The sequence below is a fragment of the Arthrobacter sp. SDTb3-6 genome, assembly GCF_013376095.1.
Lineage (GTDB): Bacteria > Actinomycetota > Actinomycetes > Actinomycetales > Micrococcaceae > Specibacter.
Genome location: NZ_JAAMFN010000001.1, coordinates 1 through 55,849, shown reverse-complemented (window position 1 = coordinate 55,849; position 55,849 = coordinate 1). Strand labels below are relative to the sequence as shown.

Annotated in this window: 54 protein-coding genes and 1 tRNA gene; 21 read left to right on the top strand and 34 right to left on the bottom strand. The window is 68.0% G+C overall.

The genetic code is table 11. The features are described from left to right. Nucleotides 1-82 precede the first annotated feature (82 nt). A complete protein-coding gene (locus tag G6035_RS00275) occupies nucleotides 83-898 on the top strand; it encodes a hydrolase (RefSeq protein ID WP_176615086.1) in 816 nt (271 codons plus the stop codon). A gap of 120 nt (nucleotides 899-1,018) precedes the next feature. Here the strand turns inward: G6035_RS00275 and G6035_RS00270 are convergent, their stop codons facing one another. Both G6035_RS00270 and G6035_RS00265 read right to left on the bottom strand, forming a co-directional pair. Next, nucleotides 1,019-2,179: a cystathionine gamma-synthase gene (locus tag G6035_RS00270; RefSeq protein WP_176615085.1), complete on the bottom strand. Its 1,161-nt coding sequence runs from the start codon at nucleotides 2,177-2,179 to the stop codon at nucleotides 1,019-1,021. Nucleotides 2,180-2,196: 17 nt separating this feature from the next. Next, complete coding sequence (locus G6035_RS00265; protein WP_176615084.1) at nucleotides 2,197-3,573, bottom strand: cystathionine beta-synthase; 1,377 nt, start codon at nucleotides 3,571-3,573, stop codon at nucleotides 2,197-2,199. Nucleotides 3,574-3,653: 80 nt separating this feature from the next. Between G6035_RS00265 and G6035_RS00260 the strand changes: the two genes are divergently transcribed. From G6035_RS00260 to G6035_RS00245, 4 genes are all read left to right on the top strand, one after another. Next, on the top strand, nucleotides 3,654-4,223 hold the full coding sequence (locus G6035_RS00260; RefSeq protein ID WP_176615083.1) for an AAA family ATPase: 570 nt from the start codon (nucleotides 3,654-3,656) through the stop codon (nucleotides 4,221-4,223). Between the two features lie 9 nt (nucleotides 4,224-4,232). Further along, entirely contained in the window at nucleotides 4,233-4,706 is a 474-nt protein-coding gene (locus G6035_RS00255; protein WP_176615082.1) for a helix-turn-helix transcriptional regulator, read from the top strand. A gap of 10 nt (nucleotides 4,707-4,716) precedes the next feature. Then, entirely contained in the window at nucleotides 4,717-5,118 is a 402-nt protein-coding gene (locus G6035_RS00250) for a VOC family protein (protein ID WP_176615081.1), read from the top strand. Between the two features lie 184 nt (nucleotides 5,119-5,302). Further along, nucleotides 5,303-6,307 (top strand): type IV toxin-antitoxin system AbiEi family antitoxin domain-containing protein, encoded by a 1,005-nt coding sequence (locus tag G6035_RS00245; protein WP_176615080.1) that lies wholly within the window; start codon nucleotides 5,303-5,305, stop codon nucleotides 6,305-6,307. Nucleotides 6,308-6,399: 92 nt separating this feature from the next. On the opposite strand, the gene G6035_RS00240 is transcribed toward G6035_RS00245, so the two are convergent. Next, nucleotides 6,400-9,852, bottom strand: coding sequence for a bifunctional proline dehydrogenase/L-glutamate gamma-semialdehyde dehydrogenase (locus G6035_RS00240; RefSeq protein WP_176615079.1), 3,453 nt, complete (start codon nucleotides 9,850-9,852; stop codon nucleotides 6,400-6,402). Nucleotides 9,853-10,029: 177 nt separating this feature from the next. On the opposite strand from G6035_RS00240, the gene G6035_RS00235 reads away from it, so the two are divergent. Next, nucleotides 10,030-10,974: a LysR substrate-binding domain-containing protein gene (locus G6035_RS00235; RefSeq protein ID WP_176615078.1), complete on the top strand. Its 945-nt coding sequence runs from the start codon at nucleotides 10,030-10,032 to the stop codon at nucleotides 10,972-10,974. Between the two features lie 218 nt (nucleotides 10,975-11,192). Here G6035_RS00235 and G6035_RS00230 read toward each other — a convergent pair whose 3' ends face one another. Continuing rightward, nucleotides 11,193-11,765 (bottom strand): hypothetical protein, encoded by a 573-nt coding sequence (locus G6035_RS00230; RefSeq protein WP_176615077.1) that lies wholly within the window; start codon nucleotides 11,763-11,765, stop codon nucleotides 11,193-11,195. Nucleotides 11,766-11,878: 113 nt separating this feature from the next. On the opposite strand from G6035_RS00230, the gene G6035_RS00225 reads away from it, so the two are divergent. Continuing rightward, nucleotides 11,879-12,835: a DNA-3-methyladenine glycosylase gene (locus G6035_RS00225; RefSeq protein WP_176615076.1), complete on the top strand. Its 957-nt coding sequence runs from the start codon at nucleotides 11,879-11,881 to the stop codon at nucleotides 12,833-12,835. Between the two features lie 63 nt (nucleotides 12,836-12,898). Beyond that, nucleotides 12,899-13,177, top strand: coding sequence for a putative quinol monooxygenase (locus G6035_RS00220; protein ID WP_176615075.1), 279 nt, complete (start codon nucleotides 12,899-12,901; stop codon nucleotides 13,175-13,177). A gap of 105 nt (nucleotides 13,178-13,282) precedes the next feature. Here the strand turns inward: G6035_RS00220 and G6035_RS00215 are convergent, their stop codons facing one another. The 3 genes from G6035_RS00215 to G6035_RS00205 form a co-directional block, all read right to left on the bottom strand. Then, nucleotides 13,283-13,672, bottom strand: coding sequence for a co-chaperone YbbN (locus G6035_RS00215; protein WP_176615074.1), 390 nt, complete (start codon nucleotides 13,670-13,672; stop codon nucleotides 13,283-13,285). Between the two features lie 72 nt (nucleotides 13,673-13,744). Further along, entirely contained in the window at nucleotides 13,745-14,905 is a 1,161-nt protein-coding gene (locus G6035_RS00210) for an MFS transporter (protein ID WP_176615192.1), read from the bottom strand. A gap of 133 nt (nucleotides 14,906-15,038) precedes the next feature. Beyond that, nucleotides 15,039-15,470 (bottom strand): MarR family winged helix-turn-helix transcriptional regulator, encoded by a 432-nt coding sequence (locus G6035_RS00205; RefSeq protein WP_176615073.1) that lies wholly within the window; start codon nucleotides 15,468-15,470, stop codon nucleotides 15,039-15,041. A gap of 73 nt (nucleotides 15,471-15,543) precedes the next feature. On the opposite strand from G6035_RS00205, the gene G6035_RS00200 reads away from it, so the two are divergent. Together G6035_RS00200 and G6035_RS00195 are read left to right on the top strand one after the other, a co-directional pair. Beyond that, entirely contained in the window at nucleotides 15,544-16,107 is a 564-nt protein-coding gene (locus tag G6035_RS00200) for a GNAT family N-acetyltransferase (RefSeq protein WP_176615072.1), read from the top strand. Nucleotides 16,108-16,205: 98 nt separating this feature from the next. Then, nucleotides 16,206-16,457 (top strand): hypothetical protein, encoded by a 252-nt coding sequence (locus G6035_RS00195; RefSeq protein ID WP_176615071.1) that lies wholly within the window; start codon nucleotides 16,206-16,208, stop codon nucleotides 16,455-16,457. Nucleotides 16,458-16,534: 77 nt separating this feature from the next. On the opposite strand, the gene G6035_RS00190 is transcribed toward G6035_RS00195, so the two are convergent. The 3 genes from G6035_RS00190 to G6035_RS00180 form a co-directional block, all read right to left on the bottom strand. Beyond that, a complete protein-coding gene (locus tag G6035_RS00190) occupies nucleotides 16,535-17,275 on the bottom strand; it encodes a hypothetical protein (protein ID WP_176615070.1) in 741 nt (246 codons plus the stop codon). Between the two features lie 120 nt (nucleotides 17,276-17,395). Then, nucleotides 17,396-17,480: transfer RNA gene (locus tag G6035_RS00185), tRNA-Tyr, on the bottom strand. 126 nt (nucleotides 17,481-17,606) lie between these two features. Continuing rightward, nucleotides 17,607-17,963, bottom strand: coding sequence for a hypothetical protein (locus G6035_RS00180; protein ID WP_176615069.1), 357 nt, complete (start codon nucleotides 17,961-17,963; stop codon nucleotides 17,607-17,609). A gap of 175 nt (nucleotides 17,964-18,138) precedes the next feature. Between G6035_RS00180 and G6035_RS00175 the strand changes: the two genes are divergently transcribed. Next, nucleotides 18,139-18,627 (top strand): YajQ family cyclic di-GMP-binding protein, encoded by a 489-nt coding sequence (locus tag G6035_RS00175; protein WP_176615068.1) that lies wholly within the window; start codon nucleotides 18,139-18,141, stop codon nucleotides 18,625-18,627. 197 nt (nucleotides 18,628-18,824) lie between these two features. Beyond that, the gene (locus G6035_RS00170; RefSeq protein WP_176615067.1) at nucleotides 18,825-19,598 is read left to right on the top strand and encodes a VOC family protein; all 774 of its coding nucleotides are present in this window, start codon (nucleotides 18,825-18,827) and stop codon (nucleotides 19,596-19,598) included. A gap of 8 nt (nucleotides 19,599-19,606) precedes the next feature. Here G6035_RS00170 and G6035_RS00165 read toward each other — a convergent pair whose 3' ends face one another. From G6035_RS00165 to G6035_RS00155, 3 genes are read right to left on the bottom strand one after another with little or no spacing between them, the layout of a single operon-like run. Further along, nucleotides 19,607-20,284, bottom strand: coding sequence for a response regulator transcription factor (locus G6035_RS00165; protein ID WP_176615066.1), 678 nt, complete (start codon nucleotides 20,282-20,284; stop codon nucleotides 19,607-19,609). Beyond that, entirely contained in the window at nucleotides 20,281-21,600 is a 1,320-nt protein-coding gene (locus G6035_RS00160) for a sensor histidine kinase (protein WP_176615065.1), read from the bottom strand. The genes G6035_RS00165 and G6035_RS00160 overlap by 4 nt, the downstream gene beginning before the upstream one ends. After that, complete coding sequence (locus G6035_RS00155; RefSeq protein ID WP_176615064.1) at nucleotides 21,587-22,288, bottom strand: histidine phosphatase family protein; 702 nt, start codon at nucleotides 22,286-22,288, stop codon at nucleotides 21,587-21,589. Before G6035_RS00155 ends, G6035_RS00160 begins: the two co-directional genes overlap by 14 nt. A gap of 136 nt (nucleotides 22,289-22,424) precedes the next feature. On the opposite strand from G6035_RS00155, the gene G6035_RS00150 reads away from it, so the two are divergent. Further along, a complete protein-coding gene (locus G6035_RS00150) occupies nucleotides 22,425-23,543 on the top strand; it encodes an aminotransferase class V-fold PLP-dependent enzyme (RefSeq protein ID WP_176615063.1) in 1,119 nt (372 codons plus the stop codon). 21 nt (nucleotides 23,544-23,564) lie between these two features. Here the strand turns inward: G6035_RS00150 and htpX are convergent, their stop codons facing one another. Together htpX and G6035_RS00140 are read right to left on the bottom strand one after the other, a co-directional pair. Further along, nucleotides 23,565-24,434 carry a zinc metalloprotease HtpX gene (htpX, locus tag G6035_RS00145; protein WP_176615062.1) on the bottom strand — a complete coding sequence of 290 codons (870 nt, stop codon included), beginning with the start codon at nucleotides 24,432-24,434 and terminating at the stop codon, nucleotides 23,565-23,567. A 74-nt stretch (nucleotides 24,435-24,508) separates the two neighbouring features. Then, nucleotides 24,509-25,789, bottom strand: a complete 1,281-nt coding sequence (locus G6035_RS00140) for an MFS transporter (RefSeq protein WP_176615061.1) — start codon at nucleotides 25,787-25,789, stop codon at nucleotides 24,509-24,511. 103 nt (nucleotides 25,790-25,892) lie between these two features. Here G6035_RS00140 and G6035_RS00135 point away from each other — a divergent pair, with 103 nt between their 5' ends. Together G6035_RS00135 and G6035_RS00130 are read left to right on the top strand one after the other, a co-directional pair. After that, entirely contained in the window at nucleotides 25,893-26,795 is a 903-nt protein-coding gene (locus G6035_RS00135) for a hypothetical protein (RefSeq protein ID WP_176615060.1), read from the top strand. Continuing rightward, nucleotides 26,792-27,178, top strand: a complete 387-nt coding sequence (locus G6035_RS00130) for an ankyrin repeat domain-containing protein (protein WP_176615059.1) — start codon at nucleotides 26,792-26,794, stop codon at nucleotides 27,176-27,178. Before G6035_RS00135 ends, G6035_RS00130 begins: the two co-directional genes overlap by 4 nt. A gap of 112 nt (nucleotides 27,179-27,290) precedes the next feature. On the opposite strand, the gene G6035_RS00125 is transcribed toward G6035_RS00130, so the two are convergent. Both G6035_RS00125 and G6035_RS00120 read right to left on the bottom strand, forming a co-directional pair. After that, nucleotides 27,291-28,787, bottom strand: coding sequence for a catalase (locus tag G6035_RS00125; RefSeq protein ID WP_176615058.1), 1,497 nt, complete (start codon nucleotides 28,785-28,787; stop codon nucleotides 27,291-27,293). 14 nt (nucleotides 28,788-28,801) lie between these two features. After that, complete coding sequence (locus tag G6035_RS00120; RefSeq protein WP_176615057.1) at nucleotides 28,802-29,248, bottom strand: Fur family transcriptional regulator; 447 nt, start codon at nucleotides 29,246-29,248, stop codon at nucleotides 28,802-28,804. A gap of 143 nt (nucleotides 29,249-29,391) precedes the next feature. Between G6035_RS00120 and G6035_RS00115 the strand changes: the two genes are divergently transcribed. After that, nucleotides 29,392-30,027 carry a DUF2461 domain-containing protein gene (locus tag G6035_RS00115; RefSeq protein ID WP_176615056.1) on the top strand — a complete coding sequence of 212 codons (636 nt, stop codon included), beginning with the start codon at nucleotides 29,392-29,394 and terminating at the stop codon, nucleotides 30,025-30,027. Between the two features lie 39 nt (nucleotides 30,028-30,066). Here the strand turns inward: G6035_RS00115 and G6035_RS00110 are convergent, their stop codons facing one another. From G6035_RS00110 to G6035_RS00100, 3 genes are all read right to left on the bottom strand, one after another. Beyond that, complete coding sequence (locus G6035_RS00110; protein WP_176615055.1) at nucleotides 30,067-30,849, bottom strand: oxygenase MpaB family protein; 783 nt, start codon at nucleotides 30,847-30,849, stop codon at nucleotides 30,067-30,069. A gap of 2 nt (nucleotides 30,850-30,851) precedes the next feature. Beyond that, entirely contained in the window at nucleotides 30,852-32,363 is a 1,512-nt protein-coding gene (locus G6035_RS00105) for an amino acid permease (RefSeq protein WP_176615054.1), read from the bottom strand. Nucleotides 32,364-32,505: 142 nt separating this feature from the next. After that, on the bottom strand, nucleotides 32,506-33,921 hold the full coding sequence (locus G6035_RS00100; protein ID WP_176615053.1) for an FAD-dependent oxidoreductase: 1,416 nt from the start codon (nucleotides 33,919-33,921) through the stop codon (nucleotides 32,506-32,508). Between the two features lie 228 nt (nucleotides 33,922-34,149). Here G6035_RS00100 and rarD point away from each other — a divergent pair, with 228 nt between their 5' ends. Both rarD and G6035_RS00090 read left to right on the top strand, forming a co-directional pair. Continuing rightward, nucleotides 34,150-35,151, top strand: a complete 1,002-nt coding sequence (rarD, locus tag G6035_RS00095) for an EamA family transporter RarD (protein ID WP_176615052.1) — start codon at nucleotides 34,150-34,152, stop codon at nucleotides 35,149-35,151. 14 nt (nucleotides 35,152-35,165) lie between these two features. Then, nucleotides 35,166-36,548: an NAD(P)/FAD-dependent oxidoreductase gene (locus tag G6035_RS00090; protein WP_176615051.1), complete on the top strand. Its 1,383-nt coding sequence runs from the start codon at nucleotides 35,166-35,168 to the stop codon at nucleotides 36,546-36,548. A 126-nt stretch (nucleotides 36,549-36,674) separates the two neighbouring features. Here the strand turns inward: G6035_RS00090 and G6035_RS00085 are convergent, their stop codons facing one another. Next, on the bottom strand, nucleotides 36,675-37,496 hold the full coding sequence (locus tag G6035_RS00085; protein ID WP_176615050.1) for a universal stress protein: 822 nt from the start codon (nucleotides 37,494-37,496) through the stop codon (nucleotides 36,675-36,677). 191 nt (nucleotides 37,497-37,687) lie between these two features. On the opposite strand from G6035_RS00085, the gene G6035_RS00080 reads away from it, so the two are divergent. Beyond that, nucleotides 37,688-38,827, top strand: a complete 1,140-nt coding sequence (locus G6035_RS00080) for a D-alanyl-D-alanine carboxypeptidase family protein (protein WP_176615049.1) — start codon at nucleotides 37,688-37,690, stop codon at nucleotides 38,825-38,827. A 717-nt stretch (nucleotides 38,828-39,544) separates the two neighbouring features. On the opposite strand, the gene gabT is transcribed toward G6035_RS00080, so the two are convergent. Beyond that, a complete protein-coding gene (gene gabT, locus G6035_RS00075; RefSeq protein WP_176615048.1) occupies nucleotides 39,545-40,906 on the bottom strand; it encodes a 4-aminobutyrate--2-oxoglutarate transaminase in 1,362 nt (453 codons plus the stop codon). A gap of 32 nt (nucleotides 40,907-40,938) precedes the next feature. Then, nucleotides 40,939-42,369, bottom strand: coding sequence for a gamma-aminobutyraldehyde dehydrogenase (locus G6035_RS00070; RefSeq protein WP_176615047.1), 1,431 nt, complete (start codon nucleotides 42,367-42,369; stop codon nucleotides 40,939-40,941). A gap of 138 nt (nucleotides 42,370-42,507) precedes the next feature. Between G6035_RS00070 and G6035_RS00065 the strand changes: the two genes are divergently transcribed. Beyond that, on the top strand, nucleotides 42,508-43,968 hold the full coding sequence (locus tag G6035_RS00065; protein WP_176615046.1) for a PucR family transcriptional regulator: 1,461 nt from the start codon (nucleotides 42,508-42,510) through the stop codon (nucleotides 43,966-43,968). A gap of 218 nt (nucleotides 43,969-44,186) precedes the next feature. Then, entirely contained in the window at nucleotides 44,187-45,083 is an 897-nt protein-coding gene (locus G6035_RS00060) for a hypothetical protein (protein ID WP_176615045.1), read from the top strand. An 86-nt stretch (nucleotides 45,084-45,169) separates the two neighbouring features. Here the strand turns inward: G6035_RS00060 and G6035_RS00055 are convergent, their stop codons facing one another. The 11 genes from G6035_RS00055 to G6035_RS00005 form a co-directional block, all read right to left on the bottom strand. Then, nucleotides 45,170-46,633, bottom strand: coding sequence for an FAD-dependent oxidoreductase (locus tag G6035_RS00055; protein WP_176615044.1), 1,464 nt, complete (start codon nucleotides 46,631-46,633; stop codon nucleotides 45,170-45,172). 45 nt (nucleotides 46,634-46,678) lie between these two features. Continuing rightward, a complete protein-coding gene (cobA, locus tag G6035_RS00050; protein ID WP_176615043.1) occupies nucleotides 46,679-47,953 on the bottom strand; it encodes a uroporphyrinogen-III C-methyltransferase in 1,275 nt (424 codons plus the stop codon). 156 nt (nucleotides 47,954-48,109) lie between these two features. Then, a complete protein-coding gene (locus tag G6035_RS00045; RefSeq protein WP_176615042.1) occupies nucleotides 48,110-49,006 on the bottom strand; it encodes an ABC transporter permease in 897 nt (298 codons plus the stop codon). Continuing rightward, the gene (locus G6035_RS00040) at nucleotides 48,999-49,811 is read right to left on the bottom strand and encodes an ABC transporter ATP-binding protein (protein ID WP_176615041.1); all 813 of its coding nucleotides are present in this window, start codon (nucleotides 49,809-49,811) and stop codon (nucleotides 48,999-49,001) included. The genes G6035_RS00045 and G6035_RS00040 overlap by 8 nt, the downstream gene beginning before the upstream one ends. Next, a complete protein-coding gene (locus tag G6035_RS00035; protein ID WP_176615040.1) occupies nucleotides 49,808-50,965 on the bottom strand; it encodes an ABC transporter substrate-binding protein in 1,158 nt (385 codons plus the stop codon). Before G6035_RS00035 ends, G6035_RS00040 begins: the two co-directional genes overlap by 4 nt. Before the next feature lie 220 nt (nucleotides 50,966-51,185). After that, nucleotides 51,186-52,190 carry a GTP pyrophosphokinase family protein gene (locus G6035_RS00030; RefSeq protein WP_176615039.1) on the bottom strand — a complete coding sequence of 335 codons (1,005 nt, stop codon included), beginning with the start codon at nucleotides 52,188-52,190 and terminating at the stop codon, nucleotides 51,186-51,188. Nucleotides 52,191-52,481: 291 nt separating this feature from the next. Next, nucleotides 52,482-53,375, bottom strand: a complete 894-nt coding sequence (locus G6035_RS00025; RefSeq protein WP_176615038.1) for an urea transporter — start codon at nucleotides 53,373-53,375, stop codon at nucleotides 52,482-52,484. 128 nt (nucleotides 53,376-53,503) lie between these two features. Then, on the bottom strand, nucleotides 53,504-54,265 hold the full coding sequence (locus G6035_RS00020; RefSeq protein WP_176615037.1) for an ABC transporter permease: 762 nt from the start codon (nucleotides 54,263-54,265) through the stop codon (nucleotides 53,504-53,506). 10 nt (nucleotides 54,266-54,275) lie between these two features. Then, a complete protein-coding gene (locus tag G6035_RS00015) occupies nucleotides 54,276-55,043 on the bottom strand; it encodes an ABC transporter ATP-binding protein (RefSeq protein WP_176615036.1) in 768 nt (255 codons plus the stop codon). 16 nt (nucleotides 55,044-55,059) lie between these two features. Next, nucleotides 55,060-55,425 carry a DUF1048 domain-containing protein gene (locus tag G6035_RS00010; RefSeq protein WP_176615035.1) on the bottom strand — a complete coding sequence of 122 codons (366 nt, stop codon included), beginning with the start codon at nucleotides 55,423-55,425 and terminating at the stop codon, nucleotides 55,060-55,062. 2 nt (nucleotides 55,426-55,427) lie between these two features. Continuing rightward, a complete protein-coding gene (locus G6035_RS00005; RefSeq protein WP_176615191.1) occupies nucleotides 55,428-55,757 on the bottom strand; it encodes a PadR family transcriptional regulator in 330 nt (109 codons plus the stop codon). Between the last annotated feature and the right edge of the window lie 92 nt (nucleotides 55,758-55,849).

Below are 55,849 nucleotides of genomic sequence, written 5' to 3'. Positions count from 1 at the left end.
CGGCCCACGCTAAACATCCGCCAAAGCCCTGCAAGCACCCGAACACATGCCCGCATTTTCATCCTCAAATTAAGGACAAGCCGTGCCTATTTGGACCTGCGCCACGTGTGCCGTTGAACACCCGGACACGCCCGCACCACCGAAGCTTTGTGAAATTTGCGCCGACGAACGCCAGTTCATTCCCTCCGGCGGCCAGCGCTGGACCACCCGGGAGGAACTGGCCGCAGCCGGCCACCGCGTCACCGTGGACGAACTGGAGCCCGGCCTCCACGCCGTCAACGTGGTCCCGGAACTGGGGATCGGCCAGCGCGGCCTCCTGGTCCGGACCGGACACGGGAACCTTCTGTGGGAGCCACCGGGGTTTATTGACGACGACGGCGTGGCCGCGGTCAGGGCCCTTGGCGGCGTCGCGGCGATATCCGCCAGCCACCCGCACCTGACGGGGTCCTCCATCCAATGGAGCCACGCCTTCGGCAATGCGCCGGTGCATGTGGCCTCCGCCGACCGGCAGTGGATCCGGCGCCCGGACCCTGCGATCCGGTTGTGGGAGGGCCGGATGGAGGTTCTGCCGGGGCTGTCCATGCTCCAGTGCGGCGGGCACTTCGCCGGCAGCAGCATCCTGCACTGGCCGGCCGGCGCCGAGGGCCGCGGTGCGCTCCTGAGCGGCGACACCATTGCCATCGGCGCCGACGGGAAGTCCGTGAACGCCATGCGCAGCTACGTCAACAACATCCCGCTGCCGCGCAGGGCCATCCAGCGCATCCTGGACACTGTTTCCCCGTTGGACTACGACCGGATCCACGGCGCGTTTCGCACCATCGACGCCGACGCCCGGGCCATCGTGCAGCGTTCCCTGCAGCGCTACATGGACTGGTTGGAAGGCACGCCGCCGGAATAGCCACACCATCCCCAACGCTCCCGCGCAACCGGGGCACAATCCCCAAACCCTCCCGCAACCGGTGAGGGAGCGTTCCCCAAAACACCCCCGGTTGCAACCGAGCGTCAGTGGGCCGCAGGGTCAGAGGAGGCTGAGGGCCTGGTCCAGGTCGGCGATCAGGTCGGCCACGTCCTCGATGCCCACGGAGAGCCGGACCAGGTTGACGGGGACGGCCAGTTCGGTGCCCTTGACGGAGGCGTGAGTCATCTCGGACGGGTAGTTCATGAGCGACTCAACGCCGCCCAGCGACTCCGCCAACGTGAACAGGCGCGTGGACTCGGCCACCTTGCGGGCCGCCGCCTCCCCGCCCTTGAACTGCACGGAGATCATGCCGCCAAAGCCGCGCATCTGGCGGGCCGCAAGCTCGTGCCCGGGGTGGTCGGGCAGGCCCGGGTACAGCACGGTTTCCACCTCGGGGCGGGTCAGCAGCCACTCGGCGATCTGCTGGGCGTTCGCGGAGTGCCGGTCCATGCGCACGCCGAGCGTCTTGAGCCCGCGGGTGGTCAGCCAGGCCTCCATCGGCGCGGACACGGCACCCACGGCAAACTGCACGAAGCCGATCTTTTCCGCAGCCTCGGCGTCGGAAAGCACGATCGCGCCGCCGGAGGCGTCGGAGTGTCCGCCAATGTACTTCGTCGTGGAGTGGACCACCACGTCGGCACCGAGGGCGAGCGGGTTTTGGAGGTAGGGGGACGCAAAGGTGTTGTCGACCACCAGGAGGGCCCCGGCGTCGTGGGCCACCTTCGCGACAGCGGCGATGTCCGTGATCTTCATCATCGGGTTGGACGGCGTTTCCAGCCAAATCATCTTGGTCTTGCCCTCGGGCCCGCCGGCGGCAACGGCGGAAGCCAGCGCCCCAGAGTCATTCATGTCCACCGCGGCGTTGCTGATGCCCCAGACGGACAGCACGCGGTTGATGAGCCGGTAGGTGCCGCCGTAGACGTCGTTGCCCATGATGATGTGGTCGCCGGGGACCAGGAGGGCGCGGATCAGGGCGTCCTCGGCGGCCAGGCCGGAGGAGAAGCTGAACGCGAACTTGCCGCCTTCCAGGGCGGCAAGCTGGGACTGGAGGGAGTCGCGCGTGGGGTTGGTGCCGCGGCCGTACTCGTAGCCGTTGCGCAGCTTGCCGATCCCGTCCTGGGCAAACGTGGTGGTCTGGTACAGCGGCGGGATGACGGAGCCGGTGGTGGGGTCGGGGGCCTGGCCGGCGTGGACGGCGCGGGTGTTGAAGCCTTCAGTCATGTCGTTCTCCTGGGAAGTCAGTCGTTGAGGTAGTTCAGCAGGTCGTGGCGGGTCAGCACACCCACGGGCGCGCCGACGAAGGTCACCATGAGCGCGTCCACGTTCTGGAGCGCGGTCCGCGCGGCGGAGATCGGCTCCAGCGAGCCGAGGATGGGCAGGCGCGGCTGCATGTGCTCGGTGATCTTGTCCGTCAGCTTGGCCTCGTGGCGGAACAGCTTGCCCGTCAGCGTGCGCTCGTCCACCGATCCGATGACCTCGCCCATCACCACCGGCGGCTCGGCGGAAAGCACCGGGATCTGGGAGACGCCGTACTCGGACATCAGGTTGATGACGTCGCGCACTGTCTCGTTCGGGTGGATGTGGACCAGGTCCGGCAGCTGCCCGGTCTTGGCCTTGAGCACGTCGCCAACGGCCGGCTCGTCGGTGGCCTTCAGGAAGCCGTACGACTGCATCCACTTGTCGTCAAAGATCTTGGCCAGGTAGCCGCGCCCGCTGTCCGGCAGGAGCACGACGACGACGGCCTCGGGTCCCAGCTTCCTGGCCGCTTCCAGCGCGGCCACCACGGCCATGCCGGAGGAGCCTCCCACCAGCAGGCCTTCCTCGCGGGCCAGGCGGCGCGTCATGGCGAAACTGTCGTTGTCCGTGACGGCGATGACCTCGTGCGGGATGGCGGGGTCGTAGGAGGCGGGCCACATGTCCTCGCCCACGCCTTCCACCAGGTACGGCCGGCCGGTGCCGCCGGAGTAGACGGAGCCTTCCGGGTCGGCGCCGATGACGCGCACTTCGCCCTCGGGGCGGTCCTTGGAGACTTCGCGCAGGTAACGGCCGGTTCCCGTGATGGTCCCGCCCGTGCCAACACCCGCCACAAAGTGCGTGACCTTGCCCTCGGTGTCGCGCCAAATTTCGGGGCCGGTGGTCTCGTAGTGGCTCAGCGGGCCGTTCTGGTTGGAAAACTGGTCCGGCTTGTAGGCGCCGGGAATCTCCCGCACCAGCCGGTCGGAAACGCCGTAGTAGGACTGCGGGCTGTCGGGGGCCACCGCCGTCGGGGTCACCACCACCTCGGCACCATAGGCCTGCAGGACTGCGCGCTTGTCCTCGCCCACCTTGTCCGGGACCACAAACACGCAGTTGTAGCCGCGCAGCTGCGCCACCATGGCCATGGCAACGCCGGTGTTGCCGCTGGTCGGTTCCACCACGGTGCCGCCGGGCTTGATCTTGCCTTCCTTGGCAGCCTCGTCGAGCATCTTGACGGCAATGCGGTCCTTCGCGGAGCCGCCCGGGTTCATGTACTCGAGCTTGACCAGCACGGTGGCAGCGATGCCCTCGGTCACCTTGTTGAGTTTCACCAAGGGGGTGTTGCCAATGAGGTCAAGGACGGTGTTTGCATACTTCATGAGTCCAAAGTATCCCCGCGCTGCCCGTCCAGCCAAAGGAGGTTACCTCCCGGGGCATTTGCGGTTCTAGAATCTGGAGCATGTTGACCCACCGGGATCCCCTGCCGACCCGGCCGCGGCGCGTCCTGGTGGCGGGTGTCTCCGGCTCCGGGAAGACCACGCTGGCCGGGCGCATCGGCGCCCTTCTCGGCGTCCCGCACACCGAGATCGACGCCTTGTTCCACGGGCCCGGCTGGCAGCCGCGCGCGGACTTCATGGACGACGTCGACCGTCTCACCAGGGCGCCCGGCTGGGTCACGGAATGGCAGTATCCGGCTGCCCGGCCCCTGCTGGCACAGCGGGCCGACACGCTGGTGTGGCTGGACTTTCCCGTGCCGGTGGCCATGGGGCGCCTGGTACGGCGGACCGTGCGGCGCCGGCTCCGCCGGGAGGAGCTGCGGAACGGCAACCTTGAGGCGCCGCTGCGCACTCTGTTCACCGACCCCGACCACATCATCCGCTGGGGGTGGCAGACCCGGCACCTCTACCGCTCGCTGGTGCCTGCCCTGGACCGCGGTGATCCCGGGCTCCGTGTGGTGCGCCTGGCGTCGCCGCGGGAGGTGGAGCCCTGGTTGCGGAACCTTCAGCTTTCCGCCACCTCCGGCTGGTAGCTTCAAACCATGACGCCGGAGGAACTTGCCACGCTCGCGCTGCTGCGCCAGGCGCGGGACATGGTTGACCGGGACTACGCGCTGCCCCTTGACGTGCCCACCATCGCAGCGAAGGCGTTCATGTCCCCTGCGCACTTTTCCCGCAAGTTCCGCGCCGCCTATGGGGAGACGCCCTACAACTACCTCATGACGCGACGCATTGAGCGGGCGGCCGCGCTGCTGCGGTCCGGCACGTCCGTGACCGACGCCTGCATGGCCGTGGGCGCCACATCCCTGGGCTCGTTCAGCTCCCGCTTCACCGAGATCATGGGCGAGACCCCCAGCGCGTACCGTGCCCGGGAACACAGCGCCGTCGAGGCCATGCCCGCCTGCTTTGCCCGATTCGCCACCCGCCCCCTGCGCAGCCCGGCCCAGGCCCCGCACGTCCCGACGCCCGCCCAGGAAAGCAGGATCGAAGAAGCGGTGCCGCGCCGGGCCGGATAGCGTAACTGCCATGACGATTTCACTGCAATACACCAATGTCACTGTCAGCAACACCGATGAGGCGGTGGCCTTCTATCGCGACGGGCTGGGCCTTTCCGTCCTGAACGATGTGGCCTCCGGCGGCTTCCGCTGGGTCACGCTCGGCAGCGACGCCCAGCCCGGCCTGGGCATCGTGGTCTCCGAACCGCACGCCGGCCGTTCGCAGGCCGACGGGGACGCCCTCCAGGAACTGCTCACGAAGGGCGTGCTGCCCATGCTCGTGTTCCAGACCGACGACCTCGACAGCACCTTCGAGCAGGCCCGCGCATTCGGCGCCGAGGTGTTGCAGGAACCGATCCAGCAGCCGTGGGGGCCGCGCGACTGCGCCTTCCGCGACCCCTCGGGCAACATGGTCCGGATTTCGCAGGCCTGACCTTCGCAGGAAATGCGCCCGCTCCCCATAAATGCGCCCGGTGGAAGGGGCGCATAGGTGGGGAGCGGGCGCGGAAACTGCCAGCAGTGCGAAGATGACCCGGCGTTGCCCCTGGGAGGGAGTTATCCACAGTCCGGCTGGACCCCGCTGACAAGGACCGCCAGGCTCTGGAACGCTGGGATGCATGGGCGCGCCACGGTTGATTCTCCCCTCCGATGTTGAGCTTGCCGGCCAGGACTCACGACTCCTCGCCAGGCTGTGCAACAGCGGGCGGTACGTGCGCGTCCGCCGCGGCGTTTATGCGGAGGCTTCCGAGTGGCAGCCCCTCGATGGGCCGTCGCGGTACGGGCTTCGTGCCATCGCGTTTCAGCTGGCCACCAAGCACCAGCCGGTGTTCTGCCGGCAAACCGCCGCGCTGCTGTGGGGCCTGTGGACCATCGGCACCCCGCAAAAGCTGCACGCCCTGACGCAGGAGCGGGGCGGCGGCCGCAGCCGTGGCGACATCGCCCGTCATTTTGGGCAGACCGACGACGGGGTGGTGCGTTGCGGCCCACTGGTCCTGACGGACAAGCTCACCACCACCATGGAGTTGATCACCCGGCTGAGCTTCGAACGGGCCGTGGCCGTGTGTGATTCCAGCCTGCACGCGGCCAGGCGTCCCAGACCCGTCAACGTGTTCACCCCCGTGGGCTTCCCCGCGTCCGGCCATGAACCCGTGTGGCGTGTCGATGAACCGCAGGGCGCTCCACTGTCCAAGCCGGAGCTGCTGCAGGCGGCCGAGTCGCTGCCGTCAAGGTCGGCCCGGAACAGGGCCGTGGCCGTCATTGGGTTCGCGTCCGGGCTGTCCGGTTCCGCCGGCGAATCCCTCAGCAGGGTCCGCATGGGGCAGTTGGGTTTTGCCGCCCCGGAACTCCAGCACCGCTTCACCCTCCGCGATGGCAGCAACGCATTTGTGGACTTTTGGTTCGAGCAGCAGCGCCAGGCCGGCGAGTTCGATGGCCGCAGCAAGTACCTGCGCCGGGATTGGGCGGGCGGCACGTCCATTCAGGACCGGATCATGGCGGAAAAGAACCGTGAGGACCAGATCCGCGCCCAGGATGTGGGCGTCTTTCGGTGGACATGGCAGGAAATGATGGATCTTCGCGGCTTTGAACGGCTGTTGCGCCAGGCCGGGATCCCGCAAGGGTAGTGCCCTGCTAAAAAATGCGCCCGTCCCCCATAAATGCGCCCCGTGGAAGGGGCGCATTTATGGGGGACGGGCGCGGGCGTGCCCGGAACCGGCTAGATCAGGCCGTCCGAGAGGTGGTTCGGCGTGCCGAAGCGGTGCGCCGTGATGCTGACGGCCTGCTCGTGCAGGAACGGCAGCATCTCAATGCGCCCGGCCTCGGTGACCTCGTTGTGGTAGATCGCCAGGTCGGGGCGGCCGCCCGTGGCGCCGTACACGGCGGAGGCATCCCCGCCAATGAGCCGGATGCGCCCGGCACCGAAGCGGCGCGCGGTGGCGAGCCAGTCGGCGTCGTTCTCCACCGTGACGCGTATGCGCAGGCTCACCAGCAGGGCCTTGACGGCGTTGGGAAGTTCGACGCCGGAGGAGACTTCCGGAACGGCCCCGGCCGTGATTCCTGCCGAGAGCACGCGCAGCAGCTTGGCCACGGGTTCGCCTTCGGCCAGGCGGACCAGGGGGTTCAGCGGCAGGTAGCGGAACACATTGCGCTCGGCCGACAGCCCGGAGACGTCCTTGGCGATGCCGAATTCGGCGGCCCAGGCGGCGGCGTCGCTGTGCAGCGACCGGGACAGGAAGGCCTGCCCCTCGGCGTCGAGGGAGGAGGCGGCGTTGAGCATCTTGCGCGCGGCATCGCCCAGCGGCGCAGTGGCCGTCGACGCTGCGGGCAGCCAGTTGCCCAGACCCACCAGGTAGTTGGGCCCGCCTGCCTTGGTGCCGGCACCCACTGCCGACTTCTTCCAGCCCCCGAACGGCTGCCGCTGGACAATGGCGCCGGTGATGCCGCGGTTCACGTACAGGTTGCCTGCCTGGACGGTGTCCAGCCACAGCCCGATCTCGGCCGGGTCCAGCGAGTGCAGGCCGCTGGTCAGCCCGTAGTCGATCCGGTTGACCATGGCGATGGCGTCCTCCAGCGTCTCGGCCGCCATGACACCCAGGACGGGACCAAAGTACTCGGTCAGGTGGAATTCCGAACCTTCGGCAACGCCGGTGCGCACGCCCGGGGACCAGAGCCGGCCCGAGTCGTCGAGCTGGCGGGGCTCAATGGCCCAGGATTCCCCGGCGTCCAGGGTGGTCAGGGCCTTGCGGAGCTTGCCGGCGGCCGGTTCGATGATCGGCCCCATCTGGCTCGTGGCGGTTTCCGGGTAGCCGACGACCATGCTGCGGGCCGCGTCAAGGAGCTGGTTGTGGAAGCGTGCGGACTTCGCCACCGACCCGACCATGATGACCAGGGAGGCGGCGGAGCACTTCTGCCCGGCGTGCCCGAACGCGGACTGCACCACGTCCTTGGCGGCCAGGTCCAGGTCGGCGCTGGGGGTGACGATGATGGCGTTCTTGCCGGAGGTTTCGGCCAGCAGCGGCAGGTCGGTGCGGAAGCTGCGGAACAGTTCGGCCGTTTCGTAGCCGCCGGTGAGGATCACCCGGTCCACTGCGGGGTGGGAGACCAGTGCCTGGCCGAGCGCGTGCTCTTCCAGCTGCACCAGCGCCAGCACCTCGCGGGGAACGCCGGCGTCCCACAGCGCCTGCACCATGACGGAGCCGCAGCGCCGCGCCTGGGTGGCCGGCTTGATGACGACGGCGGAGCCTGCGGCCAGTGCGGACAGGGTGGATCCGGCCGGGATGGCCACGGGGAAGTTCCACGGCGGGGTCACAACGGTGAGTTTCGCCGGGACAAACGTGGCGCCGTCGACCGCGTCCAGGTCCTTGGCGCGCTCGGCGTAGTAGTGCGCGAAATCAATGGCTTCGCTGACTTCGGGGTCCCCCTGGTCCAGGGTCTTGCCGGTCTCGGAAGCCATGACCTCCATGAGTTCGGCGCGGCGGGATTCCAGGACGTCGCCGGCGCGGTGCAGCACGGCGGCGCGTTCGGCGCCGGTCATGGCGCCCCAGGCCTTTCCGGCCTCCAACGCCGAGTCCACGATGCCGTTCAGCTGTGCCAGGTCCGCCACCCGGCTCGCTGCCACGATGTCGTCGCCCAGCCTGGAGCCGGGGATCCGGGCCAGGATTTCCTTGCCCCAGGCACGGTTGGCCGGCAGGGCCGGGTCCGTGTCCGGCGTGTTCGCAAAGGTGTCCGTGGCGGCGGGGGCCGCCGGCACCGAGCGGTCCTGGGTCCGGTTGGACGCGGGGACCTCCGTGTCCAGCGCGGCCAGGGAGGCAAGGAAGCGGTTCTGCTCGCGCTCGAACAGGGCCTCGTTGTCGTAGAGCTCAAACACGGCGGACATGAAGTTTTCCTGGCTGGCGCCTTCTTCCAGGCGGCGGATCAGGTAGGCGATGGCAACGTCGAACTCACCGGGATGGACCACGGGCGTGTAGAGGAGCAGGGAGCCGACGTCGCGGCGCACGGCCTCGGCCTGCCCGGTGGCCATGCCCAGCAGCATCTCAAATTCCAGCTGGCCGGTGGCGGTGCCGATGCCGCGGCTCTTGGCGAGCAGCCACGCGTGGGCGACGTCAAAAAGGTTGTGGCCGGCGACGCCGATGTGCACGTTCTCGATGTGCTCCGGCGTCAGTGCGTAGTTCACGATGCGCTTGTAGTTGGTGTCCGAGTCCATCTTGGTGCCCCAGGTGGCCAGCGGCCAGCCGTAGACGGAGGCCTGGACCTGTTCCATGGGCAGGTTGGCGCCCTTGACGATGCGCACCTTGACGGGGGCGCCGCCGGCGGCCCGGCGCGCAGCCGCCCACTCCTGCAGCTCGATCATGGCCGCGAGGGTGTCCGGCAGGTAGGCCTGGAGCACAATGCCGGCCTCGAGGTTCTTGAACTCGGGCTTGTCCAGGATGCGCTTGAACACCGCGATGGTCATGGTGAGGTCCTTGTACTCCTCCATGTCCAGGTTGATGAACTTGGGCTTGGGGAAGGAGTTGGCCAGCGCATACAGCGGGGTGAGTTCCTGCACGACGTGGTTGACGGCGTCGTCGAAGGCCCAGGCGGAGTGCGGGGCGACGGTGGAGGACTCCTTGATGGAGACGTAGTCGACGTCGTCACGCGCCAGCAGGCGCATGGTCCCCTCAAGGCGGCGGGCGGCCTCGTTTTCGCCCAGCACGGCCTCGCCCAGCAGGTTGATGTTCAGGTCCACGCCGCCCCGGCGGATCTTGGCGATGGCCGGGCCCAGCTTGGCGTCGGTGGCGTCCACGATCAGGTGGCCCACCATCTCGCGCAGGACCCTGCGGGCAATGGGGATGACGAGCTGCGGCAGGATGGGGGCCATGGCGCCGCCGAGGCGGACGGCCCCGCGCATGTACCACGGCAGGAAGGCGGGCACCTTGGGCGCCAGCACGGCCAGGTTCCGGCCGGCAACGGCCAGGTCCTCGGGGCGGATCACGCCGTCGACGAAGCCGACGGTGAAGTCCAGGCCGTTGGGGTCCTTCAGGACGCCCGCCAGGCGCTGGGCGGAGATGTCGGCGGGGAACTTTGCGGCCTCGGTCAGCCAGTGCCGGACGAGGGCGATGGTTTCCTGCGCAAGGTCGTTGCCGGGGGCAGGAATGGTGGCGGCGGGGTCCGTGTCGATGGTGGTTGTCATGATGGCTGGTGCGTTCTTTTCTGTTGGCGCTCGGGTTGGGCCGGGATCCAACGCAGGCAGCTGGATCGGCGCCTCGGGGGTTCCCTTTAGCTCCAGTATGGGGCTAATATTCAATTAGCAAAAGTGATGTTTTTTGATGAATATCATTCGTGTTTACTTAACTCTTTGGAGGCCCCCGTGCTGGACGTCAAACGCCTGCGGCTGCTGCGCGAATTGCACCTCCGCGGCACCCTTGCCGACGTGGCCCTGGCCCTGCAGTACAGCCCCTCCGCGGTGTCGCAGCAGCTGGCGCTTTTGGAAAAGGAAGCGGGCGTGAAACTGCTGCTCAAGGTGGGCCGGCGGGTCCAGCTGACGCCGCAGGCGGAGATCCTGGTGGCCCACACGGCGGAGATCCTGGAGACCCTGGAGCGGGCCGAGGCGGACATGTCCGCCTCGCTGACCACCGTCACGGGGACCGTGAAGCTGGCCGTGTTCCAGTCCGCCGCGCTGGCCCTTCTGCCGGAGATGCTCACCGCCATGGCGCAGAACTACCCCGAGGTCCGCATTGAAATGGTGCAGCGGGAGCCCGAGACAGCGTTGTATGAAACCTGGGCGCGCGACTTTGACCTGGTGGTCGCCGAACAGTATCCCGGACATGCCGCGCCCCGCCACCCCGAACTGGACCGGGTGGTGCTGACCACGGACGCCATCCGCCTGGCCGTCCCCTCCCCCGGAACTGCCGGCACCGTGTCCCATTTGCGCAGCGAACCTGTCCTGGACATTGCGGACACTGCCGGGCTGCCATGGGTCATGGAGCCGCGCGGTGCGGCATCGCGGCACTGGGCCGAGCAGGCCTGCCGCCAGGCCGGGTTTGAGCCCGATGTGCGTTTTGAAACGGCCGACCTCCAGGCCCAGGTGCGCCTCATTGAATCCGGCAACGCCGTGGCGCTGATGCCCGACCTGATGTGGACCGGCCGCGCCCCGGCGCTGGAGCTGGTGGACCTTCCCGGGGCACCGCGGCGCACCGTGTTCACCTCGGCGCGCCGTGCCAGCCGCAGCCGCCCGGCCATTTTGGCGTGCCGGGAAATCCTGGAGCGGGCGGCCCAGGGCCTGGCCGGGGAACCGGCGGAGCGGGCCTCCTAAGTACGACGCCGGGTGGCCGCGTTGACTGTCCAGGTTCCCTGGGCCCTTGCGCGCGGCTTCGCCAACAATCACCGCAGTTGGTCCGGTCCGGCAGCTTCCCTGCGGGGCAAAACCCAAGTCGGGTTGTGCCCCGGGTACACCGGGGGCAGAACCCATCCGGGATTTTGCCCCGGCGTGACGTCCAGCCTTGCGCAGGCGCCCAACGCCGGAGGCCAGGTTTACTGGGCCAGTTCCCTGATGATGGGCCCCAGCAGGCGGCGCAGCTGCCCGGGATCCTTGCGGACGCCGTCGCTGACCAGCACCTCCGCGGGCCCTGTCCGGTGCAGCCAAAAACCCTGGGCCGGCAGTATCCGCACGCCGAGCTTGAAGGGTGCGGCGCGGTGGCCAAGTTCCTTTTCGATGGAGCGCACCAGATAGGTTTCCAGCGGACCCTGTTCCTTCATTGTGCGAATGAACCGCCGAAAATATTCTTCCTTGAAGGTGTTGGCATAGGCCCGGGCATCGCCGTAACACCCACGAACCAGCCGATCAAAGGCCGGTGAGCAGCCTTCCAGGGGCAGGTACTCGATGGGGGCATTGCCCGGGATGTCGGCCGGGTACACCAGCAGCGCCGAAAACCAGTTTGCCCATTCTTCAGCTAACACCAAGTCCAGCCCCGGACCCCTGGCAGGAACGTGTTCGGGCACCGCCGGCTCCAGCGGCGGGATGAAGAACGGCTGCGTGGCGGGCAGCTTCAGCGCGTCACGCATGTGCAGCGCCACGGTGAGCGGCCAGGAAAAATCCTCGTCCATCCGCCATCCCGGCCGCCCGGCAAACTGCATCTGCGCCCCCTGATCGATGCCACCACCCTACCCGCGCGGTCCCCCGGCAGCCAGCCCCCGGCCCGGCATGCGACCATGGAACCATGACCGCCACCGCGACACACCCGGGTCCCGCCCTGGTCTGGGATGCCGGCGGCCCCTACAGTTTGCACGAGACACTGGGCATCCTCGGCCGCGGCCCCGGGGACAGGACCATCCGCCTCACCCCCGGCACGGCCTGGCTGGCCTTCAACACCCCGGACGGCCCGGCGACGCTGGGCATCAGCCAACGCGGCACCGAACTCCATGCCCGGGCCTGGGGCCCCGGCGCCGGCCACGCACTCCACGGCGCCCCGTCCCTGTTGGGCCGCAACGACGACTGGTCCCCCTTTGACGCCCCGGTGTTCCATGCCACCCTGCCCCGGCTCGCCCGGGAGGCACGACGCCGGCACCCGGCAGTGCGCCTGCCCGCCACCGGGCGCATGGTCGACGCCCTGGTGCCTGCCATCCTGGAACAAAAGGTCACCGCGCTGGAGGCCCGCCGCGGCTACGCCACCCTGCTGCGAAAGTTTGGCAGCACGGCACCGGGCGCGGGCAGCCACCCGGACATTCCGGCGGACCTGATGGTGGCGCCCACCCCGCGGCAATGGGCAAAAATTCCGTCGTGGGAGTGGCACCGGGCAGGCGTGGGGCCACAGCGCTCGGCGACGGTGCTGCGCGCGGCGGGTTCGGCGTCGGGCCTGGAACGGCTGGCATCGCTGCCGGCCACGGAAGCGGCCGCGAAGATGCAGGGCATCCCGGGGATAGGGGTGTGGACTGCGGCCGAGGTCACGCAGCGCACCCACGGGGACGCCGATGCGGTGGCCGTGGGCGACTACCACCTGGCCGCCTTTGTGGGCTGGGCGCTGGCCGGACAGCCCGTGGATGACGCCGGCATGCTGGAATTGTTGGAACCGTGGCGCGGGCACCGGCAGCGGGTGGTGCGGATGCTGTACCTGAGCGGTTTCCGCAAGCCCGCCCGCGGCCCGCGCATGGGCATCCAGGACCACCGCAGCCACTGAGCATGACGTTCACACTGCGGGACGGCTTCCCGCCTGCGGGCGCCCATCGCCTAGGCTGAGGGCATGAGCGACCTCATCAACCTCAAGGCCACATTCATCCCCAACGAGGGCGAATTCTTCCGTGTGAAGCTCGCCCTCGAGATCGCGATCGAGCAGGTCGTCGAGGAGCCGGGCTGCATCCAGTATGAAATCACGCAGGAATCGGAAGAAAAGATTGTGCTGACCGAGCAGTGGGCGTCCGAGGATGCCCTCGACAAGCACAGCAAGGGCGTCGCGGTGCAGGACCTCAACGAGTCCCTCAGCGCGCTGCTGGCCGAGCCCGTCAAGCTGGACCGCCTTTAAAACTGGATTGCCTTTAAAACCGGACTGCCCTTAAAAACTGTTGAGGTTGGGGACGGCGACACCCAATGGTGCCACGGTCCCCAACCTCAACCGGTTGTTGGGCTTTTACTCGCCGGCGTTGCCGCCGGCTGCCTCGGCCTGCTGCTTGGCGACGGCGGAGTGCACCTCGGCCATGTCCAGGTCCTTGACCGCTGTGATGACCTTGTCCAGGTCCGTGCCGCTGAGCGCACCGGGCTGGGCAAAGACCAGCACCTTTTCACGGAAGGCCATCAGCGTGGGGATGGAGGTGATGTTGGCCTCGGCGGCCAGCTGCTGCTGCGCCTCGGTGTCAACCTTGCCGAACACGACGTCGTCGTGCTTGTCCGAGGCAGCCTCATAGGTGGGCGCAAAACGGACGCATGGCTGGCACCAGGAAGCCCAGAAATCGACGAACACAATGTCGTTGCTCTCGATGGTGGTGCCAAACGATTCGGTGGTGATTTCAACTGTAGCCATGACTTCCACGCTACGTGACGGCGGGAGGCATGGCTACAGGTTTCGCTCAGCGCGTGAGCGGGAATAACGGCCCTACACGCCCTCAGGCTCATGGGCGGCGAGGAACCTGCGCCCGCCAAAGATCACCCCGGCGCTGACCAGCACCGCTGCGGCGGCCACATAGAAGGTGACCGACGCCGAGGTGTGCTCGGCGATCTTGGCGGCCAGGAACGGCGCCAGGGCGCCTCCCATCCAGCGCACAAAGTTGTAGCCGGCGCTGGCCACCGGCCGGGGCGAATCGGAGACGGCCATGGCCATTTCGGTGAACAGGGTGTTGTTGATGCCCAGCAGCGCGCCGGACACAATGGTCAGGACCACGATCGCCGGCACCGAATGGCCTGCAGCAACGGCCAGTCCGGCCAGCACCACCATGAGGCCCAGCAGGGCGCCGATGAGCGACTTCACAGGGCCGAAGCGGCGCTGCACGATGGGGGCCACGAACACGGAGAACACGGCCACGGCGACACCCCAGCCAAAGTACACGGCACCGATGCCGTAGGCGTTGAAGCCCAGGATGAACGGTACAAAGGCCAGGATGGTGAAAAAACCGTAGTTGTAGAACAGGGCGCTGCCGGCCGTGGTGCGCAGCCCCTTGTGCCCCAAGGCCACCAGCGGGTCCCGCAGCCGGGTCTTGACGGCGGGCACGGGCGTCTTGGGCAACATGATGATCAGCAGGATGAAGGCGATGGCCATGGCCGTGGCCGTGCCGAAGAATGGCGCCCGCCACTGCCAGCCGCCCAGCAGCGCACCCATGAGCGGGCCGAGTGAAAGGCCCAGGCCCAGGGCTGCTTCGTAGAGGATGATGGCGGTTGCGTGGCCGCCGGAGGCCACGCCCACCATGACGGCCAGCGACGTCGCGACGAACAGCGCGTTGCCCAGTCCCCAGCCGGCCCGGAATCCGACCAGCGCGTCAACCGTGCCGGAGGTGCCTGCCAGGGCCGAAAAGACGACGATGACGGACAGCCCGATCAGCAGGGTCTTCTTGCCGCCGATGCGGGAGGAGACAAATCCCGTAATGAGCATGGCTACTGCGGTGACCAGGAAGTAGCTGGTGAACAGCAGCGAAACCTGGCTCGCCGTGGCCTGCAGGTTCTTGGCGATGGCGGGCAGGATTGGGTCCACCAGGCCGATCCCCATGAACGCGAAGACTGCGGCAAACGCCACGGCCCAGACAGCCTTGGGCTGCTTGAGCATCGACCTCTTCTCATCGGCGAGGACGTCCTCTATTTCGTGGGCAGAGTTCTCTGCCGTGTTGGCCTGCACGTTTACTCCTTTGGATCTTTCATTGTTCACAGACGACGCCGGCGGCCGCGCCCGCCGCCGGAGGTCAGGTCCTCAGCGCCGCATTGAGTTTGTCGATGGCGGGGATGGCGTTCCTGACGGCCAGCCGCTCCTCCGTCGAGAGGGTGGCGAGGGCTGCGGCGACTTCGGCGGTCCGCCGCGTGTTGGCCACGTCGAGCGCCTTGCGGCCGTCCCCGGTCAGCTCGACCAGCACGGCCCGCGCGTCCGTGCTGTCCGGCTTCCGCTCCACCAATCCGGCAGCCTCCAGCTTGATGACCTGCTCGGTGGCACTTGGCACGCGGATGCCGGCGAACCGGGCGATGGCGCTGACCCGCAACGGCCCTGCTGCCAGCATGTTCAGCGTGCTGACATGGCCGGTGCTGAGCTCCCCTTCGGCGTCCATGGAGCGCAACAGATAGACGGCCTGGCGCAGGATGTTGCGATAGCTGCCCGCCAGTTCCCCAAGATCTTCGCTCATAGTTAGGTAGTCTAACATTAGGCTGCCTAAGGGTCAAGGCGTCCGCCCGGAGACGTTCGCCTAGACTTGCCGCATGGAATTGACCACGGAGCGCCTGGTCCTGCGCGAATACACGCTATCCGACCACGCCGCCGTGCATGCCTTCGCCTCGGACCCGCGCACCAGCACCTTTGTCGAGTGGGGCCCGAACTCGGAACAGGACACCCGCGACTTCCTCAACTTTTGCATCGACAAGGCCGCAGAAGCACCGCGCCGCAGCCACACCCTCGCCATCACGCTCGATGGCAGCGTCATCGGCTCCATCGGACTCACGCTGAACACCCGCGGCGGGCGGCACGGGACGCAGGAGGCGGAAATTGGCTACACCCTCCATCCGGACCGGTGGGGAAAGGGGTATGCCACGGAAGCAGCCTCCGCCATGCTGCATTTTGGCTTTTCACAGCTGCACCTGTCCCGGATCACCGCCGCCTGCCGCCCGGAAAACGTGGCCTCCGCCGGCGTGTTGCAGAAGTTGGGGATGGCACAGGTGGGACGGCTGGAAAATGACCGGCTCATCAACGGCCGGTGGCTGGACACGCTGGTTTTTGCCGTGGACGCGGGAGGCAGTGCGCCGGCTCCACACAACGTGGACACATAAAATTCACGGAGAGCACACCTGGTGCACCCAATTTGTCCGGGTTGGCTGTGTATAACCATACGTAGCACCGCCGAAGCAACCGCGCCCCAGGAGGAACCATGACCCGCCCCAGCCACCACCGGGAACCCGACCATGCCCCACAAGCGCACGAGGGCCGTGATGTGTGGCCGGCCCTGGCCAAGGACCAGCATGTTGCCCTCGTCAACGAGCGCGGCTGGCGCCTGTCCGGCACGGTGGAGACGTTGACCAGCGACCGCCGGTGCCTGTGGATCCAGCTCGACGCCGGGATGGGCCGTCAACTGATCCACCACGAGGACGGCTTCGAGCTCGAAGTCAGCCTGCCCGCCTAGGCGGCCCCGCAGCACGCGCGGCCGCAGGGCCCTAAAGACAAAGGGCCCAAAAAAGCAGGCTCAGTGCCTGCCCGTGGTCAGCGTTCCGGGCCGATCATCGAGACAAACTCCCGGGCGTCGTCCTCGGACAAATCGGCGTGGTTGCGCAGGAGCCGGGCCGCACCGTCCAGGTCCCCTGACAGAGCGAGCGAACGGATGCGCCCGAAGACTTCCTCGTTCAGGCGCGTGCTGGCCACCTCACGGACCTCGTCGCCGCGGGAGACGATGGCCCGGTAGCGGTAGCTGGGTGCGGCCGGTACGGCCCTGCCCTCGGCCCGCTCCGTAGTGTCCTTGCCGGATTTGGGCTGGCCGGAATTGGGCTGGCCGGATCCGGATTGTCCGGGATCGGCAGCTTTCGGGGTGGCCGGCGTCGGCCCGGCAGGTTTCGGGGCAGCCTGGAGGATGTCCTCGACCACCAGGGGGGCGTCGGCGGGTTGTTCGGGCAAGGGCTGGGGATATTCGGCCAGTGCGGCAACGGCCGCGGCGGACTTGCCCAGGCTGGTGCCTGTGGCCTTGCGGTAGGCCTGTACGGCATTGAGCACCTGCTGGCGGGCAATCAGCGAATAGACTGCCCGGTGGGTCTCGGGCGTCAGCTTCGCAGCGGCCTCCACGGCCATCTCACGCGTAACCCTGGGCTTGCGTTCGGACGGAGCCGCCGTGCGGGGCTTCGGGCCTTCTGCATCCTGGATGGCCCTCCCCTTGCGGCCCATGAACCGGGAGGCCACGATCACCACAATGACAATGACCAGCACAATGACCAAGGGCACGAGATATTCCATGCCTTAACTGTAGTTCCCCGCCCTCCGGGCGCATCCTGCGGGCTGCGGTGGTGGCTGCGGGCGTTAAAGGCGGAAAGCCCGGAGCCTGCGATTTCCCGCAAGGCTCCGGGCTTCCCCTGATGGTGGCAGATACTGGATTCGAACCAGTGAAGGCGTTGCCAGCTGATTTACAGTCAGCCCCCTTTGGCCACTCGGGTAATCTGCCATGGCCCGCCGGGCCTCATTGTTGCGTCCCGGCTTTCGCCCCCATCAAGTGGGAGCAGTAAAACAATACAAGGTATTCGGCCAAGAATCGAATCGGGCGTTTTCCATCCCCGTCGTGCCCGGGGAATCAGGCCTGCGTGCCGCCTTCGATCCGGCGGACCAGCTGTTTCTCCAGGAACGCTGCCTGTTCGGGCGTCACCTGCTGAAGGGCCACGGCGCGCGCCATGTCCGCCTGGACACCGGCGATGCGCGACGAGGCCGAGTTGACGGGCGAGGCAAGGATGGCGTCGGGCTCCTGGCTGAGCACGGTCCCGGACAGCACCGTCACGGCCGCCAGGGTGGCCGCCGCCATGGCCGTGCCCACGGCTGCCTTCATTCCGGGCCGGGACTTGCCGGGAAGCGCCGCACCCTCCATGGGGGCCACGGCGGATGGTGCCGCAGGGACGGGGTCGGGTTCCGGCGTCGTGCCTTCGGTCTTGCTCATCAGTCCTCCAGACGTGGTGGCTCTCAACGGGTATAACGATTCCCGGTCCAAATGTGCTCCCACTCCGCGTCCGCTTGGAGCGAACTGTGAACCGCTCGTAAACTCGCAGCCCGCCCCTCGGGCGCTAGGCTTGGTTTCAAATCAACCGTCACTTTTTCATGCATGTGGAGGAATCATGGCCAGTGAGTCAACGTTCGACGTCGTCAGCAAGGTGGACAAGCAGGAGGTCGCCAACGCGCTGAACCAGGCCCAGAAGGAGGTCGCCCAGCGCTACGACTTCAAGGGGGTCGGCGCGGAAATCGACTTCAGCGGCGAGAAGATCCTGCTTAAGGCCAATTCCGAGGAACGCGTCATGGCCGTCATGGATGTTTTTGAATCCAAGCTGATCAAGCGCGGCATTTCGCTGAAGTCCCTGGATGCAGGCGAGCCGTTCGCTTCCGGCAAGGAGTACCGCCTGGAAGCCTCGATCAAGGAAGGCATTGCCCAGGACGTGGCGAAGAAGATCAACAAGCTGATCCGCGACGAGGGGCCCAAGGGCGTCAAGTCCACCATCCAGGGTGACGAACTGCGGGTGAGCTCCAAGAGCCGTGACGACCTACAGGCGGTCATGGCGCTGCTGCGCAAGTTTGAGGATGCGGACCTGCAGTTCGTCAATTTGCGCTGACTGGCGCCGCCGGCCCAACGGGGCACTTGCGCGCGGGAAAGCTCCGGTGGACGCCCGGTGAATTCCCAGCCTGCAAGTGCCCTTTTTCACTTGTGGGCCCGTCCCTGCGGGCATAGGCTCGTGGCTTGTCTTGACGTTTCAATTCACCTGACCTTGTAATTCACCTGATCTTTCAATTCACATGCCAAGGAGCAGCCATGACTGAAATTCCCGCGGGCGCACCCTGCTGGATCGACCTGATGACCGCGGACCCGGCCCGCGCCAAGGAGTTTTACACCGCCTTGTTCGGCTGGACGTACGAGACCGGCGACGTGGAGAAGTACGGCGGCTACACCACGGCCTTGAAGGACGGAAAGTCCGTGGCCGGGCTGATGCAAAGCAACCCGGACGACGCCGGACACCCTGACGTGTGGTCCACCTACCTGCGCGTCGACGACATTGACGCGACGGTGGCCGCGGCCACCAAGGCCGGCGGCGTCACCTACCTCGCACCCATGGACGTCCCGGAGCAGGGCAGGATGGCCATGCTGGGCGACCCCGCCGGCGCGGCCGTGGGCCTGTGGGAGTTTGGCGGCCACACCGGCTTCCAGGCCCACTCCGTCGACGGCGCCGCGAACTGGCACGAGCTCTGGACCAAGGACTACCCCGCGGCCCTGAAGTTCTACCAGGACGTCTTTGGCTGGAAGACCGCCGTCATGAGCGACACCCCTGAGTTCAGGTACTCCACGGTGGGAGAGGGACGCGATTCCGTCGCCGGCGTCATGGACGCCAGCCGCGAGCTCCCCGAGCAGGCCCCCTCCAGCTGGCAGGTCTATTTCCAGGTGGACGACGCCGATGCGGCCGTTGCGACGGCCCTCTCCCTGGGTGCCACCGTGGTCCAGCCGGCCCAGGACACTCCCTTCGGCCGCCTGGCCGGGCTGACCGATCCCACCGGGGCGTTGTTCAAGGTCATCCAGCCGCCGCCGCGGTAGCCCGGACCCTACGCACCGGGCTCCACGAGCCCGGTGTCGTAGGCCAGCACCACCATCTGCACCCGGTCCCGCAGTTCCAGCTTGGCCAGGATTTTGCTCACATGCGTCTTCACGGTCTGCTGGGCGATGAACAGTGCCGCGGCAATCTCGTGGTTCGACAGCCCCCGGCCCACCAGCGTCATGACTTCCAGCTCGCGGTCCGTCAGCCCGTCCAGGCGGTCCCGGGACAGTTCGGGGCGGGCGCTGGACTGCGCAAACCGTTCAATCAGCCGCCGGGTCACGGACGGCGCCAGCAGGGCCTCTCCCCCGGCCACAATCCGCACGGCGGCCACCAGTTCGTCGGCGAGCGCATCCTTGAACAGGAAGCCGCCGGCCCCGATCCGCAGGGCGTCGTAGACGTAGTCGTCCACGTCAAAGGTGGTCAGCATCAGCACGTGGACCGACCGTTCCGGCCCGCCGTCCAGGGCCTCGGCCAGGATCCGCCGGGCCGCTTCCAAGCCGTCCATGACGGGCATGCGCACGTCCATGAGCACCACATCGGGACGGCAGCTTGCCGCGAGTTCAACGGCCACGGCGCCGTTCTCGGCCTGGCCCACCACCTCGATGTCCGACTGTGCGCCAAGCAGGGCGGCAAAGCCCTCCCGCACCATCGCCTGGTCATCCACCACCAGCACCCGGATGCTCATGCTGTGCCCTTCCCGTCCTGGTTCCGGGCGGGGGATCCCTTGCCGACGCTGATCATCGGCAGCGAGGCCACGACGGAAAAGCCGCCGTCCACCGTCGGGGCGCAGAAGACCGATCCGCCGACAATGGCCGCCCGCTCACGCATGCCGATCAGCCCTTGGCCCACATGGGAGCCGCGGTCCAGCTGGGCCATCACGGCACCGACGTCCGACGGCGAATTGACCACCGACACTTCAAGCCTGCCGGCCGCCGTGGTGAAGCCGATCTCCACCGCGGCCCCGGGGGCGTGGCGGATCACATTGCTCAGGGCCTCCTGGACAATCCGGTAGGCCGTCAGGGCGATCACCTCACCCACCGCGTCAAGGTCGACACCGGACAGCTCGGGGTCGCGGACGCGCACCCCCGCCGTGCGGGCGGAGGCCAGCAGGCCCGGGAGGTCCGTAAAGCCCGGCTGCGGCGCCGTTTCGCGCCCCCCGCCGGAATCGCGCAATGATCCGAGCATGCTCCGCATTTCCGTCATGGCCCGGCGTGAGTTGTTGGCGATGTCCTCAAATTCCTGCTTCAGCTCGTCGCTGAGTCCGGCGTGCCGGTACGCCGCGGTGGTTGCCTGGACCACCACCACGGACATGCCGTGGGCCACGACGTCGTGAAGTTCGCGCGCAATGCGGGTGCGCTCCTCGGCCAGCCGGCGGCGGGACTGCTCCTCGGCGCTGAGGGTACGTTCGGCGGCCAGTTCGGCGCGCAGGTGCTGCCATTGCTGGGCCACGACGGAGGCCACCATCAGTCCGCCTGACACGGCGGCGAAGACCACCACGTTGATTTGGGCGGCCTGCGTCTGCCCGTGCGGCAGGGTGAGGTAGTTGTCCATCACGCCCACGCCCACACTCAGCAGCCACCCGCCGGCCGCCACCATCCAGTGGCTGCGCATCCCGGCCACGCAGATCACCAGGACCTGTGTCACCATGGCCACCACGCTGAAGGGCATGGGCGCGCCCCCCTGCGGCGTGGACACGAGCGGCATGACCACCATGGGCACGAGCGACACCGCCATGCCCGCCACCGGCCGCGCCGCCGTCAGCCCCAGGGCGGCCGCGTGCAGGATTGCCATGCCCAGCCCAAAGGGCAGCACCATTTGGTACAGGGTCATGTTCAGCGGCGCCCCGACGGCCAGCAGTGCAATGCACACGGCGGCCGTGCCCAGCCACACCCAGCCGATCCGCTTCAGCCGCCACAGGTTGGCCGTGTTGAACGCACCCTGCCCGGGCCCCGCGCCGGTGCCCGGGGATCCTGCCCGGGCCCCGTGGCTAGCGTTGGACATTGTCGGCGCGGGCCGCGCCCGCGTCCAGCTCCGCCGTCGGCCCATCAAAGTCGGTGCCGCCCAGTCCGCCGGCCGGGGTGCCCTGCCAGTCCAGGAGCTGCCAGCCGCCCGGTGCGTTCCCCGGGGCCGGCGTGCCCTCGAGCGTGAGAATCCCCGTGTTGGAAAGCTCGTGGTATTTCGGGTCCGACCAGTCGACGTTGGTGGCCCGGTGTCCGGCCCAGAAGCGGATCATGGCACCGTGGCTGACCATGGCGACGGCGCCGGTTCCGTCGCCGGCGGCCGCTTCCGCCACGACGGCGTCAAAGCGTTCAAGCACTTCCCGGCCGGTGTCGCCGCCGGGCATGCGCGCCGACAAGTCGCCGCCCAGCCAGGCCAGGACGGTTTCCAGGTAGGCCTGGATCGAGTCGGGGTCGCCCTTCATTTCCAGGGATCCGGCACTGATCTCGCGGAGCCCGGGGCGGACCACCGGTTCCAGGCCGCGGTCTGCGGCAAGCGATGCGGCGGTCAGGGAGGTGCGGACCAGGTTGGAGACATAGAGGCGGCTGATCCGCTCGCCACGCAGGGCGGCGGGCAGGGCGGCTGCCTGCTGCTCCCCCATGGCGGTCAGCCCCGGACCGGGGACGGCCGTGTCGAGCAGGCTCCGGACGTTGTTGGGTGTCTGGCCGTGTCGGATCAGGATCAGTCGCATACCCCCATTCTGTCCTACCGCGCTGGGAACTGCAGTGGGCGCCGGCTGCCCGGGTCCCCGTTTCCTGCCGGCCCCGCGGAGCCGTGGCATGCTTGAGGCACCCGTGACAGTCCCCATCCCCGCAAGGAACCGACCCATGCAGGCTCCCGCCCCACTGCCCGCCAGCTACTCCGCCGCCTTCCGGGAACAGCCCGGCTACCTGGACTTTGCCAGTTACGGCCCGCCCTCGGCCCCGGTGCTGGAGACCGCTGCCGCCCTGATGTCCCTGGCCGCCGAGGGCGGGGTGGGCGCGAGCGGGCGGCTGCATGCCGGGGACCTGCGGGCACGCCAGGTGTTTTCGCGGCTCAGCGGCTTCGCGCCGGACCACGTGGCGCTGGTCCCCGCGACATCGTACGGGCTGTTCCAGCTGGCGTTCGGCCTTCCGGGCAAGATCCTGGCCGGGGCCCGTGAATTTCCGGCCAACGTCTACCCGTGGCTGCGGGCGCAACAGGCCGGCCTGTGCGAACTTGTGCTGCTGGACGCAGCCCCGGTGACCCCGGAGCTCGTGGCAGCGGCGCTGGCCCCGGACGTCACGGCGGTGGCCGTCAGCGCCGTCGACTTCCGTACCGGGCACCGTGCCGACCTGGCCGGCCTCCGTGACGTCCTGGGCCCGGACCGGCTGTTGCTCGTCGACGGCATTCAGGGCTTTGGCGCGGCGGACATTGACTGGACCGTGGCGGATGCCGTGGTGGTTGGCAGCCAAAAGTGGGTGCGCGGCGGCTGGGGGGCCGGTGCCATGGCATTTTCGCCCGCAGGCCTGGAACGGATCCGCCCCGTCCTGGGCGGCTGGACCGGCGTCGAAAGCCCCACGGCGTACGACGGCGTGGAGCATGCAGCGCGCGCCGACGCCCTCAAGTACGGCGTCACGAACCTCTCCCCCTTTGCCACCGGTGCCTTCGCCACGGCGCTGGAACTCCTGGAGGAGGCGGGCACGCGACGGATCGCGGCCGCCGTCGAGGCACGCGCCGGAGAGCTCATCGGGCTGCTGGACGACGCCGGCGTGGAAGTCCTCTCGCCGCGCGGGCCCGGGCAGCGCGCCGGCATTGTGGTGGCAGGCTTCCCTGACGGCAACGCCGCTGAGGCGCACGCCGCCCTGGCACTGGCCGGCATCACGGCCACCCTGCACGGCCGGTGGCGCATCCGCCTCTCGCCCCACGCCACCACGGACCGGGAGTCACTCGTGCATGCCGCCCTGGTCCTCGGCGGGTTCGCGTAGGCAGCGCCGCTTCCGCCGCGGCTAGGCGAGCGGGCGGCCAGCCATCTTTTCGAGCCGGGCGATGCGGTCCGCCATCGGCGGGTGGGTGGAGAACAGCTTGCGGGCACCGCCGTTGCGGAACGGGTTGGCGATCATGAGGTGGCTGGCGTTGACCAGCTTCTGCTCCTCCGGCAGCGGTGCCTGCTGGACGCCGAATTCCAGCTTCCGGAGTGCGGAGGCGAGCGCCAGCGGGTCGTCGGTCAGCTTCGAACCGTCCTCGTCGGCGTCGTATTCGCGGGTGCGGCTGATGGCCAGCTGGATCATGGAGGCGGCCATGGGGGCCAGCAGGGCCATGGCCATCATGGCGAGCGGGTTCGCATTGCGGCGGTCGCCGCCGCCAAAGAACAGCATCATCTGGGCCACGGAGGTGATGACGCCGGCCACGGCCGCCGCCACAGAGGAGGTGAGGATGTCGCGGTTGTAGACGTGCATGAGCTCGTGGCCCAACACGCCGCGCAGTTCGCGTTCATCGAGCAGGTTCAGGATCCCTTCGGTGCAGCACACGGCGGCGTTCTTCGGGTTGCGCCCCGTGGCAAAGGCGTTGGGCGCCTGCGTGGGCGAAACGTAGATGGCCGGCATGGGCTGGTTGGCCCTGGTCGAGAGTTCCCGGACAATGCGGTAGATGCCCGGCGCCTGCGCCTCCGTGACGGGGTAGGCCTGCATCGAGCGGATGGCGATCTTGCCGCTGTTCCAGTAGCCGTAGGCGGTGGTCCCGACACCAATCAGCGCAAAAATCCACAACGGCGCGGCACTGCGCGTGCCGCCCGCAACGAGCGCGCCGATGCCGAGCAGCACCGCCCAGAGGACACCAAACAACGCGGTGGTCTTCAGTCCGTTGAAGTGGCTGTGCACGGCCCCGTCCCTTCTGTCATTCGCATAAAAGGCTATACGGGTAAAACGAGCCGGCCGGGCCGGTTGTTCCCGTCTCAGGGCTCCGGGTGGCGGGCGTCATAGGCCCTGAAGCCGCGCTGCCCCGCCGCCAGCGCCCAGACGGCCGCAATGCACATCAGGCCCCCGGCCACGGCAGCCCAGCCCTCGCCCAGCCATTGGCCGGTGGAGCCGGAGAAAACATCGCCAAGGCGCGGGCCGCCGGTCACCACCACCACGAAAATGCCCTGCAGCCGGCCCCTGAGGTGGTCCGGGGTGGCGGACTGCAGGATCGTGGAGCGGAACACGGAACTGACGGAGTCGGCCACGCCGGCCACCACCAGGGCGGCCACTGCACCAACAATCCACGGCGACACGCCGCCGCCGGGCGGGAGGCGGCCGCCGGCCAGGACAGCACCGCCCAGCCCCGCGATCGCCGTACCCCACACCGTGATGGACCAGAGCACGGCCAGGCCCTGGCGCCGGACGCCGCCCAGGGGGCCGGAAAACAGGGCGGCCAGGAAGGAGCCGGCCGCGATGGAGGCCAGCAGCAGCCCCGCCGTCTGCTGGCCGCCGCCGAGCCAGACGGCGCCGATGGCCGGCAGGAGCGCGCGGGGCAGGGCAAAGACCATGGCGCACATGTCCACGAGGAACGTCATGCGCAGGTTGGGCCGGCTGCCCAGGAACCGGAACCCCTCCAGCACGGATTTCAGCCCGGCCCGCCGGACCGTGCCGCCGCCGAGCGGCGGCAGGGCCGGCAGCCGGAACAATGCCCACAACGACGCCGTGAACGTCAGCACGTCCACGGTGTAGGTCCAGCCGTAGCCCACATTGGCCACCAGGATGCCGGCCAGCAGGGGGCCCACCGTGGTGCCCAGGCCCATGACGATCATGCTCAGCGCATTCGCCGCGGGCAGCAGTTCCGGGCGCACCAGGCGCGGCACGATGGCGCTGCGGGCCGAGCCGTTCACCCCGGCCGCCGCCGACTGGATGGCGATGAGCCCGTACAGGATCCACACGTTGTCCAGGCGCAGCCAGGCCTGGGCGGCGATGCCGATGGTCACCAGCCACAGGGCCGTGGAGGAGACCAGGGCCACCGTGCGGCAGTCGTGCGCGTCGGCGATGGAACCCCCGTACAGCCCGGCAAACACGAGCGGCACCAACGCCACGAGCCCGAGCATGCCCACGGCCAGGGTGGAGCCGGTGAGGTAGTACACCTCCAGGCTGACGGCCACCACGGTCAGCTGCGTGCCGATCGAGGAGAGCCCGTTGCCCAGCCACAAGCGCCGAAAGGCCGGGCTTTCCTTCAGCGGGGTGATGTCGGCGAGTATTTTTGGCACGGGCCAAGCCTAGCCGTGTGGTCCGCCGCTTCCGCCCGGCCGGCCGGGCACGTAGTCTGGCCATGGCATCGGTGGCGCCGGGTCCACCGGAGGGGGGGACGACTTGGCTCCACATCGCACGCAGCTGCATTCCTCCACGTTCTGGAGTGCCAGGCGGCCCAAGCTGCCGCTGACGGAGGGACACCTTGTGCTCCGCCTCAACGATCCGGCCCTCGCCTTCGGCACCGCCTCCGCCGCGGACCTCCTGAATTGCTACGGGCGCCTGCGCCGCGCCCTGGCGGCGCTCAAGGGTGCCACGGCCGCGCAGCTGTACCTGGCCCTGGACTGGCAGCCGGTGGGCGACGCCGTCGGGGAACCCCTGGCGGAGACCTCCACCCCCACCCTCCACCTCTTTTTCCATTGGCCGGGAGGCACCGCGCCGGCGGGTCCCTTGCGCCTCCCCGCCCACCGGCGCATGGCCGCTCCGGGCACCGGGGAACTGGACGCGGAGCTGCGCGGCAGGCTGGCCGGGCTGCCGTCCTCCGGCACCGGCGCCACTCCCGAGTCCGCCGTGTCCCGTCGCGCCTTGGGAGAGGGGCCTCGCCCAGGGGATCCCCCACCAGGCGCGGACCGTTCGTGGGAACCGCCGGGCTGGGCGGACCGTCCCTTCCACATCGAGCCGGCCCCGCCCCGGCCCGGCGAACCCTTCCGCGGCGGCCACTGGACGGCAATCCCCCGCTTCCCGGCCCCGACGCTTGACCGCCTGGCCCCGGCCGCGCTCCTGACACTCGCCGAAACCATGCAACGGCTGGCGTCGCACCCGCACCCGGGGCGCCAGGGCCTCGCTGTCTGGGCCACGGACGATTGGGGCTCCCCCGCCCCGGCAACGCTGCACATCTTCGCCCGCCGGCACGGCGGGTCCTCCCCGCTGCTGGCCGGCTTCGTGGCCGGCGGCGGGCTGGACCTGCCCGTCCCGGCGGATGGGCAGGCGAAAAACGACGGGCCATCGCCTACGCTGGAGAAATGACTTCCAACCCCTCCCTCAATGACGAACAGGCCGCCAGGGTCATCGCCCTCGCCATGGACCTGGCCCGCGAGGGCCGCACCGCCGAACTCGCCGAGTTCCTCGACCACGGCCTGCAGGTGGACGCCCGGGATCCCGACGGCAACACCCTGCTGATGCTTGCCGCCTACAGCGGCCGGACTGAGACGGTGAAAATGCTGCTGGAGCGCGGAGCCGGGCCGAACATCCGCAACGGCCGCGACCAGACGCCCGTCGCCGGCGCCCTGTTCAAGGGTGAGGAGTCCGTGGTGGCCCTGCTCGTGGCCGCCGGGGCCGACCTCGACGCCGGCACGCCCACGGCCCGGGCGGCAGCGGCCATGTTTGGCCGCGAACACCTGCTCGGCTGATTTTCCGCGGCACCGGCGGGGACGCCGCCGTCGGTCGTCAAACACCGCCGGTCCTTAAACACCGCCGGCCCGGTGGGCACCATTACGGTGCGCACCGGGCCGGCGGCAGTCCCTAGACGGCGTCCGAATTGACGAGGGCGCCGTCATTCTTGGCGGCCTGCAGGGCCTCGATCGCTTGGCGCACGCCTTCACCGTAGGCGGGGTCGGCCTGCGTGCAGTTGTAAATGTGACGCTCGATGGTGGCCTGTGAGGCACCGTCGATGGCCCTTGCGGTGTTCTCGAACAGGACCTGGCGCTGTGCCGGCGTCATCTTCTCGCGGAACAGGATGCCCGGCTGCTCAAAGTAGTTGGCATCGTCTTCGCGGTAGTTGAAGCGGTCGGCCACGGCGCCGACGGCGTGGGCCGGCTCGGCGTAGGCGGGCTGCTCGGCCCAGCGGCCATAGGAGTTCGGCTGGATGCTCGGCGTCGCGCCCTGGTTGCCGTCAATGCGCATGGCGCCGTCACGGTGGTAGGAGTTGACGGGCGCCTTGGGTGCGTTCACCGGGATCTGGTGGTGGTTGACACCGAGGCGGTAGCGCTGGGCGTCACCGTAGGAGAACAGGCGGCCCTGGAGCATGCGGTCCGGGGAGAAGCTGATGCCGGGGACCACGTTGGCCGGGGAGAACGCTGCCTGCTCGACGTCGGCAAAGTAGTTCTCGGCGTTGCGGTTCAGTTCCCATTCGCCGACCTCGATCAGCGGGTAGTCCTTCTTGCTCCAGACCTTGGTGAGGTCGAAGGGGTGGTACTTGTAGGTCTCGGCGTCGGCCTCGGGCATGATCTGGACCATGAGCTTCCACTTCGGGAAGTCGCCGGCCTCGATCGCGTCGAAGAGGTCGCGCTGGTGGGACTCGCGGTCGGAGCCGACGAGCGCGGCGGCTTCCCCATCGGTCAGGTTCTTGATGCCCTGCTGGGTGACGTGGTGGAACTTGACCCAGAAACGCTCGCCCTCGGCGTTGATCAGCGAGTAGGTGTGGGAGCCGAAGCCGTGCATGTGGCGGTAGGACGCCGGCAGGCCGCGGTCGGACATGACGATGGTGACCTGGTGCAGGGACTCGGGCAGGTTGGTCCAGAAGTCCCAGTTGTTCTCGGCGCTGCGCAGGTTGGTGCGCGGGTCACGCTTCACTGCGTGGTTGAGGTCGGGGAACTTCAGCGGGTCGCGGAAGAAGAACACGGGGGTGTTGTTGCCCACCAGGTCCCAGTTGCCTTCCTCGGTGTAGAACTTCACGGCGAAGCCGCGGATGTCACGCTCGGCGTCGGCAGCGCCGCGTTCGCCGGCCACCGTGGAGAAGCGGGCAAACATCTCGGTCTTCTTGCCCACCTCGGAGAAAACCTTGGCACTGGTGTACCGGGAGATGTCGTTGGTGATGGTCAGGGTGCCGAACGCGCCGGAGCCCTTGGCGTGCATGCGGCGCTCCGGGATGACCTCGCGGTCAAAGTGGGCCAGTTTTTCCAGGAACCAGACGTCCTGGAGCAGCATGGGGCCGCGGGGGCCGGCGGTCAGGCTGTCCTGGTTGTTCGCGACAGGTGCCCCGGCAACGGTGGTCAGCGGCAAGGTGTTGTCGTTAGCCATAAAGTGTTTCGCTCCTAGGTGTTTTGGGTTTCCAAAGTCTTCTTGGCGGTGCAGGCCGGGCACGTTCCCCAGTAGATGACCTCGGCTTCGTCAATCGTGAAGCCGTGGTCGTTGGAGGCGTGCAGGCACGGAGCCTCGCCAACGGCACAGTCGACGTCGGCAATGTCGCCGCAGCTCCGGCACACCACGTGGTGGTGGTTGTCCCCCACACGGGCCTCGAAGCGTGCCGGCGATCCCGACGGCTCGATCCTGTGGACCAGTCCGGCGTCGGCCAAGGCTGAAAGCACGTCATAGACGGCCTGCTTGGAGACGCTGCCCAGGACATCCCGAACGACGCCAATGATGGTGTCGGCGTCGGCATGCGGATGGGCCCGGACTGCTTCGAGGACGGCCAGCCGGGGCCGCGTCACGCGCAGCGAAGCTGCCCGCAACATGTCCTCGGGTTTCCGTACATCGACCATGCGTCCCACCCTTTCATGTTTTCTGGACCGAGTCCAGTAAATCTTTTTGGTGTCTCCTCCACAGGCAGGGCCCGCCGTTGGGCGGTCCACACCTTCCATCGTCCCCCTGTTGCGCGCGTGGGGAACTCCGTAGTCTCACTTGCATGGAAAAATTTACCGGAATTCCCGCGGCAGCGGTCGGGTTTTATGCCGAACTCGAGGAGCACAACAACCGCGACTGGTGGCTGTCCCACAAGGACACCTACGACGCCGCGGTGCGGCAGCCGCTGGAGGCACTCCTTGCCGGGCTGGCCCCCGTCTTTGGCCCCGCCAAGCTGTTCCGGCCGTATCGGGACGTGCGGTTTTCACCGGACAAGTCGCCGTACAAGACGGCACAGGGGGCCTTTGTGTCCAGCCACGAGGGCGTCGGCTTTTACCTGCAGCTCGGCGCCGACGGGCTGCTGGTGGGTGGCGGCTTCCACTCCAGCTCGCCGGCCCACCTGGCCCGCTTCCGCTCGGCCGTCGACGCTCCCCTCAGCGGCGCTGCCCTGGCCGGGCTGGCGGACGCATTGACGGAGGCCGGATTCGCTGTCGAAGGCCAACGGCTCAAGACCGTCCCGCGCGGCTTCCCCAAGGACCACCCGCGTGCTGAGCTGCTCAAGCACAAGACCTTGAGCGCTTCAAAGCTGCTCGGCCAGCCGGCGTGGCTGGACACTGCCGGCGCCAGGGAGGAGGTGGCCAGGCACTGGGAGCAGCTGCGTCCGCTGGTGGACTGGACCATCCGATACGCGGCACCGTAGGGGCAGGCCTGGGGCGGGCCACCGGCCCCCGTTGCATGGTCAGCCGAGGCGTTTGAGGTAGTGGCGCATCGGCGCGTGGCGGACCCGGGCCGGCGTGATCCGGACCAGCACCGATGCCATCGTGAAAAACCCGCGCAACAGCCGGTCCTGGCGCGCAGACCAGGCGAACTGGTACAGCTCCCGCACGGAGGGGGGAAGGAGGCCCACTGTCAGGAAACGGGCCAATGGCATCAGCAGCCGGATCCATGGCGGCGCGTTGGTGGCAGCCAGGAGCTCCGCCGCCACCTGGCGGATGGTGCCGTCCACGGCCAGGCCGCGGAGGCTGCGGTCCCAGTAGGCGGAGAAGTCCGCCCGGCTGGCGGGCCACAGTGCCGCCGGCATGCCCAGGGCCGTGCCCAGCCGTGCATAGTCCCGGTACACGGCCTCGGCAGTGTCCGGCGCCAGGGCCGGGAACACGGCGTCGTACACCTGCATGGCGGAGTCGTAGAGGGTGGCGGCCACCCATAGCTGGAGCCCGGGGTCGGAGGCGTCGTAGCCCGGGTGGTCCGGCCCGGGGCCGCCCTTGACGGGCAGATGGGCCCGCTGGACGCGGGCCTTGACGAGCCTTTGCTCTGCGGGGGTCCCGTTCGTCAGGGCATAGACGTACTGCAGCGTTGCATGCAGCCGTTTGAGCGGGTCGGCGGCAAAATTTGAATGCCTGGCCACGCCGTGGCCGACGGCCGGGTTGGCCAGTTGCAAAAGGATGGCCCGTCCGGCTCCGGCCAGCAGCACGGATTCCGGGGCAAGGTCCCCAATCCCCGCAACGTGCCGGCGCCGGCGCACGGCTAGCCGCGCAGCCCGGCCGGAACGGTCGGAGAGATCCCGGCGGCCTCTTCACGCCGCAGGCGTGAGTTCCAGTGCCCGTAGGAAAAGTAGATGGCAAGTCCCAGGGCCACCCAGATGGCAAAGAACACCCAGGTGACAGTTGCGAGGTTGAACATGAGGTAGATGCACAGCAGGGCTGAGAGGACGGGGAGGACCGGGCCCAGCGGCACGCGGAAGGAGGGCTTGAGGTCCGGACGCTTGTGCCGGAGCACCAGGATGCCGATGCTCACCATGACGAACGCGCTCAGCGTGCCGATGTTGATCATTTCACTGAGCAGTTCCACGGGCGTGAATCCGGCCAGGATGGCGACCACGGCGCCGCACAGGATCTGGGTGCGGGCGGGGGTGCCGTGCTTGTCCGAGGTGCGGCTGAGGGCACGCGGCAGCATGCCGTCGCGGCTCATGGCCATGCTGACGCGGGCCAGGCCCATGAGCAGCACCATGATGACGGTGGTCAGGCCGATCAGCGAGCCCAGGGAAATGATGACCACGGCCCACTCTGCCCCCACAAGGTGGAAGGCCGTGGCCAGCGAGGGGTCCGCCGCCGCAGCCAGGTCCTTGTAGGAAACCATGCCGGTGACCACCAGGGTGACCAGGATGTACAGGACCGTCACCACGGCCAGGCCGGCGAAGATGCCGCGTGGCAGGGTCTTGGCAGGGTTCTTGACTTCCTCGGCGCTGGTGGCCACCACGTCGAAGCCGATGAAGGCAAAGAACACCAGCGCCGCCCCGGAAATGATGCCGGTAAAGCCGTACATGGCCGGCGTGGCGCCGGTCAGGAAGGACAGGAACGGCTGGGTGGCCCATGAGCTGTCCGTGGTGGGCGCAGGCTGGGAGGCGGGAACGAACGGGGCGAAGTTGCTGGCCTTGACAAAGAAGAAGCCTGCCACGATCACGAACAGCACAATGGCAATCTTGATCATGGTGAACACATTGTTGATCCGGGCGGACAGCTTGGTCCCCAGCACCAGGACCACCGTGAAGGCTGCCACCACCACCAGCGGGCCCCAGTACACCGTGACGCCGAGCACGGGGAAGTTGGATGGAATGCCGATGTGGACGGCTTCCAGGAAGTTGCTCAGGTAGACGCCCCAGTACTTGGCGATGACGGAGGCGGCCATCAGCAGTTCCAGGATCAGGTTCCAGCCGATGATCCAGGCCAGCAGCTCACCCATGGTTGCGTAGGTGAACACGTACGCGCTGCCCGTGACGGGGATCGCGGTGGCGAACTCGGCGTAGCACATGACGGCGAGCGCGCACGTGATGGCGGCGAGCACAAAGGAAATGGTGACCGCCGGGCCGGCGTAGTTTGCAGCGGCCTTGGCCCCCACGGAGAAGATGCCGGCACCGACGGCCACGGCAACACCCATGATCATCAGGTCCCAGGCGCTCAGGCTCCGTTTCAGGGTGCGCCCGGGTTCATCTGCATCGGCAAGGGAGTGTTCAATGGATTTGGTACGGAACAAGTTCATGGGGATCGCTTAATCTTCAGGTATTTTCAACCATTCGACTTTACCGAAGCACTATCAGATTAGCCGCATCCAAGGTAGCTATTCTCACTATTTGAGACGGCCGTTCCGAAACACTGCACCATGGACGGTTCCCCCGGCGGCGTCATTTCTTGGAAATATTGACCATCTGCTCACGGTCCACGACCTTGACGCGCTCGCGCACCACCTCCACGCCCGGCTCCGGCACGTAGCTGGCACCCAGGTGCTGTTCGTGGGCGTCGAGCTTGTTCCAGCCCTCCCAGGTGGTGTACTCGACGCCGCGGGATTCGAGCAGTTCCACGATCTCGTGCTCGCCGGGGTGCTCGGCCACGGGCAGGCCGGCGCGGTCCTCCAAAAGGCAGCCGATGGTCTCCAGGGCATCGCCCTTGGTGCTGCCGATCAGTCCCACCGGCCCGCGCTTGATCCAGCCCGTCGCGTACAGGCCCGGTGCCGGGGTGCCGTCGGCGCGCAGGACGCGCCCGCCGTCGTTCGGGACGACACCGCGTTTGGCGTCGAAGTCCACCTCCGGGAGTTCGGAGCCAAAATAGCCCACGGCCCGGTAGACGGCCTGGACGGGGTACTCGATGAACTCCCCGGTGCCGCGGGCATTGCCGGTGCCGTCAAGCTCGTTGCGTTCAAACTTGATGCCGGACACCCTGCCGTCGGTGCCCAGGATTTCCACGGGCGTGTGCAGGAAGTGCAGGTGCAGGCGGCGCGACGCCGGGACCCTGCTTTCGTCGTGCTCCTCGGCCAGCCAGTTGGTGAAGGTCTTGATGATGGTCTTGACCTGGTTGTTGGTGCGGATGGCGGCATCGGAGGCCTCGTCAAAGTCGAAGTCCTCCTCGTACAGCACAATGTCAACGTCGCGCGAGTGCGAAAGCTCGCGCAGTTCCAGCGGGGTGAACTTCACCTGGGCGGGGCCGCGGCGGCCAAAGATGTGCACATCCGTCACGGGGGAGGATTTCAGCCCCTGGTAGACGTTGTCCGGGATCTCGGTGACGAGCAGGTCCACGGCGTGCTTGGACAGCACCCGCGCCACATCCAGCGCCACGTTGCCATTGCCGATCACGGCAATTTCCCTGGCCGTCAGCGGCCACTCCCGCGGCACGTCCGGGTGCCCGTCGTACCAGGAGACGAAGTCCGCCCCGCCAAAGGAACCCTCCAGCCCGATCCCGGGGATGTCCAGGTCCGCGTCCTTGACCGCCCCGGTGGCGAAAATGACGGCGTCGTAAAAGGAGCGGATGTCACGCAGCGAAAGGTCCCGGCCATAGGTGACGTTGCCGAAGAAGCGGATGTCGCCACGGTCCAGCACCTTGTGGAGCGCATTGACAATGCCCTTGATGCGGGGGTGGTCCGGGGCAACACCGTAGCGGATCAGCCCGTACGGGGCCGGGTGCGACTCAAAAATGTCGATGCTGACTTCAACGTCGCCGCCGGCCACTTCCTGCGACTTGGTCAGGATGTCTGCGGCGTAGACACCGGCCGGGCCGGAGCCGATGATGGCGACGCGGAACGGGCGGGCGGTTGTCGAGTTAGACAAGGAGGAGTCCTTCCGAACTGTGGACCGCGGCGCCAGGATGGGGCCTGCCGCGGCGGAAACGCCAAGTAGGCGCTGCTTTCCCAGTCTAGATGTCCGGGCCCGGTGCCGGTAAGGGTCCCTGCACGGAACGTGACCAACCACTCAACACCCCGCAGGGCGCGGCCTGCGGACCCGCCGCACCCCGGACAGCCGCGGAATATTGGGCCCGTTCGCGCTGTTGTAGGCGTTGTGCCGATCAGCAAACCCACTTCGCCGTCCACTTCCCTGCCAACAGTTTCCCCAACCGGCGGCAAGCCGGCACGTCCGGCCCGGACCGAACCGGCCATCGGCCTGCTCTTCGGGGTCGGCGCCTACGGTCTGTGGGGACTGTTGCCGCTGTACTTCATCCTGCTGGTCCCGGCGGGCAGCGTGGAGATTGTCGCCAACCGTGTGGTCTGGTCGGTGGTCTTTTGTGCCCTGGCCATCACGCTCACGCGCGGCTGGCAGAAGGTCCTCGCCGCCGTGCGGGACCCCCGCATCCTTGGACCGCTGGGAGTTGCCGGCGTCCTGATCGTCATCAACTGGCTGACCTACGTTTTTGCCGTGACCAACGGCAACGCCATTGAGGCGTCGCTGGGCTACTTCATCAACCCCCTGGTCTCGGTCCTCCTGGGCGTGATCGTCCTGAAGGAAAAGCTGCGCCCCCTCCAATGGGCGGCAGTCGGTGTGGGGTTCGCGGCCGTCGTCGTCCTGACCATCAGCTACGGGAAGCTGCCGTGGATTGCGCTGGTCCTGGCGTTCAGCTTCGGGCTGTACGGCTTCGTGAAGAACCGGGTGGGCGGCAAGGTCGACGCCATCACCAGCCTGAGCGTGGAGACGGCCGTGCTCACGCCGTTCGCCGCGGCCACGATGGTGGTGCTGGCGGTTGCCGGGCAGTCGACGCTGACGGACCTGGGCGCCGGGCACTTTTGGCTCATGGCCTCCTCCGGCATTGTCACGGCCGTCCCGCTTCTGTTCTTTGGCGCCTCCGCCCGGCGCCTGCCCATGACCACGATCGGCCTGCTCCAATATATTGCCCCGCTGATGCAATTTGCGGTGGCCACCCTGTTCCTGGGCGAACACATGGGGCTCGACCGCTGGATTGGTTTTGGCATAGTGTGGCTGGCGTTGGTGCTCTTGACGGCGGACTCGTTGAACCACTACCGGCACGCCTCGCGGTTGCGCCGAGCCGCCGCGCAGGCCAATCCCTAGCGAAAGGCAAGAACATGGCCGTTGAGGAATTTGACCTGCTGGTGGTAGGCGGGGGCAAGGCGGGCAAGTCACTCGCCATGGACCTGGCCGCAGCGGGACAACGTGTCGCCATGGTGGAGCGCGGCATGATTGGCGGCACGTGCATCAACGTGGCCTGCATCCCCACAAAAACGCTCGTCAACAGCGCGCGCCTGCTGTCCGTCACCCGCCGTGCGGCCGAGTTTGGCATCGCCGGCGCCGGATCCCCCGCGGTCGACATCAACCTGCTGCGCGCCCGCAAGGAGGACGTGGTGGGCACCATGGTGGCGGGCCAGCGCAAATCGTTCCTGGGGTCCGGCATGGACCTGGTCATCGGCCAGGCCCGCTTTATCTGTGAGCGCACCGTTGAGGTGACGGACGACGCCGGCGCCCGCCGCACGCTGTCCGGCACCAACGTCGTGGTCAACACCGGCATGGTCCCGTTTGTGCCGGACATCCGGGGCCTGCGTGCCGCCAAGCCCCGGACGAGCACCACGATCCTGGCCCTGGAAACACTGCCTGCCAGCATCGTCATCTTGGGCGGCGGCTACGTCGGCTGCGAATTTGCCTCCATGATGGCCATCATGGGCGTGGCGGTGACGGTGGTGCAGCGCGGCCCGGTCATCCTGCCGCGGGAGGACGCCGATGTCTCCGCCGCCGTTTTGAAGTCCATGGCCGCCGACGGCGTCGACGTCCGGCTGGGCGTCCAGGCGGCGGCGGTTGCGCGCGAATCCGGCACGGTGACGGTGGAACTGTCCGACGGCACCAGCGTCAGCGCCGGAGAGATCCTCGTGGCGGTGGGGCGCGAGCCCGTCACGGCGGGCCTCGGCCTGGATGCAGCCGGCATCGAACTGACCAGCCGCGGGACCGTGGTGGTGGATGAATTCCTGCGCACCACGGCGGACAACGTGTGGGCCGCCGGCGATGTTGCCGGTTCCCCGCAGTTCACCCACGCCTCGTGGAACGACTACCGGATCCTCAAGGCCAACCTTGCCGGCGGCTCCCGGAGCACGAAGGACCGGCTGGTCCCGTACTGCGTTTTCACCACCCCGGAACTGGGCCGGGTGGGACTCTCCGAAACGCAGGCGCGGGCGGCGGGCCACGACGTGCGCATCGCCACAATGCCCGTTTCCGCCATTCCACGCGCCCGAACCGTGGGCCACCTTGAGGGCTCATGGAAGGCCGTGGTGGAACGCGGCACCGACAGGATCCTGGGCGTCGCTCTGCACGGCCACGAGTCAAGCGAGGTGATCGCCGTGGTCCAGATGGCCGTCCTGGGCGATGTGCCCTACCAGCAGCTCCGCGACGCGGTCATCGCCCACCCCACCATGGCCGAAGGCCTGCAGCTCCTCTTCAGCGACGCCTACCTGGAGCCCTGAGCCGGAGCAGGGCTCAGCCGCACGGCGGGGGTTTCAGTAGCCGGCGTAAAGGAGACTGAAAGGCCGCCCGCCGGATAGCCGGCGAGGGAGTCCCCGCCCTGCCGCCCTCCCCAGGACAGCTGCGGTCTAGATCCCAGGCGCCACGAAGTCGCGCGGCACCACCACCATGGGCACCGGCAGGGCCCGCAGGATCTTGCTGGCAGTGGAGCCGAGGAAGATCTTGTGGTTCTCGGCCAGGCGGCTGGAGCCGACCACCACGAGTTCGCCGGACTTCCAGCCGATCCCGTCCACGGCCTCCTCGGTGTTTCGCCCGTGGGCCAGGGTCACGGTGACCTTGTTGTCGGGCAGCCTGGCCGCGGCCTCCGCCAGCACGGTGTTGACGTGTTGGCGTGCGGGGCTCAGCGCGTTGTCCAGCTCAAACTCCTTCTGGTCCAGCTGGTCAATTTCAACCAGGGACACGAGCCGCAGCGGCACGTGGCGCCGTCCGGCGGCGGTGGTGCCGACGTCGAGCACTGCCTGCCAGCCTTCCCGGACACCGGTCATCACGGTCAGCCGGGTCAGCGGGGCCCTGCGGTTGTAGCCGCGGGGTGCCAGCGCCACGGGGACGGGTGAGGCGTGCAGCAGCCCGTTGGCGACGGAGCCGACCGTGAAGCGCTTGAACAGCCCGTTGCTGGCAGCGCCGACCACGATCAGCGCCGCGTTCTCCTCCCGTGCCGTCTCGATCAGCCCGCGCACGAACGACTCGGCCGCAAGCGTCGAGTAGCTGGCGGCGATGCCGTCGGGCACCAGGGCAAGCGCAGCTTTTTCCACGTGGGCATCTGCCTCAGTGCGCTCGTGCACCACGTTCACCAGGTGCAGCCCGGCACCCTGGGTCTTGGCGATGACTGCGGCCAGCGCGACGGCATCGGCGCCGCGCTCGTCCGGACGGTAACCAACGACATATTTCATGCAATCAACCTCTCGATGGGCCGCGTGTGCAGGGGCATTCCGCGGACGCCGCAGCATTCACAGCACTGACTGTACAACCGCACCGGCTGCACCGATAGGGGCACGCCGGTTGCGGTTCCAGCCCTTGCCCCGCACGGAAAACCGGCCTAGGCTCTACAGACCAATACCCGGCAGGCAGGGACGGTCATTCGATGGGGATCGGCCGGCTGGTGATGGCCGCGGTCGTGGTGCTGGCCGTGCTGGGCCTCTCCCCCGGAGCGGCCACGGCCGCCACGCCCGACAACGGCGCCATTGCCGCCAAATACCAGTCGACAGGTGGCGCTTCAGGACCGCTCGGCGCCGCCATCACCCCCCTGCGGTGCGGACTGGTGCACGGAGGCTGTTACCGGGCCTACCACGGAGGCAGCATCCACTGGTCTGCCGGGACCGGCGCCCACGTCACCCTCGGCGGCATCGCCGGGCGGTGGGCCGTGTTCCAATGGGAGCGCGGCTTCCTCGGCTACCCCGTCAGCGACGAAAACTGCACCTTGGTCTGGGCCGGCTGCGTGCAACTATTCCAGGGCGGAAGCATCTACTGGACGCATTCTTCCGGCGCCCATGCAGTCCACGGCGGCATAGGGCGCAAATGGGTCCAGATGGGGTATGAGCGTAACCCGCTCGGCTACCCCAGCAGCGAGGAGGCCTGCTCCGGGGTTCCGCATCAATGTGTCCAGCAGTTCCTGGGCGGCAGCATCACCTGGGTCTCCGGAGGCGGCGTCAGCGTCAACCCCAATGCACGCAGCGTGGGCGTGGTGGTCAACAAGCGCCGGCCCAATTCCCCCGTCAACCAAACGCCACCGGACCTGGTCGGGATCGGTTCCCAGCTCATGCGGTGGGAGGCCGCCAACCAGTTGACGCTGTTCCTTCGCGGCGCGTCGGGTGCCGGCGTGGCCGTCACAACCGTCAGCGGGTTCAGGTCCTATTCCTCGCAGGCCAGCCTCTACAACTACTACGTGTCGCTGTACGGGCAGGCCGTGGCGGACACCATTTCGGCCCGTCCAGGATACAGCGAACACCAGACCGGCCTGGTCATGGACATTGGCAATCCGGACGGAGCCTGCGGCCTGCAGGCCTGCTTTGCCGGCACACCCGCCGGGCAGTTTGCCGCAGCCAACTCCTGGCGCTACGGCTTCATCATCCGCTACCCCAACGGCTACGACTCCATCACGGGCTACACCTACGAGCCCTGGCACCTGCGTTACATCGGCGTGCGCACGGCCACCGACATGCACTACCGCGGCTACCGGACGTTGGAGCAGTACTTCGGGCTGCCCGCCGCACCCAGCTACTGAGGCGGTGCTTTCCTGCGCTGCACGGCACTTTCAAGGTGCGGCGGCGGTTCCGTCGGGTTCCCGTCCCGGGCCGCCGCCGGAGCGGCGTCGCGAGCCATGGCGCCATGGCCGCCCAGGCCTGCTGCACATAGCTTCCACCGTCGTCCGTGGAAACCGTCAGCACACCGGTCGACAGCGGGAAGGGCCGGGGCGCGAACAGGGCCGCAGCTGCCGCGGACAGCGCCACCACGCCAAACAGCAGGCCACGCCGGGTCCGGGGCACGCCGTCGGCAGGAAGGTCCACCCCGGAAACGTCCCGGCCGGGCTCGGTGCCGCCGACGTCTTCCGGCCCGGGCCAGGGGTTTCGCCACCGCCGCGGCACCACAAACCAGGCAGCCGGCCGCACCGGTGGCGAGCGCCAGCAGCACGAAGGCCGCACGCAGGAGGGATTCTGCGTGCGTCCGCCGCCACGGCCGGCGCGGCTGGACTGGCCGCCACGGCCGGCACAGCTGGACGGACGGCCGGGGCCAGAGGCACCGCCGTGCGGGGCAGTTCCTCGCCGCCGGGCTGAAAAATTGCCGGGTACCACTCGTCGAAACCGCTTTCCATCCCAGCCCCCTGTGGTGCGCCACGTCCGGACAATGATTGCTTCAGCCTGCCCAGCACAGGGGACGGAACGGCACCCGGCGGGCCGAAAGACCCGCCGGGTGCCGCCGTCGTACATGCCCGAGGGAGGGGCTAGGCGGCCAGGCGCACCGCGGTGGCGAGAACGTCCAGCCCGTCGCCAAGCAGTTCGTCGCTGATGACCAGCGGCGGGAGCAGGCGGATGACGTTGCCGTAGGTGCCGCAGGTGAGGATGATGACCCCGGCCCGCAGGCAGGCGGCGGCGATGGCCTTTGCGGCCTCCGGGTTCACTTCCTTGGTGGTCCGGGCGGTGCCTGGCTTGACCAGTTCGATGGCCATCATGGCGCCGCGGCCGCGGATTTCACCGATGATGCCGGCCTCGCCAAGTTCCTCCACGAGTGCGGTGAAACGCGCGGTGACGATCCGCTCAATGTTCTGCGCGCGCCCGTTGAGGTCGTGCTCCTTCATCGTCTTGATGGCCGCCAGCGAGGCGGCGCAGGCCACCGGGTTGCCGCCGTAGGTTCCGCCCAGGCCGCCGGGGTGCACGGCATCCATGAGGTCGGCGCGTCCCGTGATCGCGGAGAGCGGCAGGCCGCCACCGATCCCCTTGGCCATGGTGATGATGTCCGGGACCACACCCTCGTGCTGGGAGGCAAACCATTCGCCGGTGCGGCAGAAGCCGGACTGGACCTCGTCGGCGATGAAGACCACGCCGTTGTCCTTTGCCCAGGCGGCGAGGGTGGGCAGGAAGCCGTCGGCCGGGACGATGAAGCCGCCCTCGCCCTGGATGGGCTCGATCAGGATGCCGGCCACCGAGGAGGCCCCGATCTGCTTTTCAATCATGGTGATGGCCCGGCGTGCCGCCTCTTCCCCCTTGATGTCCGACTCCTCGCGGTAGGGGTAGCTCATGGGCACGCGGTAGATCTCGGGGGCGAAGGGACCAAAGTTCGTCTTGTACGGCATGGCCTTGGCGGTCAGCGCCATGGTCAGGTTGGTGCGGCCGTGGTAGGCGTGGTCGAAGGCGACGATGGCGTCGCGGCCCGTGGCCAGGCGGGCCACCTTGACGGCGTTCTCCACGGCTTCGGCGCCGGAGTTGAAAAGCACGGTGCGCTTCTCGTGCGTGCCGGGGGTCAGGGCGTTGAGCTCCTCGGCGACGGCCACGTAACCTTCGTACGGGGTGACCATGAAGCAGGTGTGGGTGAAGTGGCCCACCTGCTCGCGGACGGCGTCAACAACCCTCTCCTCCGACGCGCCCACAGTCGTGACCGCGATGCCGGAGCCCAGGTCGATGAACGAGTTGCCGTCCACGTCGGTGATGATGCCGCCGTCGGCGTCGGCCGCGTAGACGGGCACGCTGGAGGCGACTCCGCCGGCCACCACGGCCTTGCGGCGGGCGTCAAGGGCTGCGGACTTCGGCCCGGGGAAGGAGCCGGCCAGGTGGCGCTTCTGCTCGAGCCGGTAGTGGATTTCAGACATGGAAAGACCTTTCAAAGTAGGGGTGCGGGCACTTAGGCGTCGAGGTTGCTCATGACGTGCTTGATGCGGGTGTAGTCCTCGACGCCGTAGATCGAGAGGTCCTTGCCGTAGCCGGACTGCTTGAACCCGCCGTGCGGCATTTCTGCGGTGAGCATGATGTGGGTGTTGATCCAGACCGCGCCAAAGTCCAGGTCGCGCGAGACGCGCATCGCCACGCCGTGGTTTGAGGTCCAGACGCTGGAGGCCAGGGCGTACTCGACGTCGTTGGCCAGCGCCACGGCCTCCTCCTCCGTCTTGAACGTCTGGACGGTGATGACCGGGCCGAAGGTTTCCTTTTGCACGATGTCGTCGGTCTGCTTCACCCCGTCCACCACGGTGGGCTCGAAGAAGAAGCCCTTCTCGCCCACCCGCTTGCCGCCGGTGACCACCGTGGCGTAGTCGGGAATGTTCTCCACGACCTTGACCACGGCGTTGAAGTGGTTGATGTTGTTCAGCGGTCCGTAATAGTTCTTGGAATCGTCCGCGTTGCCGGTTTCCAGGCCCTTGGACGCCGTGGCGAGGGCCTCGACGAATTCGTCGTGCGCGGATTCCTCCACCAGGACGCGGGTGATGGCCGTGCAGTCCTGCCCGGCGTTGAAGAAGGAGAACTCCGCAATTTCCTGCGCCGTCTTGCCCAGGTTGGCGTCGGCAAAGACGATGGCGGGCGCCTTGCCGCCCAGCTCCAGGTGGGCGCGCTTCAACCCGGCGGCCGCGCCCGTGGCCACGGCGATGCCGGCCCGGACGGAACCGGTAATGGACACCATGGCCGGGGTTCTGTGCTCCACCATGGCAGCACCCGTGGCACCGTTGCCCAGGACAATGTTCAGCACACCGGCAGGCAGGATGTCCTTGGCGATGCCGGCAAAGACCAGGGTGCTTTCCGGCGTCGTGTCGCTGGGCTTGAGCACAACGGTGTTGCCCGCGGCCAGGGCCGGGCCGATCTTCCAGACCAGCATCAGGAACGGGTAGTTCCACGGCGTCACCTGGGCCACCACACCCACCGGTTCGCGGCGCACATAGGAAGTGAAGTTCTCCATGTATTCGCCGGCGGAACGGCCCTCGAGCAGGCGCGCGGCACCGGCGAAGAAGCGCAGCTGGTCGGCTCCGGCACCCACTTCCTCATCCGCGATCATCTGCCGGACCTGGCCGGTGTTGCGGTGCTGTGCTTCAACAATTTCGTCGCTGTGGGCCTCGATGGCGTCCGCGAGCTTGAGAAGGACGGCCTGGCGCTGGCCGGGCGTGGCGTGTTTCCAGGACTTGAAGGCGGCGGCCGCGGCGGCCATGGCCGCGTCCACGTCGGCCTGGCTGGAGACCGGGGCCTTGGCCACGACCTCCCCGTTGACGGGGTTGACGATGTCCAGGGACTCCGTGCCGGTGACGGGCACAAATTCGCCGTTGATGAAATTCTGCAAGGTTTGGACCACGGTGTTCAACCTCTTTGCTTCGGTGTGGCGCGGCTGGCTTTGCCGCTTGATCCGAGCCTAAGCCCCCGATGCCGCTTGGGCGAATGGCCCTTTGCACCACGGCACTCACTTCCGATAGTGCGTTTGTATAGTTAAGGAATGGCATTATCCTTGGCAGACCTGATGGCAGTTCCGGCCCTGCACCTTAAAAACCTGGGCTCCACCCGCACCCCGCTGACCGCGCCCATCGACTGGGTGGCCGTCACCGAGCTGGAAAACCCTCAGGCGTTCCTCAGCGGCGGCGAACTGGTGCTCACCACGGGAGCCCGGCAGGGCACCGCCGACGCCCAGCGGTCCTTTGTCCGCCAGATCAGGCGCGCGGGCGCCGTCGGCATTGGCTTTGGCATTGGCTTTGAGCACGACGCGGTCCCCCAGGCCCTCATTGCCGAGGCCAACCGCTGGGGTGTCCCCGTGGTGGAAGTGCCGTACGTGACCCCGTTCATTGCGATCGGCAAACTCGTGGCGGATGCGCGGTCCGCAGACCATTACACCAAGCTGGAACGGTTGCTGCGCGAGCACCAGGTGCTGGCCCGGGCGCTGTTGACCGGCGGCGGGCTGCCGGCGCTGCTGCGCAAGCTGGCCGGCATGGTCGGTTCGGAGCTGTCCATCTCCCAGTACGGCAGCGAGGTGTTTTCCACCTCCGGAGCCACCGCCGCCGCCACGGACGGGGACGACGACGGCTGGCATGCGGTGGCGCTGTCCACCGGGAAGCGGGACGCCAGCACGCTGTGGCTGCGCAAGCCCTTCCGCGACGACGGCATTGTGGACTATGCCCGCGGCCTGATCAGCATTGAACTGAACAACCTGGCGCAGCGCCGGCACACGGCCCGCCAGATCGCCGGGCAGGTGGTGACGGACATTGTCCGCGGCACGGTGGAGGCCGCCGACGCCGACGCACGGATCGAGACGCTGGGGCTGGACCCGGCGTCAAAATATTTTGTCCTGCTGGTCCAGGACAGCGGGGACCGGTTCGCCATGCTGTCCACCATGGTGCTGCCCGCGGAGCTGCACTCCGCCGTCGCCGCCGTCATCAAGGCGGACGAACACGACGAACTGCTGCTGATCGTCCCCTCCCAGCTGGGCGACCCGGCCGGGCTGGGGCGGGCGCTGAGCCGGAAGATGCACGACGTGGGCATTACCGAGGCGGTGGGGATTGGCGGCAGCTATGCGCAGGCAAACGGGCTGCGGTGGAGCTACTTTGAGGCGCGGGAAGCCGCCACGCGGGGGCTGGACGTCAACGTCCCCGAGCGGCTGAGCCTGACCTCCCTGCTGCTGGCCAGCGGCGACGTGCCGATGGCGGCCATGGCTGCGGAGGCCCTGGGCCCGCTGGTTGCCTTCGACACCACGCACGGCGCCGAACTCGTGGACACGCTTGAAACGTACCTGCGGCTCAACGGCTCCGTTGCCGCGGTGGCCGACGCGCTCACGCTGCACCGGAACACCGTCCGCTACCGGCTGACCCAGATTGCCGAACTCACCGGCTACGACCCCGCCCTGACCCCCGACCGGGTGCAGCTGTGGCTGGCGCTGGCCGTGCGCCGCCTGTCACCGCCGGCCTGACGCCTGGCCGGCGGAGCCCCGGCCGGACCCACCCGTCACTTGTGGCGGTTCCGACGGCCCAGAGCCGCCACGACTGACGGGTCGGGCACAACAACGCCACCACAGGGGCGGCCGGGCAGCGGGTTGTCCACAAAATCGAAATCCGGCCGCCCGTCCCTCGCCGCTTGGGGCCTCAATGGAAGGCATGAAGAATCCCCAGCCGCTCCCGGATCGGCTCAATGCACGGGCGTTCACCGTTGGGCAGGCACGCGAGGCGGGCGTGGGCCGGGGAGGTCTCGTGGCTGGAAAGCTGCCGGGTCCTGGTGCTGGTGACGCCGCAGGCCGTGGTCAGCCACCACACCGCGGCCCTGCTTCATGGCCTGCGCATTCCCCGGCGCTTCGAAAGGCTGCCGGCGTTTCATCTGTCCAGGCCCGTTGGCCTGCAACGGCCGCGGCGCCGCCATGTCATTGGCCATGAGCTACTGCTCGACGCCGAAGACGTGGTTGACGTTGCCGGTGTTCCGGCCACTTCCGTGCAACGCACGTTGCTGGACATTGCACCGGACCTGGGCGTCGATGAACTGGTGGCGTTGGCCGATCAAATAGTCTGCGCCCACAACTACAGCTTTGGGCGCACGGTCCTTCCCCTGGTGGAGATCGGACACCTGCGCAGCTACCTTGCCCGCCACGCCGGCGCCCGCGGCATGCGCAAGCTGCAGCAGGCCGTGGCCCTGGTCCGGGTGGGTTCGGATTCAACACCTGAAACCCGGCTTCGGCTGCTGCTGGGCCGCTCACCCCTTCCGGAGTTTCACTGCAACCACGAGATCAGGGACGGGGCCGGCACGGGCAGGCTTGGCCCGGACCTTGCCTGCCCGGAGTTCCGCACCTGCGTGGAATACGACGGCGGCCACCACCTCACGGCGGAACAGCAGGGCCGGGACCATGACCGCAACTTCGTCACGCGGTCCCTGGGCTGGCAGCAGGCCATCATCAACAAGCACGACATGGCCGGGGACGGCACGCCCGCCATCACAAAAATCGCCCGGATGCTGGTTCTTGGCGGCTGGGATGATCCATTGGACCTCGCCGGGAGGTCCCTGCTTGGCCGCCTGGGCACGCGCAAGGACTTCGCCTGACGCCCGACCCGTCAGCTGTGGCGGTTATCGCGGCTGAAAACCGTCACAGCCGACGGGTCGGCGGGCCGGGGACGGTGGTGGCCCGCCTACCCGACGACGGCGGCGCCGCGGGAGACGTTGACCATCTCCTCCCGTGAGACCACCTTCACGCGCTCGCGCTGGACGGGACCGTTGGCGGAGGCCTCGGCGCCGAGCGCCTTTTCGTGGGCGTCCAGCTCGTGCCACCCTTCCCAGGTGGTGTATTCCACGCCGCGGCCGGCCAGCAGTTCGAGGATGGCGTCGTGCCCGGCCACGGCCGCGGCCGGAAGCCCGTCACGGTCCGCCAGCAGGTGTGTGATGGTCTCCAGGGCATCGCCCTTGGTGCTGCCGATCAGCCCCACGGGCCCCCGCTTGATCCAGCCCGTCGCATAGACGCCCGGCACCTGGGTGCCGTCGGCGTCCAGGACGCGCCCGCCCTCGTTCACCACAACGCCGCGGCGGTGGTCAAACTCCACGTCCGGGAGGGCGGAGCCGAAGTAGCCAACGGAACGGTAGACGGCCTGGACGGGGTAGTCGATGAATTCGCCGGTGCCGCGGACGTTGCCGGTGCCGTCCAGTTCGGTGCGCTCGAACGTGATGCCGGTGACCTTGCCGTCCCCGCCTGTGACTTCCACGGGATTGTGCAGGAAGTGCAGGTGCAGGCGGCGGGACGCGCCCGTGGCGGGGTCGGCGGCCTCATCGTCCTGCTCAACCAGCCAGTTGGTCAATGTGTTCACCATGGTCTTGACCTGGTTGTTGGTCTTCACGGCAACGTCGGAGGCCTCGTCAAAGTCGAAGTCCTCCGCATACAGGACAATGTCCACGTCGCGGGAATGGCTGAGTTCGCGCAGCTCCATGGGCGTGAACTTCACCTGTGCGGGGCCGCGGCGGCCGAAGATGTGCACGTCCGTCACGGGCGAGGCCTTCAGGCCCTGGTGGACGTTGTCCGGAATTTCGGTCACAAGGAGGTCGTCGGCGTGCTTGGAGAGGATGCGGGCCACGTCGAGGGCCACGTTGCCGTTGCCAATGACCGCGATCTCCTTGGCGGTCAGCGGCCACTCGCGTGGGACGTCCGGGTGGCCGTCATACCAGGAGACGAAGTCGGCTCCGCCGAAGGAGCCCTCCAGCTCGATGCCGGGGATGTTCAGGTCCGCATCGTTGATGGCACCGGTGGCGAAGATCACGGCGTCGTAGTGCGTCTGGAGGTCCTCGAGGGAGACGTCGGTGCCGTAGTCGACGTTGCCGAAAAAGCGGATGTCGCCGCGGTCCAGCACCTTGTGCAGGGCGTTGACAATGCCCTTGATGCGGGGGTGGTCCGGGGCCACGCCGTAGCGGATCAGCCCGTAGGGTGCCGGGTAGCGGTCAAAGAGGTCGATCGCCAGGACCAGCCCGTCCGCCACTTCCTGGCTCTTGGTCAGCATGTCCGCGGCGTAGACGCCGGCAGGGCCGGAACCGATGACGGCGATGCGCAGCGGGCGCCCGGCAGTGCCGCGGGCAGCGCCGGCTGGTGTCGAGGGGGTGGGTGAAGGCAAGGCTGTGCTCGTTTCTTTCAAAGGGGAAAGGGGCTTGGGACAAGTCTAGGAGAGTGTGCTGGAAGTTTCCCGCCTGCTGATGCGGGCCAGTGCCAGCGCCGCCGGGGCCAGCGGGCTGATCCGCACCACGTCGCCGACGACGACGACCGCCGGGTTGCGCACCCGGCCCGCCTGCGCCTGGGCCGTGATGGTGCCCAAGGTGCCGATGGTGACGCGCTGGTTGGGGGCGAAGCCGTTCTCGATGATGGCCACGGGGCAGTCCGGCCCGCGTCCGGCCGCCTGCAGGGTGGGGATGGAGCGGTTCAGGGTGCCGACGCCCATGAGCAGGATGACGGTGTGGTCGCTGCCGTGCGGGACGTTTTCCAGCTCCTCGTGGCCGCTGATCATGGTGAAGGCCTTGGCCAGGCCGCGGTGTGTGACGGGGATGCCGGCGGCCGCGGGGACGCTGACGGCGCTTGTGACGCCGGGGACCACTTCCACGTCCACGCCGTGGTCGCGGCAGGCGATGGCTTCCTCGCCGCCGCGGCCCAGCACGTACGGGTCGCCGCCCTTGAGCCGGACCACGCGGTTGCCGGCCTGGGCCTCGCGGACCAGGATGGCGTTGATGTCAGTTTGCGGGACGGGGTGGTGGCCGGGGGTCTTGCCGACCTCGATGATGCGCACCTCCGGGCCCAGCGTGTCCAGGAGGCCGCGCGGACCCAGCCGGTCGGCCACGACGACGTCGGCCTCCGCCAACAGACGGCGGCCGCGGACGGTGATCAGGTCTTCGGCGCCGGGCCCGCCGCCAACGAGTGCGACGGAGCCGCGGTGATGGGGGCTGTCGAGCCCCGGCCGGCTGCTCCCCCGGCGGTACCTCCCCAACGGCAGTTCGCCCGTTTCCAGCCCGGCGGCGATGGCGTTGCGGATGGCGGCGGCACGGAGCGGGTCTCCCCCGGCGTTGACGGCCACCTTGACGTCGTCCACCGTGGCAACGGCGGGCGTCCAGGCGGCGGAGTCCTCCGCGTGGGAGTGGTTGACGCACCAGATCCGACGTGCCTCGGCGTCGGCTGCCACGCGGGCGTCCGTTGCGGGGTCGCCGCTGGCCGCGACGGCAAACCAGGAGTTGTCCAAGTCGGTGCCGCGGTATTCGCGTGCTTCCCAGTGCAGGACGTCCGTGAGGGCCCGGGCTGCGCCGCCGAGGGCGGGGGCCACGAGCGTGACCCGGGCCCCGGCGTCGAGCAGGGCCTTGGCACGGCGGGCGGCAACGGTTCCGCCGCCCACCACGAGGGCGGGGCGGCCCAGCAGCCGCAGGGACGTGGGGAAGAGATCATCAATTGCCATGGCACGACCCTAGGGAGTGGAAAATAAGCTGTTCAAGACCTTCGTTACACCTGTTCACGGGGCGTCACGCGGGGACACAATCAGCGGTCCAGGCGGGTCCCTGCGAGAAAGGCGGCGGGTGGGCCCACGGGCGCGAGGCCGGGGCGCGGCCGGGGCCTACCGCGTGCTGCCGGCCAGCAGGCCCCGCCCGCGCAGCAGCCGCTTCTCCACGGGGGCAAACACCAGCAGTTCCACCGCGATGCCGACGAAGAGGATGACCAGGATGGCGGACATGACAACTCCCATGTCGGCCAGTTGGCGGCCCTGCTCCAGCAGCGAACCGAGGCCGAAACCGAGTGTGCCGCCCATGGCGATGATTTCGGCCGCCATGAGCGAGCGCCACGAGAAGGCCCAGCCCTGTTTCAGCCCGCCCACGTAGCCGGGAAGTGCGGCGGGCAGCACCACGTGCAGTGCCATCTCCCAGCGGGACGCGCCCAGGATCCGTCCCACACGGCGGTACTGCGGCGGGATCTGGTCCACCCCGGAAATGAGGCCGTTGATGATGGACGGGATGGCGCCCATGAACATGACGAAGTACACCGTCGCGTCGCTGAGCCCGAACCAGATGATGGCGGCGGGCACCCACGCCACGGACGGCAGCACCTGCAGCCCGGACACGAGCGGGCCGAATGCCCGGCGCAGCACGCGCACCTGGGAGAGCAGCAGCCCGATGGGTGTGGCCACCGCAATGCTGATTGCGAAACCGACGACACCGCGTTGCAGCGACGTCCAGATGGCCTCCTGCGCGGTTCCTTCCTGCCACAGGAGCCCGAGCGAGCCGAGGACGTCGAGCGGACCCGGCACCTGGTCGCGGCGGCGCAGGCCCAGTGTGACATAAAACTGCCAGGCCAGGACCAGCACCAGCAGGGCGGCGAGGGGCAGCAGGATGCGGGAGAGGTCCAGCCGGCGGCGGCGGGCGGGCTCGGACTGCAGCGAGTCGAGGCCGGCCTCCAGGGTCCGCAGGTCCTCGGCGCTCCCGCCCGCGGGCAGCGTTGCGGTGGGCGTTTCAGGCATGGCGGCGGATCTCCTCGCGCAGTCGGGCGGTGATGCCGGCCGTCAGTTCGCCGGCGGCCCCGGCATTCGTGCGGTGTTCGTCGGACACGTCCCATTCGGCCACCACGGTGCCCGGCCGGGAGGAGAGCAGCAGCACCCGCTGGCCCAGCCGCACGGCCTCGCGCACATTGTGCGTGACAAAAATGATGGTGCGCCCGGTTTCCCGCCACACCCGTTCCAGCTCGTTGTGCAGCAGTTCGCGGGTGATGGCGTCCAGGGCGGCAAAGGGCTCGTCCATCAGCAGCACCGCCCGGTCCTGGGCGAGTGAGCGCGCCAGCGCCACACGCTGGCGCATGCCGCCGGACAGTTCGTGCGGCCGCTTGTCCGCAGCGTGTCCCAGGTTCACCAGCTCCAGCAGTTCCCTGGCCCGCACCGTCCGTTCCGCCCGGCCCACGCCGCGCAGCTTCAGTGCCAGTTCCACGTTGCCGGCGGCGCTGAGCCACGGGAACAGCGACGAGTCCTGGAACATGAATGCCGCCCCGTCCGAGGGCACTTCCAGGGCGCCCGACGTCGGCACGTCCAGGCCTGCAATGATGTTCAGCAACGTCGACTTTCCGCAGCCCGACGCCCCCAGCAAGGCCACGAACTCGCCCTGCGCCACGGTGGCACTGACGTTTTCGAGGACGGCGGGACCGGCGCCGAAGCGCTTGCCCAGGTTTTCCAGTACGACGGCGGGGGCGCTGTCCCGCGGCCCGCCTTCCTTGCGCCGTTCCCCGGCCCCCGGCGCGCTGCCCGGTTCCCGTGCCGGCGTGAGCGTCTGCGTCATTGCGTCCCCAGTCCGGCCGCCGGCACGGGCTTTTGCCCCGCAGCCTTCAGCACTTTATTGAGCGGTGCCAGGTCAAAGATCCCCTTGATGTCGGCGGGCCCGGCCACTCCGGCCGCCACCCCGTGCGCCAGCAGCTCGGGGAACGTGGCGGCCAGGGGATCGGGCGAGAACGCCAGACCGGCCAGCGCCCTGTCCATGACGTCCGGGGCCAGCGGCTGCCCGGCGGCATCCTTCAGCCCGGCATTGATGACGGCGGCCGCCTCCCGTTGGTGTGCATCGAGCCATCGGATGGAGTCCACGTGGCCCTTCAGCAGCGCCTCCACGGTCTGCGGATGGGCGTCAAGGAACGCCTTGTTCACAACCAGCACGGTTGTACTAAATTGCCCCTCGTGCCACAGATCGGCCTCGTTGACCAGCACCTTCGCCCCCGCCTGAAGCACCAGGCGGGAGGCCCACGGTTCGGGGAGCCAGGCGCCGTCGAGCTTTCCGTCCTGGAACAGCTTGAGGGTTTGGGCGTTGCCGGTGGGGTTGATGGTGACGTCCCCGCCGCCGACCGGGGTGGTCTTGAGGCCCCGGCCCGCCAGCCATGATCGGAGGGCCACGTCCTGGGTTCCGCCGAGTTGCGGGGTGGCCAGCACCTTGCCCTTGAGCTGCGCGGCCGAGGTGATGGACGGCTTCACCACCAGCTGCGCTCCCCCGCTGGCCGCGCCGGCGATGATGCGCAGCGATGCGCCGCTGCTCTTGGCGTAGGCGTTGATGGCGGGGTTCGGGCCCAGGTAGGCGGCGTCGATCGCGCCGGCGTTGAGGGCCTCGATGGCGGAGGGCCCGGCGTTGAACACCTGTGCGGTCAATTTCGTGGTGCCGAGGTCCCTGGCGAAGATGCCCTCCTGCAGTCCGGCGATGGCCGGGGCGTGCGTGACGTTGGGGAAGTAGCCCAGCCGGAGCGTCGCCGCGGCGCCCGTCTGGGTTACGGCGTCGTTCTTGGCTGAATTGTTGTTGGCGGTGGCGGAGGCGACGGCGGCCCCTGCGCCGATGAGCACCACCAGGGCCGCGACGGCGACGATCTCCACGGTGCGGCGCGGGCCCTTGGGCTTTTCGCCCGCGACGATCCGGGTCGTGGCCAGCCTGGGCGGGTGGTCGGGCGTGGTCGGCATGGTTCGGGTCCTTTGCTGGGAGGGGCGCCTGCGGGTGGTTGACGCGCGCTACATCGCGGCAGAGGCGGCCGGGGTGCGTGGGCCGGCGGGCGCTGCCAAAATGGTCATGGCTCAACGCTAGGAAAGGGTGCGGGCGCGCTTCAACGAAGGGGACACCCGGGGTCACGGGCGTTCATGGAGCGTCACAAAGTGCCGGCTGCAAGTCCCGGCGGACGGGTGGTCAGTGTTGGAGGGTGCGGAAGCGGCGCAGGCGGAAGCGCAGCTTGCCCTCGCGGTTGAAGTCATTGCCCACGTTCTTGGTGGCCTCAATGTAGGGTTCGCCGAGGGTCTTCAGCAGGAGGTCGTCGACCACTCGGACCTGGCCGGGCAGGAACCGGTAGCCCAGGCCGGAAACCATGGCGCGCTGGTCGATGTCCATGAACCACTGCTCCACCGCGGCCACCGTGCTGAAGCCGTTGGCCCCAAACACTTCCACAAGCCACCGGTACTGGCCGGCCTTGCTGTGTGGGTACGCGGGGAAAACACGGTCCAGGAGCAGCTGGACGTTGTTGGCGTCCAGCTCCTGGGACTCGGTGGCGGCACTTTCCGACTGCATCCTTTTCAGGATGTCGGCAATGTTCACGAACTGCTGGTCCGCCAATTCGATCAGCGTCGAGGCCATGGTGAAAGCGCGGCTGATCTCGGCATTGTCCACGTGGGTGCCCTTGAAACGGATGTCGTGCTCAAATTCCGCCCATGCGTGCTGGAGCACGGTGCGCAGCTGGACCTCGAACCGCTGCCCCCGGTACGCCTCGCAACCCACCGGAGGGTTGTCCACGGGCACCTCCAGCGTCAGGTGGCGGCCGGCGTAGCCGATCCCGCCGTTCTTGCGGATGACTGCGGTTTTGTCCTCGTCGTCATGGCAGATGAACTGGTTCGTCAGGGCGATTGCCACGGCCTTGATGTCCGTTTCGACGAAGAGGATGACGCGGACGCCGACCAGGTCATCCAGGTTTTCGGGCCCGCCGGGATACCGGGGATTGCCCAGGTCATCGCGGCGATCCAGCTTTTCCTGCACGGAGGTCGGTGTCTTCACGCGGCAACGGACGTCGTGATGGTTCAGGCCGTCGTCCCGGAGACGGGCAACAATGCACTGGCGGATGGCTTCCGCGGCGGCTTCATAGTTGCTGATGCGCCCGGCAAAGTCCACAACTTCCGGGCTGAACTCACCAACGGACTGCCGCATGGTCACATCCTTTTATCCTGCCTGGGCTTGGATACAACTCTACCCATTCCGGGGGCCCCGTGGTTCGGTTGGACCGAAATCACGGGCCGGGTTTCGCACGGCCTGGCGGCCGGCCCCGCCCCGAGAGGCGGCGTTCGGCGGGGATTGTGCGGGAGCGCTTCGGGAAAGTGCCCCGGTTGCGCGCGGGCGTTGGGGGAAAGTGCCCCGGTTGCGCGCGGGCGTTGGGGGAAAGTGCCCCGGTTGCGCGGGAGCGTTTGGGGAGGACGGAGCCCGCCGACCCGCCGTGCGGGGTTATCCGGGCAGCGGCTCGTGTGTGGCGTGGTCGACGCCCGGGATGTAACGGGAAACCACCAACAGAACCCACGTGGTGATGACGTACGGCCAGGTGTAGACGCCGTGCAGGTCCTGCACCACGAGCGTGAAAAGGCAGGCCAGCACCGTGCCGGCCACCGCCATGACCCACGGCTGCCACGTGCCCTTCAGGAAGACTGCGGCCATGGCAATTGCGACGAGGACGCCCGAATAGCCCAGCACACCCTGGCCAAGGCTGACAGCATCCTCGTGCAGCAACAGGACCAAAAAGGTTTGCAGCACGCTTCCCAGCACCGCTGCCAGTCCCACCTTCCAATGGATGAGAAACAATGCCAGCAGGATCAGTCCGCCCGCCCCCACGTTGTCAATCAGTACGACTTCGGAAATATTTGTGAGCAGTGAACGGAAGAAGTCGGTCCTGAGGGAGTCGTCAATTTCGCCAATGGCCTCCGAGACATGGTGCCCCGCGGTGGCCAGCAGCATGAGCCCGCCAATAATGCAGAAGGGTGCCGTGGTGTACGGCAGCTTGTAACGCTTGAGCGGGCGCGAGTCAAAGACGCGCACCAGCACCCAGGTCACAGGCGCACAGGCCACGCCGCCAACAACCGCCGCCAGCACGCCCAGCCATCCACTGCCCAGTGAAGCGTAGGCTGCCGCCCCGACCAGCGCCCCGCAGAATCCCTGGTGTCCGTTGCGCACTTCATGGGCGGGCACGCGCAACATCAGGCCGGCCAACGACGAGCCGGCGCTGCCGAGGAGCACGAGTATCGCCATGCGCCAGTCGGCCACCGCAAAGGCCGCAAGAATCAACAGCCCGGGGACCGTCTTGGTGTGGAAAAATATCTGGGAAGTGCCATGGAGCAGGGAGAGCAAACCATTGCCAACCCACCTTCGTCCAAGGCCGGGAACGGTCTGCTGAATTTTTTGCACATTGGATTTTACACCCTGCCGCGCCCCGTTTCCCGACAGGGGACACGTTCCACCGGGCCACTGCCCGCAAGCTAGGCGATTTTGCGCCGGTACGCGGCCATGGCGAAAAGGTAGGCGACGATGAGGATGCCGGTGCACCAGGCAAGGGCAATCCAGGCACTGCTGCCCACGGGCCGGCCCTCCAACAGCCCGCGGATCGCGTTGACGATGGAGGTGACCGGCTGGTTCTCGGCGAAGGCGCGCACCGGACCGGGCATGGTGTCTGTGGGTACAAAGGCCGAGCTGATGAACGGCAGGAAGATGATCGGATAGGAGAAGGCGCTCGCGCCGTCGGCGGAGCCCGCTGAAAGTCCCGGAATGACGGCTATCCAGGTCAGCGCCAAGGTGAACAGCATCAGGATGCCTGCCACGGCCAGCCACGCCAGCGGCCCCGCGGAGGAACGGAAGCCCATGGGCAGGGCCACCAAAACCACCACGATGATCGAGACCAGGTTGGCAAGCAGCGAGGCCAGGACATGCGCCCACAACACGGAGGACCGGGCAATCGGCAGGGACTGGAAACGCTCGAAGATGCCGCCCTTCAGGTCCAGGAAGAGCCGGAACGCGGTGTAGGAGATGCCTGAGGCAATCGTGATCAGCAGGATGCCGGGCAGCAGGTAGTTGATGTAGGCGCCGGTGCCGGCATGGATGGCGCCGCCGAAGACGTACACAAACAGCAGCATGAATGCGATGGGCATGATGGTGGTGGTGATGATTGTGTCCAGGCTGCGCGTGATGTGCCGCAGGGACCGCCCCAACAGGATGCCCGTGTCGCCGAGGAAATGCTTGTTCATGGCAAAACCCTTACTTTTCCGCGCCGACGACGGCGAGGAAGACGTCCTCGAGCGTCGGCTGCTTCTCGACGTATTCCACCTTGGCGGGCGGAAGCAGCGCCCTGAGTTCTTCAAGCGTGCCGTTGACGATGATCCGCCCGCCGTGCAGGATGGCGATGCGCCCGGCCAGTTGTTCGGCTTCGCCGAGGGTCTGCGTGGTGAGCAGCACGGTGGTGCCGTGCGACGCCAGTTCCCGCACCGCTTCCCAGACTTCAAGCCGCGCCTGGGGGTCGAGCCCGGCGGTGGGTTCGTCCAGGAATATGACCGGCGGGTTCCCGATGAGGCTCATCGCAATGTCGAGCCGGCGGCGCATGCCGCCGGAGTACCCGGACACCTTTCGGACGGAAGAATCGGCCAGCGAGAACCGTTTGAGCAGTTCCTCCGCCACAGCACCCGGGTCCTTCACGTGCCGCAGCTTCGCGACGAGCACCAGGTTCTCGCGCCCGGTGAGGATCTCATCCACCGCCGCGAACTGGCCGGTGAGGCTGAAGGACTCACGCACCCGGGCCGCCTGCGTGGCGACGTCGAAGCCGTTGACGGCGGCAGCGCCGGCGTCGGCCTTGAGCAGGGTGGCCAGGATCTTCACCACGGTGGTTTTGCCGGCGCCGTTGGAACCGAGGAGTGCGAAAATGCTGCCGCGTGCGACGTCGAAGTCCACGCCGCGCAGCACCTGCACGTCCTTGTATGACTTCTTCAGGCCCCGCACACGGATCACGGGCGCCTGGCCGGCTGTGTCCATCCGGATTTTCCTTCCGCTACGGCTCGCTGCCCGCGACGCTGTCGATGGCGTCGATGAGCCGCTTGCGTTCCTTGTTGATCCACTGCCCCTCCGCATAGTTCGCCAGGAACGTCTCCACGAATTCCACCGGATCCTCGCCAACGATCCTGCGGACCGGGGTTCCGTCGGCGACGCTCTGTTCAAAGAGGTCCAGAAGGTCTTCCAGCATCCGCACCAGGGTTTCGCTGTTGGAAATCGCCCCAAAGTGCATCAGGTACCGCTCCAGCGCCTCGATGGCGGTGCGGTAGTTCGCGGGAAGCGCCTTGGAGCGGGCCTTGTACTGCCGGTATTGCTTCTTCTGCTCGAGCGGTCCGGTGACCAGCTCGATCCATTTTGCCGCCATGCCTAGTTCCCTTCCTTCTTCAGCTGCCCCAGCCGGTCGGCCAGGAAGCCCCAGGTCACCCAAAACTCGTCGAGGTAGGCCCGCCCGGGGGTGTTGAGTGAATAGACCTTGCGCGGCGGCCCCTTCTCGGACGGGACCTTCTCCACCTCGACGAGGCCGTTGCGCTCAATCCTGACGAGGAGGGCGTAGACGGTGCCTTCGGCGATATCCGTGAAGCCCTGTTCCCGCAGCCGCGCCGTGATGTCGTAGCCGTAGGCGGGTTGCACGGACAGGATCGCCAGGACAATGCCCTCCAGCGTGCCCTTGAGCATCTCCGTCATCTGCCTGCCCACCCGAACCCCCGTCATCTACCCAGTGTTACTAGCTACTGGTACATAGTAGCGTTAAGTACTGGGGATGCAACACCCCCTTTGAAGGTTAATGG

Bases quoted from the DNA above. Each gene is read 5' to 3' on its own strand.
- gabT (WP_176615048.1), bottom strand. From the start codon at position 40,906: ATGTCTGAAATCCACTACCGGCTCGAGCAGAAGCGCCACCTGGCCGGC.
- G6035_RS00130 (WP_176615059.1), top strand. From the start codon at position 26,792: ATGACTTCCAACCCCTCCCTCAATGACGAACAGGCCGCCAGGGTCATC.
- G6035_RS00030 (WP_176615039.1), bottom strand. From the start codon at position 52,190: ATGCGGCAGTCCGTTGGTGAGTTCAGCCCGGAAGTTGTGGACTTTGCC.
- G6035_RS00205 (WP_176615073.1), bottom strand. From the start codon at position 15,470: ATGAGCGAAGATCTTGGGGAACTGGCGGGCAGCTATCGCAACATCCTG.
- G6035_RS00215 (WP_176615074.1), bottom strand. From the start codon at position 13,672: ATGGCTACAGTTGAAATCACCACCGAATCGTTTGGCACCACCATCGAG.
- G6035_RS00225 (WP_176615076.1), top strand. From the start codon at position 11,879: ATGACCGCCACCGCGACACACCCGGGTCCCGCCCTGGTCTGGGATGCC.
- G6035_RS00265 (WP_176615084.1), bottom strand. From the start codon at position 3,573: ATGAAGTATGCAAACACCGTCCTTGACCTCATTGGCAACACCCCCTTG.
- G6035_RS00020 (WP_176615037.1), bottom strand. From the start codon at position 54,265: ATGAACAAGCATTTCCTCGGCGACACGGGCATCCTGTTGGGGCGGTCC.
- G6035_RS00150 (WP_176615063.1), top strand. From the start codon at position 22,425: ATGCAGGCTCCCGCCCCACTGCCCGCCAGCTACTCCGCCGCCTTCCGG.
- G6035_RS00045 (WP_176615042.1), bottom strand. From the start codon at position 49,006: ATGCCTGAAACGCCCACCGCAACGCTGCCCGCGGGCGGGAGCGCCGAG.
- G6035_RS00040 (WP_176615041.1), bottom strand. From the start codon at position 49,811: ATGACGCAGACGCTCACGCCGGCACGGGAACCGGGCAGCGCGCCGGGG.
- G6035_RS00125 (WP_176615058.1), bottom strand. From the start codon at position 28,787: ATGGCTAACGACAACACCTTGCCGCTGACCACCGTTGCCGGGGCACCT.
- G6035_RS00155 (WP_176615064.1), bottom strand. From the start codon at position 22,288: ATGCGACTGATCCTGATCCGACACGGCCAGACACCCAACAACGTCCGG.
- G6035_RS00165 (WP_176615066.1), bottom strand. From the start codon at position 20,284: ATGAGCATCCGGGTGCTGGTGGTGGATGACCAGGCGATGGTGCGGGAG.
- G6035_RS00245 (WP_176615080.1), top strand. From the start codon at position 5,303: ATGGGCGCGCCACGGTTGATTCTCCCCTCCGATGTTGAGCTTGCCGGC.
- G6035_RS00270 (WP_176615085.1), bottom strand. From the start codon at position 2,179: ATGACTGAAGGCTTCAACACCCGCGCCGTCCACGCCGGCCAGGCCCCC.
- G6035_RS00015 (WP_176615036.1), bottom strand. From the start codon at position 55,043: ATGGACACAGCCGGCCAGGCGCCCGTGATCCGTGTGCGGGGCCTGAAG.
- G6035_RS00180 (WP_176615069.1), bottom strand. From the start codon at position 17,963: ATGAGCAAGACCGAAGGCACGACGCCGGAACCCGACCCCGTCCCTGCG.
- G6035_RS00175 (WP_176615068.1), top strand. From the start codon at position 18,139: ATGGCCAGTGAGTCAACGTTCGACGTCGTCAGCAAGGTGGACAAGCAG.
- G6035_RS00065 (WP_176615046.1), top strand. From the start codon at position 42,508: ATGGCATTATCCTTGGCAGACCTGATGGCAGTTCCGGCCCTGCACCTT.
- G6035_RS00120 (WP_176615057.1), bottom strand. From the start codon at position 29,248: ATGGTCGATGTACGGAAACCCGAGGACATGTTGCGGGCAGCTTCGCTG.
- G6035_RS00010 (WP_176615035.1), bottom strand. From the start codon at position 55,425: ATGGCGGCAAAATGGATCGAGCTGGTCACCGGACCGCTCGAGCAGAAG.
- G6035_RS00200 (WP_176615072.1), top strand. From the start codon at position 15,544: ATGGAATTGACCACGGAGCGCCTGGTCCTGCGCGAATACACGCTATCC.
- G6035_RS00080 (WP_176615049.1), top strand. From the start codon at position 37,688: ATGGGGATCGGCCGGCTGGTGATGGCCGCGGTCGTGGTGCTGGCCGTG.
- G6035_RS00160 (WP_176615065.1), bottom strand. From the start codon at position 21,600: ATGTCCAACGCTAGCCACGGGGCCCGGGCAGGATCCCCGGGCACCGGC.
- G6035_RS00250 (WP_176615081.1), top strand. From the start codon at position 4,717: ATGACGATTTCACTGCAATACACCAATGTCACTGTCAGCAACACCGAT.
- G6035_RS00105 (WP_176615054.1), bottom strand. From the start codon at position 32,363: ATGAACTTGTTCCGTACCAAATCCATTGAACACTCCCTTGCCGATGCA.
- G6035_RS00090 (WP_176615051.1), top strand. From the start codon at position 35,166: ATGGCCGTTGAGGAATTTGACCTGCTGGTGGTAGGCGGGGGCAAGGCG.
- G6035_RS00035 (WP_176615040.1), bottom strand. From the start codon at position 50,965: ATGCCGACCACGCCCGACCACCCGCCCAGGCTGGCCACGACCCGGATC.
- G6035_RS00230 (WP_176615077.1), bottom strand. From the start codon at position 11,765: ATGGACGAGGATTTTTCCTGGCCGCTCACCGTGGCGCTGCACATGCGT.
- G6035_RS00195 (WP_176615071.1), top strand. From the start codon at position 16,206: ATGACCCGCCCCAGCCACCACCGGGAACCCGACCATGCCCCACAAGCG.
- G6035_RS00060 (WP_176615045.1), top strand. From the start codon at position 44,187: ATGCACGGGCGTTCACCGTTGGGCAGGCACGCGAGGCGGGCGTGGGCC.
- cobA (WP_176615043.1), bottom strand. From the start codon at position 47,953: ATGGCAATTGATGATCTCTTCCCCACGTCCCTGCGGCTGCTGGGCCGC.
- G6035_RS00240 (WP_176615079.1), bottom strand. From the start codon at position 9,852: ATGACAACCACCATCGACACGGACCCCGCCGCCACCATTCCTGCCCCC.
- G6035_RS00210 (WP_176615192.1), bottom strand. From the start codon at position 14,905: ATGCTCAAGCAGCCCAAGGCTGTCTGGGCCGTGGCGTTTGCCGCAGTC.
- G6035_RS00190 (WP_176615070.1), bottom strand. From the start codon at position 17,275: ATGGAATATCTCGTGCCCTTGGTCATTGTGCTGGTCATTGTCATTGTG.
- G6035_RS00255 (WP_176615082.1), top strand. From the start codon at position 4,233: ATGACGCCGGAGGAACTTGCCACGCTCGCGCTGCTGCGCCAGGCGCGG.
- G6035_RS00085 (WP_176615050.1), bottom strand. From the start codon at position 37,496: ATGAAATATGTCGTTGGTTACCGTCCGGACGAGCGCGGCGCCGATGCC.
- G6035_RS00220 (WP_176615075.1), top strand. From the start codon at position 12,899: ATGAGCGACCTCATCAACCTCAAGGCCACATTCATCCCCAACGAGGGC.
- G6035_RS00115 (WP_176615056.1), top strand. From the start codon at position 29,392: ATGGAAAAATTTACCGGAATTCCCGCGGCAGCGGTCGGGTTTTATGCC.
- G6035_RS00170 (WP_176615067.1), top strand. From the start codon at position 18,825: ATGACTGAAATTCCCGCGGGCGCACCCTGCTGGATCGACCTGATGACC.
- G6035_RS00260 (WP_176615083.1), top strand. From the start codon at position 3,654: ATGTTGACCCACCGGGATCCCCTGCCGACCCGGCCGCGGCGCGTCCTG.